At 41.9% G+C, this 41,825-nt stretch carries 31 protein-coding genes and 1 pseudogene (1 of these 32 cut by a window edge); 18 read left to right on the forward strand and 14 right to left on the reverse strand.

From position 1 onward, the window contains the following. From JWR61_RS01765 to JWR61_RS01785, 5 genes are all read right to left on the reverse strand, one after another. On the reverse strand, window positions 1-892 hold the 5' portion of the coding sequence (locus JWR61_RS01765; protein ID WP_301926143.1) for a sodium/sugar symporter. 794 nt of this gene lie to the left of the window's left edge; the window shows 892 of its 1,686 coding nt (coding positions 1-892); its start codon is at window positions 890-892; the stop codon falls past the left edge of the window. 58 nt (window positions 893-950) lie between these two features. Continuing rightward, the gene (gene araA / locus JWR61_RS01770) at window positions 951-2,450 is read right to left on the reverse strand and encodes an L-arabinose isomerase (RefSeq protein ID WP_301926144.1); all 1,500 of its coding nucleotides are present in this window, start codon (window positions 2,448-2,450) and stop codon (window positions 951-953) included. Between the two features lie 273 nt (window positions 2,451-2,723). Further along, window positions 2,724-4,727 (reverse strand): glycoside hydrolase family 127 protein, encoded by a 2,004-nt coding sequence (locus tag JWR61_RS01775; protein ID WP_301926145.1) that lies wholly within the window; start codon window positions 4,725-4,727, stop codon window positions 2,724-2,726. A gap of 60 nt (window positions 4,728-4,787) precedes the next feature. Beyond that, window positions 4,788-5,486: an L-ribulose-5-phosphate 4-epimerase gene (locus JWR61_RS01780; protein ID WP_301926146.1), complete on the reverse strand. Its 699-nt coding sequence runs from the start codon at window positions 5,484-5,486 to the stop codon at window positions 4,788-4,790. 291 nt (window positions 5,487-5,777) lie between these two features. Beyond that, window positions 5,778-7,445, reverse strand: coding sequence for a ribulokinase (locus tag JWR61_RS01785; RefSeq protein WP_301926147.1), 1,668 nt, complete (start codon window positions 7,443-7,445; stop codon window positions 5,778-5,780). A 312-nt stretch (window positions 7,446-7,757) separates the two neighbouring features. Between JWR61_RS01785 and JWR61_RS01790 the strand changes: the two genes are divergently transcribed. Both JWR61_RS01790 and JWR61_RS01795 read left to right on the forward strand, forming a co-directional pair. Further along, window positions 7,758-8,867: an acyltransferase family protein gene (locus JWR61_RS01790; protein WP_301926148.1), complete on the forward strand. Its 1,110-nt coding sequence runs from the start codon at window positions 7,758-7,760 to the stop codon at window positions 8,865-8,867. A 74-nt stretch (window positions 8,868-8,941) separates the two neighbouring features. Next, window positions 8,942-10,252, forward strand: coding sequence for a hypothetical protein (locus JWR61_RS01795; RefSeq protein ID WP_301926149.1), 1,311 nt, complete (start codon window positions 8,942-8,944; stop codon window positions 10,250-10,252). An 84-nt stretch (window positions 10,253-10,336) separates the two neighbouring features. On the opposite strand, the gene JWR61_RS01800 is transcribed toward JWR61_RS01795, so the two are convergent. From JWR61_RS01800 to JWR61_RS01820, 5 genes are all read right to left on the reverse strand, one after another. Further along, window positions 10,337-11,809, reverse strand: coding sequence for a S8 family serine peptidase (locus JWR61_RS01800; protein WP_301926150.1), 1,473 nt, complete (start codon window positions 11,807-11,809; stop codon window positions 10,337-10,339). A 123-nt stretch (window positions 11,810-11,932) separates the two neighbouring features. Continuing rightward, the gene (locus JWR61_RS01805; protein WP_301926151.1) at window positions 11,933-13,144 is read right to left on the reverse strand and encodes a glycoside hydrolase family 5 protein; all 1,212 of its coding nucleotides are present in this window, start codon (window positions 13,142-13,144) and stop codon (window positions 11,933-11,935) included. A gap of 65 nt (window positions 13,145-13,209) precedes the next feature. Continuing rightward, the gene (locus JWR61_RS01810; RefSeq protein WP_301926152.1) at window positions 13,210-14,022 is read right to left on the reverse strand and encodes a DUF1080 domain-containing protein; all 813 of its coding nucleotides are present in this window, start codon (window positions 14,020-14,022) and stop codon (window positions 13,210-13,212) included. Window positions 14,023-14,388: 366 nt separating this feature from the next. Further along, on the reverse strand, window positions 14,389-17,766 hold the full coding sequence (locus JWR61_RS01815; RefSeq protein WP_301926153.1) for a DUF1080 domain-containing protein: 3,378 nt from the start codon (window positions 17,764-17,766) through the stop codon (window positions 14,389-14,391). Between the two features lie 178 nt (window positions 17,767-17,944). Beyond that, entirely contained in the window at window positions 17,945-19,210 is a 1,266-nt protein-coding gene (locus JWR61_RS01820; RefSeq protein ID WP_301926154.1) for a Gfo/Idh/MocA family oxidoreductase, read from the reverse strand. Between the two features lie 1,159 nt (window positions 19,211-20,369). Between JWR61_RS01820 and JWR61_RS01825 the strand changes: the two genes are divergently transcribed. The 3 genes and pseudogenes from JWR61_RS01825 to msrA all read left to right on the forward strand — a co-directional run. Next, a complete protein-coding gene (locus JWR61_RS01825; RefSeq protein WP_301926155.1) occupies window positions 20,370-21,185 on the forward strand; it encodes a DUF1080 domain-containing protein in 816 nt (271 codons plus the stop codon). Window positions 21,186-21,552: 367 nt separating this feature from the next. Then, window positions 21,553-21,840 (forward strand): hypothetical protein, encoded by a 288-nt coding sequence (locus JWR61_RS01830; RefSeq protein ID WP_301926156.1) that lies wholly within the window; start codon window positions 21,553-21,555, stop codon window positions 21,838-21,840. Continuing rightward, window positions 21,824-22,158: pseudogene (gene msrA, locus JWR61_RS01835) on the forward strand (peptide-methionine (S)-S-oxide reductase MsrA); the annotation flags it as partial. The gene JWR61_RS01830 and the pseudogene msrA, both read left to right, overlap by 17 nt. A gap of 124 nt (window positions 22,159-22,282) precedes the next feature. Here msrA and JWR61_RS01840 read toward each other — a convergent pair. Then, window positions 22,283-25,708 carry a HEAT repeat domain-containing protein gene (locus tag JWR61_RS01840; protein ID WP_301926157.1) on the reverse strand — a complete coding sequence of 1,142 codons (3,426 nt, stop codon included), beginning with the start codon at window positions 25,706-25,708 and terminating at the stop codon, window positions 22,283-22,285. 264 nt (window positions 25,709-25,972) lie between these two features. Here JWR61_RS01840 and JWR61_RS01845 point away from each other — a divergent pair, with 264 nt between their 5' ends. Both JWR61_RS01845 and JWR61_RS01850 read left to right on the forward strand, forming a co-directional pair. Next, window positions 25,973-26,512: a hypothetical protein gene (locus JWR61_RS01845; protein WP_301926158.1), complete on the forward strand. Its 540-nt coding sequence runs from the start codon at window positions 25,973-25,975 to the stop codon at window positions 26,510-26,512. Window positions 26,513-26,578: 66 nt separating this feature from the next. Next, window positions 26,579-26,860 carry a putative quinol monooxygenase gene (locus tag JWR61_RS01850; protein WP_301926159.1) on the forward strand — a complete coding sequence of 94 codons (282 nt, stop codon included), beginning with the start codon at window positions 26,579-26,581 and terminating at the stop codon, window positions 26,858-26,860. A 481-nt stretch (window positions 26,861-27,341) separates the two neighbouring features. Here JWR61_RS01850 and JWR61_RS01855 read toward each other — a convergent pair whose 3' ends face one another. Next, complete coding sequence (locus JWR61_RS01855) at window positions 27,342-30,008, reverse strand: glycoside hydrolase family 3 protein (protein ID WP_301926160.1); 2,667 nt, start codon at window positions 30,006-30,008, stop codon at window positions 27,342-27,344. Window positions 30,009-30,236: 228 nt separating this feature from the next. After that, entirely contained in the window at window positions 30,237-32,219 is a 1,983-nt protein-coding gene (locus JWR61_RS01860; RefSeq protein ID WP_301926161.1) for a hypothetical protein, read from the reverse strand. 317 nt (window positions 32,220-32,536) lie between these two features. On the opposite strand from JWR61_RS01860, the gene JWR61_RS01865 reads away from it, so the two are divergent. From JWR61_RS01865 to JWR61_RS01900, 8 genes are all read left to right on the forward strand, one after another. Further along, entirely contained in the window at window positions 32,537-33,097 is a 561-nt protein-coding gene (locus tag JWR61_RS01865) for a DUF6320 domain-containing protein (RefSeq protein WP_301926162.1), read from the forward strand. A gap of 248 nt (window positions 33,098-33,345) precedes the next feature. After that, on the forward strand, window positions 33,346-33,795 hold the full coding sequence (locus JWR61_RS01870; protein WP_301926163.1) for a hypothetical protein: 450 nt from the start codon (window positions 33,346-33,348) through the stop codon (window positions 33,793-33,795). A gap of 115 nt (window positions 33,796-33,910) precedes the next feature. Next, the gene (locus JWR61_RS01875) at window positions 33,911-34,843 is read left to right on the forward strand and encodes a sugar phosphate isomerase/epimerase (protein ID WP_301926164.1); all 933 of its coding nucleotides are present in this window, start codon (window positions 33,911-33,913) and stop codon (window positions 34,841-34,843) included. Between the two features lie 194 nt (window positions 34,844-35,037). Beyond that, complete coding sequence (locus JWR61_RS01880) at window positions 35,038-35,685, forward strand: transposase (RefSeq protein ID WP_301926165.1); 648 nt, start codon at window positions 35,038-35,040, stop codon at window positions 35,683-35,685. Between the two features lie 473 nt (window positions 35,686-36,158). Further along, window positions 36,159-37,385: a site-specific integrase gene (locus tag JWR61_RS01885; RefSeq protein ID WP_301926166.1), complete on the forward strand. Its 1,227-nt coding sequence runs from the start codon at window positions 36,159-36,161 to the stop codon at window positions 37,383-37,385. A gap of 23 nt (window positions 37,386-37,408) precedes the next feature. Next, on the forward strand, window positions 37,409-37,786 hold the full coding sequence (locus JWR61_RS01890; protein WP_301926167.1) for a hypothetical protein: 378 nt from the start codon (window positions 37,409-37,411) through the stop codon (window positions 37,784-37,786). A gap of 63 nt (window positions 37,787-37,849) precedes the next feature. Next, the gene (locus JWR61_RS01895) at window positions 37,850-38,152 is read left to right on the forward strand and encodes a helix-turn-helix domain-containing protein (protein ID WP_301926168.1); all 303 of its coding nucleotides are present in this window, start codon (window positions 37,850-37,852) and stop codon (window positions 38,150-38,152) included. 127 nt (window positions 38,153-38,279) lie between these two features. Then, complete coding sequence (locus JWR61_RS01900; protein WP_301926169.1) at window positions 38,280-38,549, forward strand: hypothetical protein; 270 nt, start codon at window positions 38,280-38,282, stop codon at window positions 38,547-38,549. 724 nt (window positions 38,550-39,273) lie between these two features. On the opposite strand, the gene JWR61_RS01905 is transcribed toward JWR61_RS01900, so the two are convergent. Then, window positions 39,274-39,882, reverse strand: coding sequence for a hypothetical protein (locus JWR61_RS01905; protein WP_301926170.1), 609 nt, complete (start codon window positions 39,880-39,882; stop codon window positions 39,274-39,276). Window positions 39,883-39,976: 94 nt separating this feature from the next. Between JWR61_RS01905 and JWR61_RS01910 the strand changes: the two genes are divergently transcribed. The 3 genes from JWR61_RS01910 (at window position 39,977) to JWR61_RS01920 (ending at window position 41,448) form a co-directional block, all read left to right on the forward strand. Then, window positions 39,977-40,213 carry a helix-turn-helix domain-containing protein gene (locus tag JWR61_RS01910; protein WP_301926171.1) on the forward strand — a complete coding sequence of 79 codons (237 nt, stop codon included), beginning with the start codon at window positions 39,977-39,979 and terminating at the stop codon, window positions 40,211-40,213. A gap of 219 nt (window positions 40,214-40,432) precedes the next feature. Continuing rightward, on the forward strand, window positions 40,433-40,972 hold the full coding sequence (locus JWR61_RS01915) for an antitoxin Xre/MbcA/ParS toxin-binding domain-containing protein (protein ID WP_301926172.1): 540 nt from the start codon (window positions 40,433-40,435) through the stop codon (window positions 40,970-40,972). A 17-nt stretch (window positions 40,973-40,989) separates the two neighbouring features. Next, a complete protein-coding gene (locus tag JWR61_RS01920; RefSeq protein ID WP_301926173.1) occupies window positions 40,990-41,448 on the forward strand; it encodes an RES family NAD+ phosphorylase in 459 nt (152 codons plus the stop codon). The last annotated feature ends 377 nt before the right edge of the window (window positions 41,449-41,825 follow it).

Raw genomic sequence — 41,825 nt, forward strand, 5'->3', positions numbered from 1 at the left:
CGAATAAAATACCGGTACGTGCTGTCTGTAAATCCGCACCCAGTGCACGTTGTGTGATGTACTGGTTACAACCCCAGTAGTTTAAATTGATGATCCAGATACCTGCAGCGTAAGAAAGCAGGCCCGGGAAAGTAAGGTACTTATTGATATCATTTTGTGAAGAGGCAGCTGTTGGTTTTGGAATAATCATTTTAAAATGCTCCGGCGCTTCATGCAATAAAACTTTAAATCCGGCAATGGCATTCTGGCCCACTCCAAAATATTCTCCCACTGTTGTAAGGGCTATATACGTAGTAACCAAACCGCCAATAATTAATACAGCCACCTGTATTACATCGGTATAAGCTACTACCTTCATACCGCCCAACGATATCAGCAATGCAAAGATGGAAAGGCCGACCATAATGTAGTGCAGGTATCCGCCGCCGGCGATACCATTGATGGCTACTGCTCCTAAATATAAGATGGAAGTAAGGTTTACAAATACATATAAAAACAACCAAAACACTGCCATGATCAGCGCCACGGATTCGTTATACCGCGTCTTTAAAAACTGTGGCATGGTATAAATATGGTTCTTCAGGTAAACCGGGATAAACCACACCGCCACAATAATCAGTGCGATCGCTGCGAGCCACTCATACGCTGCAACAGCAATACCTAAAAAGAACCCTTCACCGCTCATACCGATAAACTGTTCTGCGGAGATATTGGATGCAATCAGGGAGGCGCCGATGGCCCACCAGGTAAGCGTTCCTTCTGCCAAAAAATAGGCTTTGGCATCGTGTTCATTTTTTTTACGTTTACGGTAAATAGTATAACCGTAGCCAGCCACAATTATAAAGTAAACAATGAATACAACGTAATCGGCAAAAGCAAGGTTCTTATTCATAAGCAAGCAAGTTTGATTGTTTTAAGGAGCATTAAATTTTAGAATTGTAATGATAAGATTATTTATTGATTTGGTAAAACACTTCGTTCCACCGCAGCTCATTTTTAAACTGGTAGAGACTAGTATCTTTTCCTATTAATGTAAATTCTATACCGGCCATATCCGCAAAGTCCTGTAAGTGCGTGGCTGTTAAATTCTGGCTGTATCCAGTATGGTGTGCACCGCCCGCCAGTATCCACGCCGCACAACCTGTTTTCATGTCGGGCAATGGTTTCCATAAAACCCTTGCTACCGGTAGTTTTGGCAAATCATGCAACGGCACTACCGCCTCTACTTCATTTACCAGCAAACGGAAGCGGTTGCCCATATCAATTAAAGAAGCATTCAATGCCGGACCGCCGCCTGCATTAAATACCAGTCTAACCGGGTCGGCTTTTCCACCAATCCCCAGCGGATGAATCTGGCAGCTTGGTTTGCCATGCGCAATCGACGGGCAAATTTCCAACATATGAGAACCCAGCACCATCGGATTTTCCGGATCAAAATGATAGGTATAATCTTCCATAAAAGAATTGCCACCGGGTAAGCCACTGCCCATTACTTTCATGGCTCTTACCAGTGCAGATGTTTTCCAGTCACCTTCGCCGGCGAAACCGTAACCATCGGCCATCAGCCTTTGTGCAGCAATACCGGGCAATTGTGTCATACCATGCAGGTCTTCAAATGTATCTGTAAACCCTTTGTAATTGCCTGCTTCCAAAAAGGTACGCAGGCCGATTTCTATCTTAGCGGCATCTCTTAACGAACTGTATTGTGCGCCACCTTTCAGCAGCGACGGTACCAGTGTATACGATGCTTCATATTCTTCAATCAGGCTGTCAATAGACGCATCTGTTGTTTCATTGATCACTTTAACCAGGTCACCGATACCATGTGTGTTTACCGCATATCCAAACTTGTATTCCGCTTCCACTTTATCACCATCTGTTACTGCCACAAAACGCATGTTGTCGCCAAAGCGGACAAATTTAGCACCCTGCCAGTCGTTCCATCCTGCTGCTGCACGGCTGAAGGTATTCAGTTCTTCCAGCACTTCCGGATCCTGCCAGTGACCAACTACTACCTTCCTGTTTTTGCGCATGCGACTTACCATAAAACCAAATTCACGGTCGCCGTGTGCACTCTGGTTCAGGTTCATAAAGTCCATGTCAATGTCGTTCCATGGAATGTCGCGGTTGAATTGCGTATGCAAATGGCACAATGGTTTTTGCAAAATTTTCAATCCGCCGATCCACATTTTAGCAGGCGAAAAAGTATGCATCCAGGCAATGATGCCGATGCAATTTTTTGTGGTGTTGGCCTGTTCGCAAATGCTGTAAATTTCTTCCGTGCTTTTAACCGTAGGTTTAAATACCACCCGTACCGGTATTTGTTTGGCATCGTTTAATGAGGCTGCAATGATGGTAGAATGTTCCGCCACTTTCTTCAAGGTTTCCTCTCCGTATAAATGCTGGCTGCCGGTTACAAACCAAACTTCAAATTCTTTTAAGTTTATCATGTCGTTATGTTTTTGCCATTAGGCGTTAGGACGTGTTATTATTTTTTGCCGTTGATGCGTTTTATTATTTTACCAGCTGAAGTACATAGCACAGCATCGTTGTGTCACTCACTTGTACTGTTTCAGCTTTTTTGAACTTTTATTATGTTTTGCAGTCGCGGTCGGCACCGAAGGTCAGACGGCATTTTATTCTCTTTCAATAAACAGTCTGACCCGCGGTGCCAGCCGTTGCAAAATAGACAAGCGGTCTGACCTTCGGTACCGACCGCTTGTCTATTTTGACAGCACCTCAATATCTGTTACCTGTGTTGGAAACCATACCGTCATTTCACCCTTGCCGCGGTTGGCCCAGCTGTAATAAGGTATTGCCATAAAAGGTTGTTTTACGGTAGCAATATTTTCACTGCTGTTGATGACAATTGCCGGTACATCTGATTTTAACACCATTACACCATTCAATAATTCAGGTTTAAATTCTGTTGTAAATGCGGCACTATTTGGCATGATGATATTGCCTGCTTTTCCATTGTTGTCTTTCCATTCTGCACAATACATCAGCGGACCACGTTGCAATGCTACCTTACCAATATCTTCTTTTAGTTTTTCATTGGCTACTACTCTTCTTACTTCCATCGGCAGGTTTACTTCTACCTTATCATTCTTTTTCCAGGTTCTTTTGATGGTGGCGTAACCGTTTGTGATTGTATAATCTACCACAGCGCCGTTTACTTTTATTACCGGCTTTTCGGCAGACTCGCCCTGAAACTGGTATAGTGTTGAAGGCACGGCTTTGTTTTGTGCCCATCCCGGAATACGTACCAGCAAATTGAATGCTGCTGCTGCTTTTGGGTTAATAGTAAAAGTCAAACCACCATCCCACGGGTAATTATTTGTTTGAACTACCTGCACCGGTTTGTTGCGAACAGACAAATCAGCACTGCTGTTAATGAATAAATTGATGTATAAATTATCTTCATTTACTGCATACATATAACCTGGTATAGAAGGTATTAAACGGGCCAGGTTAGTCGGGCAGCAGGAGCATTCGAACCAGCCGGAACGGGTGGCTTCCAGCTGCGGAAATGTGAAGCTGTTCCTGATCTGCATGGCATTGGTATAAAAGAAAGATTTTCCATCCAAACCAACGCCGGAAATCAAACCATTGTACAAAGATTTTTCCAGTATGTCCATGTATTTTGAATCACCGTGTAGTAAGAACATCCTGTAGTTCCAATACACCAAAGCGATGGCAGCGCAGGTTTCATTGTAGGCAGTAGCATTGGGCAATTCATAATTGCCCCCGTATCTTTCACCATCGCCAACAGCACCTACACTTCCCTGTACATACATTTTTTTGTCTACTACATTATTCCATATTTTATCAATGGCTCTAAGTAAACTATCATCACCGGTTAATGCGGCGATGTCTGCCACTGCACTATATAAATACCCTGCACGTACGGCATGTCCTTCTGCTTCTTCCTGGTCAACTACCGGAGTGTTGTCCTGCCAGTAAGAACCGTTTTTCCATTCATCTTTACTGGTAGAATCATAGCCTTTGTAATGGCCGCGTTCTTCAATAAAAAATTTAGCGGTGTTTAAATATTCTTTTTTGCCGGTAAGGCGATATAATTTCACCAAACCCATTTCAACAATTTCATGTCCTGGTGCAACATGTAATTTACCCGGACCAAAAACACTGCAAACGAGGTCTGCATTTTTGATGGCGATGTCGAACAGGTTTCTTTTTTTAGTAGCCATAAAATGAGCTGCAGCTGCTTCATACAAATGACCGGAGTTGTATAACTCATGACTCAGCTCTCTTTCTTTTTCCCATCTTTCTTTACCAGACCAGGCATGTGGATGCGAGGGATCGATGGTACGTGCAGTGTACAGGTAGCCATCGGGCTCCTGTGCTTTACCGATAATAACAATCAGCGAATCCAGGTATGCGGCGAGCTTTGGATCAGGATGCGTAGCCAGTGAAAAAGAGGCACCTTCCAGTGTTTTATAAATATCGGTATCATCAAAAGGAAAGGTAGTACAGAACTTGCCGCTTTTTTGGGCAGCCATTACAAAGTTCTTTACACGACCGGTGCTTTCGCAACGTGCAAAAGAAGCAGGAATGGTAACAGTTCTGTTGATTTCAATTCTTGGTAACCAAAAATTGTCAGACAGTCTTACCTGTGTAAAAGGCACGGCCTGTATGGGATAATCTTTCTGCTGGGCGAACAGGTAACCCGGAGAAATCATTAATAAAAGGAGGATCTTTTTCATATGCTTTTCGTTTATTAAATGTAGGAATCGTTTAAATTTTGAATGGCTGATATCTCCTTCCTATTGCCCGTAATAACTGTCCGGCCCGTGTTTGCGCTCGAAATGTTTTTTAATCAATGCGTCTTTTAGCTTCGGCGCTTTCGGATTGATCTGTTCTGTCAGCAAGGCCATTTGGGCAATGCATTCGAGTACGGCACTGTTGTACACAGCTTTCTCCGGCGTTTTACCCCAGGTGAATGGCGCATGATTTCCTACCAGTATCATTTCTATATCTTCATAACTCAGCCCCTTGTCTTTTAATTCGTTCATTATCTGGAAACCGGTTTCATACTCATAATTTCCCTTGATCATTTCATCATTCATCGGTGGTGCGCAAGGAATGTCAACCGTGTTATGATCGGCATGCGTGGTACCAAAAATAGGTATGCAGCGCTGGCTTTGCGCCCAGGCTGTTGCGTAGGTAGAATGGGTATGAACAATGCCACCGGTATTAGCCCAATGTTTATACAATACAGCATGCGTTTGTGTATCAGACGAAGGACGTAAATCGCCCTGTACCGTTTTACCTTCAAAATCAACAATCACCATTTTATCAGGTGATAAATCTTCATATGGTACACCGCTTGGTTTGATGGCAAAAACGCCGAGGCTTCTGTCTGCAGCACTTACGTTACCAAATGTAAATAAAACCAATCCCAGTTTCGGCAATTGCATGTTGGCATCGTAAGCCGATTGTTGTATTGCAAGATATTTGCTCATGTTGCTTTTTTATTATTCAGAATGCCCTGCCCGAAAAAGTGCCCAAAGTTATTTCAATCGCTTAAAGCAGTTAGCCGGTTCAAATCATTCGTTATTCATTTTTAATCATTCAACCTGCGGTCAATGCATTTTGATGAATGCTATTCGTGTTCGTTGTTGCTCAAAGTTTTTAATGTACAAGAGTGCGACGCCAATGAAGCATCATTGAAAAACAACTGCCCGGTACAAAAAATATTGCCAAAATTTGAAAACGACTTCGCACTCAGTAATTATCAATTATCCTTTAATAAATTATCCATTCGATTCAATAAACTTTCCCAACTGTTGATATTTTGCAAAACGCTTTTTATAAATTTCCACTTTTGTCTTATCAGGAAAATATTCTGTATCAAAGCCCTGGCCCATGGCAATCATTGCTTCTTCTACTTTACTATAAATGCCGGCAGCAGTGGCCGCAAACATAGCGGCACCCAATGCACAGGTTTGTTCTGATTTATGAATGCGGATGGGCATATCCATTACGTCGGCCATCATCTGCATAATGAAAGGTGACTTTTTTGCCACACCGCCAATGCCGATCAAACCCTTTACTGGTACGCCTTCATCATTAAAACGATCTACAATTGCTTTTGCTCCAAAGCAGGTAGCTTCTGCAATAGCCCTGAAAATTCTTGGTGCATCTGTTCCAAGATTCAAACCGGAAAGAGCTCCTTTCAGCAACTGGTTGGCATCCGGCGTACGGCGGCCGTTCAACCAGTCGATGGCCAGTTCATTGTTCTCTTCCAAAGGAATTAAACTGGCTTGCTTGCTTAATTCAGCAATGATATTATTGGTGGCTTCTTCAATTAATTTGGCGGATGTATCGGCATCGATGAGGGCAGATTGTGGCAACAACTTTTGTAGCGGCCATGCCAGGATATTTTTAAACCAGGCGTACGCATCGCCAAAGGCTGACTGGCCAGCTTCCATGCCCATCATGCCGGGAATAACCGAGCCGGGCACCTGTCCGCAAATTCCTTTAATCAGTTTTCCTTCCACTTCAATCATTGGTGCTACCAGCATATCGCAGGTAGAAGTGCCCATTACTTTGCTGAGGTGATAGGCTTCAATTTGTCCGCCTACCGCACCCATGTGCGCATCGAATGCACCCACACCAATTACCACGTCTGTTGACAGCCCTAGTTTATCTGCCCATGCTTTTGAAAGATGTCCAACTGATTCATCAGCTGTATGCGTATCTGTAAATAATTTCTGAGTGAATCCTTTTAACATCGGATCAAGTGAGGTAAAAAATTTATCGGGAGGCAACCCGTTGAAATCTGCACTCCACAGGGCTTTGTGGCCTGCACTGCATACGCCGCGTTTCATTTGTGTTGCGTCTGTTCCGCCCGATAATAAGAACGGCACCCAGTCGCAATGCTCTACCCATGAGTGTGTTGCTGCGGCAACTTCACTATCCACACGAAGTATGTGCAACAGCTTTGCCCAAAACCATTCAGACGAATATATACCACCAACAAATTGCAGGTAATTGATAGCAAATTTTTTGGCGTGTTCATTTATTTCCGCTGCTTCACCGGTGCCGGTATGGTCTTTCCACAATACAAACATGGCATTGGGATTTTCCTGGAATTCCGGGAGCATGGCCAGTGGCGTTCCGGTACTGTCAACCGCTACCGGTGTTGAGCCGGTGGTATCAACCGAGATGGCCTTTACCTTGGCTGCAATTTCAGGTCCGGCCTGTTGCAGGCAACTTTTGATGGTATACTCCAGTCCTTCTACATAATCGAGCGGATGCTGACGAAACTGGTTGAGGGAAGCGTTGCAATACATACCATTTTTCCAGCGGGGATAATAAAAAACGGCGGCGGCAATTTCGGTTCCGTTAGCAGCGTTAACGAGGATAGATCGAACGGAATCTGTTCCATAATCTACTCCTATTACATATTGATCGTTCATAAGTGGCAGCAATATTAGATCACAAATATATTATTATTTGTTAGGTTGACAATTATTTTTTTGCAACTTTTATTGCATGTTTTATTTTTTGTTGCAAAGCGAATTTTGTTGTCTTCAAATTAAAACAGCAGTGGCGTTATTTAAACGCCCGGGCAGCCAACAATTTAATGCAATCATTTTTACAAATTACTCTTTAAAAATACAACGGTGGTATTGTTTGATTATAATTGTCTTTTTTATCGTTTTGTGTTTAATTCCGCTAACTTTATTGCTACCTTTTTATTAACCTTAATACCACCTTACACAATACTTATGGCACAAGCAGTTCCTTCCCAACGTTTGTATTCTTTAGATGCCCTCCGTGGCTTCGATATGTTCTGGATCATGGGCGCAGAAGAAATTTTTCACGCCCTTGCAAAGGCTACCGGGTCTCCTTTCTGGGGTGGCATTGCAGAGGAATTAACACACCCGGCATGGGATGGCTTTCATTTTTACGACCTGATATTTCCATTGTTTTTATTTATGGCCGGTGTAGCTACTCCTTTTTCCGTTGGCCGCGAACTGGAAAAAGGCAAGAGCAGAAATGCGTTGCTGCTGCGGGTAATTAAAAGAGGTTTGGTACTGGTATTGCTGGGTATCATCTACAACAACGGGCTGCATTTAAGACCATTTGCAGATATCCGTTTCGGCAGTGTGTTGGGCCGCATCGGCATTGCTTACATGTTCGCTAATATTATTTATTTATTTACCAAACAAAGAGCCCAGATTGTATGGTTCATTTCCATATTGATCGGTTACTGGCTTTTACTAAAGTTTAATTCGGCGCCGGGCCACCCGAGAGGTGATTTGAGTATGGAAGGTAATTTTGCGTCCTACATCGACCGGCATTTAATACCAGGCAGGTTATATCTTGGCATTCATGATCCTGAAGGATTGGTTTCTGCTATACCAGCCATCAGCACGGGTTTACTGGGTATTATGGCGGGTAACTTTTTAAAAGGCAGTAGTTTTAGCGGTCAGAAAAAATCCTTGTACCTGTTTGCAGCCGGCGTAATCTCTATTATCCTGGCACATGTCTGGAACCTGGATTTTCCCATCAATAAAAATTTATGGTCAAGTTCGTTTGTACTGAATGTAGGCGGTTACAGCCTTTGTTTATTGGGCATCTTTTACTACGTCATTGATGTGCTGGGGTATAAAAAATGGGCCTTCTTTTTTAAAGTGATTGGCATGAATTCCATCCTTATCTATTTGTCAGGTGAATTCATTAACTGGACTTACACCACCAACGGATTTTTTCAGTGGCTCGGGCAATTGGTTGGGAACCCCTATAATGCAGTAGTAATGGCCATTTGCTATGTGCTGGTGAAATGGGCGTTCTTATATTTTATGTATAAAAAGAATGTTTTTTTACGGGTATAATGCAGGTGATTGAATGAAATATTGATTGCTGTAATAAAGTCTTTTACAAAAAACAGATTGCTAAATATTGTTGTATGAAAACAATACAATTTGCCAGGGCCGTCAGTATTGCCCTGGTGATACTTGCTCTTGCTTCATTTCAAGAAGTCATCACTGTTAAATCGTATGGTCCAAAAGCGCTGTTAGTTGAAGCTCCTACAATTTATTTTAATTCCTTTGTTGACTGCAATATGGCAGAGGCCTGGATTGGAGATACCTTTCGCATTTTTCCCGGTAAGTATGGAGAAGACCCTTTGTGGGGAAATGCACGTGAACTAAAATTTGCAGATGGCAAAAATTCGTCGGAAGCTTTCAATAGTAAGGCAGGTGATTTTACAGAGCCGGTGATGCCGGTAAATGTATTGCCAACTGAAAATGGCTTGCACGGAGCGGTTTGGTTTGAAACAGTATATCAAAGCAAAACAGACCCCAGTGGCAAAACATTGTATGCCGTTTATCACAATGAAAATTATCCTGAAACAAATCCATATAATGCAGCCACCGGGCAGGGTTATAAAAAAGAGCACTGGCCGGAAGGAATTAAGGAGCCTGGTTCATCCGCAGCCGTTTGCAGAATTGGCATCATGAAATCGGTGGATGGCGGCAGAAGCTGGGCCAACAAGGGCATATTCATAGAAGATCTGCAGCCAAGAATGATCCTGCAAAAGAATAACACCTCCAATACATTTGCCGGCGGCACTGGTGATCCGTCAGCGGTAGCCAGCGGCAATTATCTCTATCTTTTTTACGGGGAATATGGTTATCCCGGAACATACACAGAAGGTGGTTACAGTGCAGAAAAAGAACGAAGCGGTCAGTGCATCAGCATGGCCCGGATCGCTTTGGCTGATTTGGATAATCCCGTTGGCAAGGCGAGACGTTGGGATGGCAAAGGCTTTACTGCGCCACATGACGGAACCGGTAAACCTGTTGCTGCTTTACAAATACCAGCAAACCAAGGAGGCGGCCCTACTTCTGCACCTGCTTCAAAATATTACTGGGGACCATCCGTAAGCTGGAACAGCTATCTCAATTGTTGGGTGATGTTAATGGCAAAAGCAGAAGGCCCTTCCTGGAAAGGTAGCAGTATCTACATTTCCTACAACAAAAATACAGACCTGGGCAAAGATGCCAATGCCCAGCAATGGTCTAAACCGGTTTTGCTGGTTGATAAACCTGGCCATACACTATGGTATCCATCGCTGCAACCAACCGATTCGCCGGAAGACATTGCCAATAAAAATACATGTTTAAAACTGGGACAAAAGGCGAGGCTATTTTTTAAAGATTCATACGGAGATAAAAGTGATTATGCATCTGAATTCATGGTGGCGTTTGAACGGTAAAAATCTAAAAATGGCCGGTATTATAACCGGCCATTGCCATTAACAATTCTCGAAAAATCTATAATTTTTCACTTCAAAATAGGTCTATGGCGTTGCTGCCACCGCCGCATCAGCAGTAATAAATCCGCTGCCAGCTGCATCTGCTCCCCATGTTGTGGTAACAAAACTACCGTCTGGCTGGCGCACATTTCTACTGCCCGGCGGCATTGGTATTGCTGCGTTTTGTAAAATCGTTTCGGCTTCTGCTGCAGCTAAGGACGACTTTTTCTGCGCCATCAAAGCTACAATGCCAGCCACATGCGGAGTAGCCATGGATGTACCGGAAAGATAATAATACGATATCTGCCCGCTGTTCACCTGGAAGGGACCTACTTCCCAAACACCGGGTGCGGTTACGTCCAGGTCCTGCCCTGCTTTTTGCCTGCTTGAAAAATCCGCGATATAAAAATCATTGATGTTTGTTGGATCGGCTACATTACCGGAATACCACCAGGCAGGTGCAGACCACTGCCCAAGCCAGCCCGCTGCCGCAACACTTATTACCGGCTGATAAGCACCGGGGTATCCCATTCCGGCAGTTCCTTCATTACCTGCGGCAGCTACAACTATCACGCCCTTACTGATGGCATAATCGATAGCCGCTTTTTCCAACGCATCCAGATCAGGACCACCCAAACTCATATTGAGTACAACAGGTGCGTTCTGAAGGGCACCCACTTTTAAATCAGCCATATACAAAATGCCTTCAGCAATTACGGATGACCAGCCACTGCCATTTTGGTTTAACACTTTTACCGGGATAATGGTGGACTTTGGAGCAACGCCATTAAAATAAACAGAGCCCAGTTGAAAACCAATAATGGTGCTGGTTACATGTCCGCCATGTGTACTTTGATCATGTTCCCATTTGTTTGGTTGTTCAGATACATTGCCATTTTCACCACCGCCGCCGCCAAAAGACTTTGCATATTGTACGGCAATCCTTTCCTGCGGAAAATATTGCCGCCACGAATCAGGTAAGCCCGTATCCAAAACGCCTACATATACGCCGGTACCATCCTGCGCAATGGTGCGACCTATGCCTGGTTCCGTAACATTTACCGCATCTAGGTTCCAGGTGCTGCCCCCACCTGTAAAATCTGTCACAGCGACTGCATCAACCGGCGATCCTTTGCGTTCTGCATCGGGATTCGCCGCAGTTACATAAGGCAATTTTCTTATGATGGCGAGGTTGTCCGATGTGGTGTTCATCGTTAGTGCATTGATGTCAGTGAACTGCTTCAGTACATTTCCATACAAATTTAATTCTGTAACAATTTTCTTTGTAATGGGTGTACTTAGTAATATATTAATGCCTTTGTTACCGTTAAAAAAAGTTTGCTGCAATGTACTGGCATCTGCACTTGCTGCGGTCTGTAAATCCTGCGCAGATTTGTTACAACCCGTAAAAACAAATGCAAAAAAAGAAAGTAAAAAAGATGTGATAACAGCGCGGGTATTCTTATACCGATGGCCATTCAACAATATTCCTGTTGGCTTACTTAAAAGTGATTTCATCCTGCTTGATTTTAAATGTGTGAACAATAACTGATCCCTCTATCAAATTACACATAAGAATAATGGAATCAAATTAAAGCCCTTATAATTTTTCAACATTTAAAATTATCCTGGCAGAATTTGTTAACGAAGGCCCAATGCCTCAATATAACTTTTGTTTATAATGGTGTGCTGAAATTTGCAATTGTTTAAAAATCCTTCCAGCGCCATTTTTATTTCGGCGGCATTGGTAGGTCTGTTCTTTCTTACGTCGCCAAAATCGCTCCTGGTAGTGTCGGCAAATTGTATTACCTGCTCATAATGTGGTGGCATGTTGAAGGTAACAAATCCACGTGCATTGTCTAATTTTTTATAAGGCCAGTAATGCCAGCCGATATTGTTTTTTTCCAGTGTGTTCTTAAAACCCCTTACCCAGCCATCCGTATTTTCACCGGTTTCGCCGCAATAAATGGGCACATTGTATTTATTTCGAAAGTCAATATAGTCTTGTATTACAGCCGTGGTACTATCTGTCCAGTATTTATGAAAAGTGTACACCAGTTTACTGTCAAAGGGCTGCCCGAATATTTTAAAATTTGAATCCCACTGCGATCCACCCAGGAACAGGATATGATTTTTATCCACTTCGCGGATGGCTTTGGTGATTTCTTTGTACAGGGGTTCCAGCATTGGATTGAAACGAGCTGTGTCTGCAAAATGAGGGATTGGCTCGTTCAGCAGATCATAGCCCATTACCGTCGTTTCATTTTTGTAACGGGCTGCAATTTTTTTCCAGATCGATATCGTTAATGCCCGGCTGGCTTTGCTTTCAAACAAAAAAGGATAGGCATAACTGTCGTCGATATTATCTCCGGTTTGCCCGCCCGGTGCACAGTGCATATCCAGCAATACATACAGCCCCTCTTTTTTACACCAGCCAATTACTTTATCCAGCAACGCAAAGCCACGGGCTTCGCCTTCGCCACCCATATAATCTTCTGTAGTAAACAAGCGGTAATTAAAAGGCACCCGGATAGAATTGATACCCGTGCTTTTTAACCAGTGTATATCGGCTGCGGTGATGTAATTATCAAGGTATTTTTTCCAGAAAATATTGGTTTCCTCCGGACCAATCAGTTCCAGCAACATTTCGTTAATGAGTCTTGCCGAACTGGTCTTGGTAAACTTAAACATGTAGCCCTCCGGTACCAGCCAGTTACCTAGATTGGTGCCACGAATCAGGAAAGGTTTGCCATCCACACCAATGATTTCTTTGCCTCTGGTGTTGATGAATTTTTGTTGTGCAGCAAGGTTGGTAACGATTAACAGGCAGAGTAAAAGGAAGATGTTTTTCATACTTTTTTATTACACTAATTATAACTGATTACACGAATTGAATACAGGATCAGAGTTACTTTTCACTACTTACACGACTCATCACTTTTTAAATAATAAGATTTGTAATTTTTTGATTTGGGATCCAAGCAACCTTTGAGGTTTAGAATTTTAATATTCCTGAAATCAACCGGCTGACCTTCACTTTGTAGGGCTATAAAACCTTCAGTGAGCAATGTACCATCCTTTTTAATACGCGGATCATAGTTGTGTACCACCCCGCCGCCAATTTGTGGTTTGGAATATTGCAATACGGTATCGCCGTTGATGATATGGGTGATCAGCGAATCACCTAGCACAATGATTTCTCCTTTTACCCATTGGTCACCTTCGTAGGTTTTGGAAGTGGAATTGATACAATGGCGGTCATCTATTTTACCATTAAAGATTACATCCGTGCCGGGTGAACACATATTTCCTGTTGGTCGTGGTTTACCATCCCCTAACCCGCCGAGTATCTGGAACTCAATAGAGATGGGCCAGTCCTGCTCCTTGGGCATCGTTTTGGGATCCTGTGAATGAAACATTACACCACTATTCCTGATGGTGTAATCCGGTGCGTCTTTTCTCCATTCGCCTACTAATCGGTATTCAAATACCAGGTGATAATAAGAGAAAGGTGTTTTGTAATAAAGGTGCCCAAACTGTTCGTTGAATTGATCATATTTGTCATATCGCACTTTCACCATGCCATCTTCTACCCTAAAAGTATTGCCATAATTATCGCCGGTTTCGTGGTGGTTTATTTTAGGCACCCAGTCTTTAATGTCTTTTCCGTTGAAGAGGGTTTGCCATTCTTCTTTGCCAGCTTTACGCTGGGCGAAGGCTGGTATTGTCAATAACGATATTAAAATTATTGAAAGGCACTTTGAGATGTGGTTGCTGACTTGCATCGTTGGTTTGTTTTAAGTGAATTTTTTGTTTCGGTTTTTCAACTGTATTTACCGAAGTGTTGCTCAAGATAAATCAAATTGTAATCTTAAAATACACTCTTTTTACGTATTCATTTTTACTTTTTGTTCCATCGTATCCGTCGTCAGTGTTGTTTTAAAAATTTTGTTTCATACAAAGAAAGCTAACAATACAAAGGTCACTACGCTGTAAAATTTTGTTTACGCCGTATCCGTTGTCCCGTTGTGTGGAACAAAAAAATAAGAGGTTTCAAACTGAAACCTCTTACATCAAAAAATATATGTTTTAAAATTCTACAATTCCTTCACCCGGATATTCCTGAACCGTACTACCGAGCCATGACCCAGGAAACCAATATGGCCGGTTATTCTTTTTAAACCCGGATGCTGGTTATGATCCGCAGTGCCGTTTTTGCTGGCTTCGGCAATGTCGCCATCCAGGATCACTTCACCGTTCAGCGTTACTTTAATGTGATTGCCTTGCGCAACAATCTCTTCATAGTTCCACTCTCCCACCGGTTTTAAGAAACCCCGTTTGGCGGGGATTACACCATATACCGACCCATGATATTGATAAGCATGCAGATCTTTGTACATCGGTGCCTCATTGTCCAGCACCTGTATTTCCATACCCACATAGGCCGCATCCCCTTCCAGCGGCGCACGAATACCAACGCCATTGTTGGCACCCGGTGTTAACTGAAATTCGAAACGATAGATAAAATTGCTGTACTCATTTTTAGTGTACAAATTACCATGATTGCCGTCTTTTGGTTCAATCAGTAAATCGTAATTGTCAACTTTATAATCCACTTTATTACCCGTCCACTCATCCATGTTGGTACCATCAAACAACACTTTAAATCCGTCTTTCTTTTCTTCCGCACTCAGTTCAAATTTTTCGGAGCCGGTCAACTCACGAATGTAAATATTGCGGTAAGCAACATATGTGCCATGCGCCTGCAATTCTATTTGCTCTTTGCTGAAAATCGGCAAGGCATGATCCCAGTAATTTTCCAGTACGGTATGGTCTGTTACCAGCACCCCATTTAAATAAACGGTTACTTTATCACCCCGCATAATAATGTGAAAAGTATTCCATTCACCAATGGCGTTATCGGCCAGCACCAATGGTTTGCTTTGATTCTTTTGGTTATTGTACAAACCGCCTGATCCAACCTGTGCGCCTACATCCACCCGGCTTGTATCCCATACCTGCACCTGTGGCGTACCCCGCAGGTAAATACCGGCATCACCGTCTTTGGTGATCTTCCAATCCACCAGCATTTCAAAATCACCATACAATTTTTGCGTGCAAAGGTTTTCTCCATGGCCGGTAAATACCAGCAGACCGTCTTTTACTACCCAGCCCTCCTGCATAATTTTATCTGCCTTTATTTGCGCAGCCTTTAAAGTATCAGGGTTCATTTTGGCCCGGGCAATCGGGTTGGCCACCAGGCCTTTCCAGCCGGTTAAATCTTTACCGTTGAACATAGCAACATATTCCTGGCTTTTCGGCATTTCATCCAGGTATTTCTGTATGGCTTTTTTCTGGTAGTCTGCATCCCGGCCATTTAATACGGCCATGGTTTTGGTCAGCAGGCTTCTGGCGATATCGCCGCTAAAATCTTTGTTGGCAGATGCGATGTCCAGTACAGCCAACGCTGCCTGTTGCTGAACAGCCGGATCGTCCAGGTATTTTCCTGCAAACGTAAGTGCAGTAAATGATTTACAATTTCCGGCTTCGTCTAAAATAGCCTGCTTTTGTTTGGTGGTGGTTGCCAGCTCCATCGCATCCTGCAACATCAATAATTTTTGATCGCCGGGAAATTTTGATTTGACAATGATATCAATGTAGCCATTCAATGCAGTTTCTTTATATGCTGCATTAGTAGAAGCGATTTTATACAAAGCTCTTGCTGTAGTAGCGCCCGACGCTTTTGATAAAGCGTTAACCGCTGCTGCTTTGGTGGCATCATCACCGCTGGCAAACGCGGATTGCAATTCGTTTAAGGCTTTGCTGCCGCCTATGGCAGACAAAACATTAAAGTAGCGGGGCTTTTTATCATTGGCTGCTTTAGCCATTTGCTGTAGCAATAACTGTGTACGGGCAACCGTATCTTTTATACCGGCTGTTGCATTGATGATGGCTTGCTGATAAAATGGCTGATCATCTGTACCAGATGCTTCCAGCAAAGCGACCACCTGTGGTAAATCTTTTTGCATTACAACCGCCGGCAATGCTTTTACTGCCGCTTCGTGTACCGAAGCATCGTTACTGTTGATTTCTGCAAACACATTGACAGCGGCATTATCGGCTGACCTTGCCTGCAGCACACTTAGCAATGCTACTTTTGCAGCCGGTGTTGCACCCTGCAATGCAGCGGCAACAGCCCTGCTTACGCCATCGCCTTTTATTTGTTGCAACGCATTTTTAGCTGCTTCAATGGTGGCGGAATTGCCTTTGGTTAAGGCGCTCAAAATGGCTGGCAGACTTTCCTGCTGGCCAACTTTTGCAACGGCTGCTATTGCCGCACCCTGCACGGCTTCGTTGTTGCTCTGCATTAGTTTCTTTAATGCGGGCAACGAAGTTTTATCGGCTGTTTTACTTAAAAACGAAAGCAACTGTACCTGTGCTTCCGGCGAAACGGCGGGGAGCAGTTTTACCCATTGTGCATTGGTGGCAGCTGTTTGATAAGGCGCCGCAAATTGTAAAGCGGCGCCGCGGTATTTGATGTCTTTATCCTGCATAGCAGCCTGCAACAGTGCCAATCCCTTAGCGCCGTTAATGTCAGTCAATATTTTCAGGCCGGCAATGCGTGTTTGCAATTGTTTGGCTCCTGCTGCATCCGTCATTAGTTTAGTGGCATATTGAACAGCTAATGGTTTACTGGTTTTAGCCAGTTGTTGCAGGTATAAAATATAGTCGGATGTTGCGTTGGTATTGTCGTATGTAAAGCCTGCTTTTTGTGCGGCACTTTGCAACAACTTTGCGCTGGAGGCGTCATCTATTTTTGCCAGGGCTGCCAGGCTAACTTTGCGTTGTTGTTCATCTGTTGTGTTAGCCAGTTTGGTGATGGCGGCCACGGCGGCTTTGCTTTGCGTATAGCCCAGCGCTTCCACCAGCGAGTTTTGCGTATCGCCTGATGAACCGGGCAATGCTTTCAGTAATGCTTTTTGAGCCAGCGGTGTTTTTATTTGTGCCAGCGCTCTTGCTGCTACCCCACCCAGGTCGGCGTTGCTGAGGTATTTTTCAATGCAGGGCACTGCATCGTCCTTACCAAAACGTTGTAACTGGTAAATAATAAATTGTTTGTTTTTGCTGTCGGCCACTTTATCCAGCCCGGTGCAATAGGCAACTACCGCGGCTTGCCGTTCTGCATCCTTACCGGTTTGAATGACGTACGATGCGTAGGCGCTCAGGGCATACTCCAGCGAAGTATTGTCGCCTGTACCCTGTGCGGCAAACTGGCTGATCATTGTTACCAATCCGTCCTGTTTTAAGTCAGTAATGGATTGCATGCTTTTATCCAGCTGCGCTTTGTTTTGTGCAGGCATGCTGGCCAGCACGTCGGCTATTTTGGTTGATAACAGTCTTATGTCGGGCGTTTGTGCTGTTGCTGAAAATGCAGCGAACAAAAGCAATAAGAAACTGAGTTTAAAAATTTGCATATTGAATACAATATTGAAAAAATAAAAAATAAAGTCGTTTATATGTGTTGATCTCCGTTTTGATGTGTTGCCCGAACCAATACTTTTTGACACTGCAGGCGTACCATTTAATTACCGCTGTACAAGCGTGCGACGCCAATGAAGCTCATAAAAGCTTTGCAGCCCGGACAACCATTTGTTACAGATTAAATGGAGAGCGCATCGGCGGATCACTTAACCTGTTGGCTTCTTCATCGTTGATGAATTGCTGTGTTACCGGATCAAACTTCAACGAGCGGCCGAGCTCCAACGCAATTTTACTCATGTTGATAATGGTACAACTGCGGTGCCCGTTGCTTTCATTGAGCGCAAACTTTTTACGGTTGGTTACGGCATCAATAAAGTTGGTTACCTGTGGTTCAGGATCAGGAAATGCATCCAGCTTCTTTTGCAGATCGGGAATATCTGATTTAAAACCGGGGTACAATTTGCCGAGCGGACCTTCAATATACGGAGCGCCCGCATCCTTGCCTTCGCCGTCTAAAATGATCTTACAACCATCGGCGTAGGTGTACTCAATCCTGCGCCAGGTGCCGACTGCGTCAGGATGCTGTTGTGGTGCATCAATTTCTACTGAAACAGGACTGGTATCATCCTTGCCCAAAAAATATTGAATGGGATCAATGTAATGCTGCCCCATATCGCCGAGCCCGCCGCCATCATAATCCCAGTAGCCACGAAATGTTTGATGCACGCGGTGCGGATTATACGGCTTGTATTGCGCCGGCCCGAGCCACATATTGTAATCCAGTTCAGGCGGCGGTGTCATGGCTTCCAGGTTGGTTTTGCCTACCCAGTAAAATTTCCAGTCGAACCCTGTGTGACGGCTTACCGTAACTTTTAATGGCCAGCCAAGCAAGCCACTGTTCACTAATTTTTTAATTGGCTTCACCGTGGTTTGCATGCCATAGAAATTATCTTCAAACCGGAACCAGGTATTGAGGCGAAAGATGCGGCCATGTTGCTGCACGGCTTCTACCAGGCGCTTGCCTTCGCCGATGGTACGGGTCATGGGTTTTTCGCACCAGATATCTTTGCCGGCCCGTGCCGCATCGGCGGCGATGATGCCGTGCCAGTGCGGCGGTGTAGCGATGTGTACAATGTCCACCTCCGGTAGCGTGATCACTTCGCGGTAATCCGTAAAGGTTTTAACGCCGTGGGGTAACATGGCGGCGGCTTCTTTTAAATGTGTTTTATCTACATCGCAAATGGCGCCTACCCTGGTGGCGGCATAGCCAAAATGCCCGCGGCCCATGCCTCCTACGCCAATAACGGCCTTGGTTAGCTGATCGCTGGGCGCCAGGAAACCGCGGCCCAGTACATGTCGCGGTACAATGGTAAATGCAATGGCTGCGCCGACAGTATTTTTTATAAACGACCGGCGGGTGTTGTTTTTTTGTGGCATACAATAATTGAATAACGTTAAAAATGTGGGGCGGACAAGCGTATTATAATTTGGTTTGTGAATCTATACATTTTTTGGATAGGTAGTTTAGCGGTGGTAATAAAAAGGTAAATATTTTACCGGCATTGGGTTATATAATGGACATCGTTGTGTCACTCCCTTGTACTGTATACCATTGTGGAACTTTTACCGAAGCGTAGAATGCATCTAACGTATAGGTGACAAGCTTCGAAGATATTTTCAAAGCAATAATGTTTTCAAAAAAGATGTCACCTCTTTGGAAGAATCAATCTTTCGGAGATGCATAAATGATATTTTTACACGCAATAAAACAAAAGTTATTTAAGTAACCAGAATATATCAGGGGGCAATTAACATCTGATTAAAATCAGCATCTGTAATTTATAACATGAAATTTATTCACTTTAACTATTTCTGCCTCTATAACTTTTTTTATAAAGACGGATATAACTTTATTGAGAAAGACTCATTTGGGCTTCACGAAAAAGTCTATTATCGGGCATTAAACACTGAGCAACGACCAATCTTCCTTTTTTCACTTTCATTGTGGTTTTGGTCTGCTGCAATCAGGCTTTTACTTGCACTTTTTTTTAACTTATCCGCAGGCCAATTTTTCTTGTCGGACGAGGGCTTTATCATAGTACCTATCATCTGGGCAATTGGCCATTTTTATTTTGTTGACAATTTACGCTATCTCAGGATTTACGCAGAATACAGAGATACTGACAAAGAAATTCAACGTCTGCAGTTAAAAAGAATAGTCATCTTTTCGGTAATACCTGTTGTGGTAATATTATTTATATTTTTATCTAACCCATCTGCGTATGGATGGGGCTCCGCCATCCGGGGTAACAAATCATAGTTGTCGTCCCGACTGACTCAGGGCTCTGTCTCGTTTCTGATTCATTGTAAACTATTGGGAAAGTCTTATTTCGCAAGACCGGCAATAGCAAGTGGTAATATGCGCATCACTTCACCATTTAAAGAAGTGCCTGCACCAATAATGGAAGCAAAAAATCAAACTATTTAGCTACTTTTAAACTCACGATTTTTAGTTACGGTTTGCTGCGTAACAGATGAAAATGCCAACTTTTTAAACCATCTTACCAACCGTAAAATTTTAAACTTCATTGATTGTATGAAAGCAACTAAAATAATTTTTGCCAGCATACTTTGTGCCACATCATTGCTGTATGCCATCGGTACAAAACAAGTTATTATAATTGCTCCCTCAGATGAAACCACCCTTGCAGTGAAAACTCAATTAAGTCCAGCAGATTCATTGTTGGATGCAGGTATAACTTCAAGTAATGAAAAAAAATCAGGACGATGGGAAATATTGTTTGATGGCAAAAACACCGATCAATGGAAGAGTATAAACGCTGACAGTTTTCCCTCTCATGCGTGGAAAATAGAAGACGGCACTTTGTCTGTAGATAACCACGCCAAAGACGGCGACATCATTACCCGGGAAGTATACGCTGACTTCGATTTGCTGTTTGATTTTAAATTAACTGATGGCGCTAACAGCGGTATCAAATATTTTGTAGACTACATTAAAGACAATACTTCCGGCAAAATGTTGTACAACGGGCCCGAGTACCAGGTGATTGACGATTACAATCACCCGTATCTAAAAGACAAGCAACATCCGGATGCCACTACTGCCGCGTTGTACCTTATTTATGCGCCGAAAAATAAAAAACTGTTTCCTGCAGGTGAGTGGAACAGCGGCAGGATAGTGGCCAAAGGCAACCATTTGGAGCATTGGCTAAATGGTATAAAAGTGGTGAGTTGCGAAAGAGGAAGTAAAGATTTTCGGGATAGAATGGCAATTACCAAATTCAATAGTTATGATCATTATGGGGAGCTGCCGGCCGGCCATATTATGCTAACGGATCATGATGGCGACAAAGTGTACTTCAGGAATATCAAAATTAAAAGGCTAAAATAAAATATCGGTTGAGATTGCTTTTTTACCAGCAGAATGTTCTGTTTTTTGGTTTGAAGAACAAGTGCCGTGTTTACGAATATAATCAAAAAAATCGGCGTCTCAACAGGCCCGGGGAATACAGATTTTGTTGAACTTCCATTCTGGCTGCGTCTCACCTTGTGCTTGCGGCAAATAGGAACGTTGCGTATTATGTGGCGGTAAGCTGTCCAACATCCCGCCATACTCATTTTGCACGCACATGCAAGGATACGATGGCATACAGGAAACGCAAATTGCTATCATTGCGTCTGCATTATTACTGAAGCATTGAATGAATGGATGAGTATGACTACTTTCGTGAACTGATTGTACACTTTTATTAGCCTTTATGAGCAATATATTTCCTAACGAAAATCAAATTCACTGTGTCACGTGTTTTCAGGATCTTGTTTCTACGCCTTTTCATGGCGTAACGAATGCAATTTGCTGGAACCGTTCTTTAACGGGTGATTTTACGGAGATTGTCAGCAAGGTTGCACTAACCGAAAATATAACGATATTGGAAGAAGAGGACCTGTGTGCACTTGAGTTGAGTGAACAGGGGCAACTTGCCCGTGTCATTCTTTTACAGGATTTTAATTTGTTGCAGGCGCATGGCGATCGAAATACAATTTGATCCTTCCATCTTTTCATACCGCAGTTTACTGGAATTTTTTTTCCAGATACACGATCCTACAACACTTAACCGGCAGGGTAACGATCGCGGTATGTCGTACCGCTCCGCCATTTTTTATTTAAGTGATGAGCAGAAAGCAACGGCTGAAACATTGATCAGTGAAATGAATGCTTCCGGTAAATGGCCCGGACCAGTAGTTACTGCCGTGGTACCGGCAGCGATTTTTGGAATGCGGAAGAGGAACACCAGGATTACCTGCAGAAAAATCCTTACGGCTATACCTGCCATTACATCCGGCCTGAGTGGACGTTGGGGTAGCGAGTTGTGAGTGGTGAATAGTTTAAAGGGGCACTTCACTAAACAAAAGAGCGGGTGAAACTTAATTTTATAAAGAAGGCGCTGGTCCGTTGACCAGCGCCTTCTTTAATTTATATGCAAACTACTACTTCAACGTTGATAAAAACGCCACTACATCCCTGATCTCTTTTTTGGTAAGAATATTTTTCATCTCCGGCATGCTGGACATTGCATTTGTTCTTTTTGCCACATCGGTTTTGTTGATTACGGCATTGGGCTCACCGTTGATTTTTACAGTTAATGTTTTATCCGTTTCCTGTTCCAGTATACCTGAAATGGTTTTGCCATCTTTCAGTTGCAGGGTTACACTACCATAGCCCGGGGATAGTCTTGCACTCGGATTGATCAGCGCTTCCAGCAGTTTTTCTCTTGGTAACCGGCTGGCGATACCATTCAGCTTTGGCCCCGCATTACCCCCCAAATCATCATACGAGTGACAGCGGATACATTGTGAAGCCTGCCCTTCAAAAAAGATATTTCTTCCGTGGTTTGCATCACCGCCATACAAACTACCGGCAAAAGATGCGGTCAGTTCATCGGGAGCAGTACCTGCCATCGCTGCTTTGTATTTTGCAATCAGTGGCTGGCTTTTGGTGCTGTCAATGGCTTCGCCCAATTCAAAATAAATATCGGGTGATAATTTTTTGTTTGCCAATTGCGCCAACAGGCCGCTAAATACTTCGTTGGTATTGCTTACCGGCAGGTTGCCCAGCGTGAGCAACGCCGCCTGTTTTTCTTCCGTAGTTTTTGTGTTGATGACATCCGCCAGCAATTTTACCATCAATGGCTTAGGGATGTTTAGTTTGCTGATCATGTCGATGCCGGCCACCCTTACTGGTTTATCGGCGCTTGTTAACGCAACTTGTATGGCTTCTGCAACAGACGGTTGCTGCATGGCTGCCAGGGCTTTCAGCGCTTCTACTTTTACCGGTGCATCTTTATCCTGCTTTAACAGTGCCAGTAATTTTGTTGTGCCCTGCACCAGGTGTAATTTATTCACTGCCTTTACAGCACTAAGCCTAACAGCAGCGTCGTTGTTGCTGAGCAGTGTTACCAATGCATTACCTGCTTTGTTTATTACCAGCATACTGTCTCTTTGTACCACACCACGGTAGCGTCCATCTACCCTGTCCACAACGGAGGGCCTTGCCCAATTGCTTAGTGCAGCAACTGCTTCTGCCTGTAACGCAGGCGGACTGCCGGGAGCGGTAGCATAATTCACCAGGTTTTGTATGGAGGCTTCGGTGCCCATTCTGGAGTTGGCACTGATGGCTCTTCTTATCAATGCTTCGTTTTTAAAATGCGTGGTGTTAAGCAAAGCGGCCAACGCGGGAATAGCACCTTCAATAGAAAGATCATCATTGATGCCACGGGCTGCTTCCGTAACAATAAACTCATCAGCATCTTTTAAAAAGTTGGCGATGCCAGCATTGCCCATTCTTCTCAATGCTACTACCGCAGCGATTCTTACGCCACGGGAGGGATGATTGGCCAACGCAATTACGGGATCTGCCTTACCAATTCTTGCCAATGCAAGACTACCCGCATGACGCAGGTAAGCGTCTTTATCATTGTTGTCTGCAAGCATTTCTATGATCGGGTTGATGGCTGGCTCATATTCGATTCTGCCCAATGCTTCGGCCGCAAAAAAACGGGCACGGCTGGCGGTATCTTTTAACAACGGCACCAGGTATTTTCCTGCATCGGCATATTTAATATCGCCGAGCCATTTGGCGGCCTGTGCTCGTATTTCCGCATCTTTATCCTGCAAAAAAGGAATCAATACAGCAGCATATTTTTTATCCTGCCTGCCGAGCTGGCTGATACCCCAAATGGAATTTACCCTTGCCAGCTGGTTGGCGGTTTGGGTAAGGTATTGCTGAAAGATGGCTGCCCCTTTGTCTTTGCGTTTTACCAATTCAAATTGTGCTTTCATCCTAACCCGCATGTCGGCGTTCTTCAACAATTCGCCCAGCGCTGCTTCTGTATTGGTTGTAAAATCTTCGGCCAGCAATTTCTTTGTCAATATGCGACCCGGTAATGAAGCTGCGTTTTTATCATCCATCTTCCAGATGCGGCCATAATTGTGCGTGCCCCATCCGTCTATCCAATCTGCAATGTACATGGCACCATCCGGACCAAAATCAAGCCCTGTAGCCAATACGCCACCCAATACTTTTTTATTTTCACCCAACGAAAATCCGGCACCGGCAGGGTTGAGTTTAAAACTGTAAATGCCCGACTGCGCAGGATTGCCCACAAACTCTGCTACAAAAAAAGTGCTGTTGTATTTGGGGCTCAATGCCGTTCCGGGATTGTACACAAACCCCGCCGGGCCACTTACAAAATTTTCTATACAGGGTGTAATGTAAGCTGCCTGCCCCTCGAACCTTGGCTTCCAAAGGTTTTCTGCCATCCACACTTTGTAAGTGTTATTGTTGGGATCATTGTATTTACCATATTGCCAGTTGCTGCGCCAGCCAATGTCGGCACCGTTTACAACATACACCAGCCGCTCTTTTTCTCCGGCGTGATCACCATCGTTGTCTTCACTGATGAGGTTGCCATATTCGTCAAACGCAAACTCGTGCGTATTGCGGTTGCCGTAAGCAAATATTTCAAAGTCACTGCCATCGGGATTGCTCCTTGCTATCACGCCGCTGTTGGGATGCTTCCACTCTTTGCCACTTTTATCTTTACCGCTAAAACCAATATCACCAATCTGCCAGTATATCCTGCCATCAGGACCCATTTCAACACCACTCATACCATGACCACTAAACCCGATGTGAATACCATAGCCGTGAGACATGGATGTTTTTTCATCAGCTATGCCGTCGCCATTTTTATCCTGCAACCGCCACATATCCGGTCCTACTGCAACATACAGGTCTTTTCCATCTACCAGCACACCGCCGGCAACATCCGTTACTTCATCATGAAAATCGTTTACCGCCAGCTGTGTTTTATCGGCCACACCATCGCCATTTATATCTTCAACTTTATACACGTTTTCGGTTTCCACGGTCATGTCTTTCCAATCGTGAGAGCCATCTTTATTCACATCTTTCAGCCATTCATTTTTCTTACTGTTTTCAGGCGATAAGGTCTTATGTAAAAAGGCACGCTTTTCTTCAACGGTTTGTAGTTGTATAGAACCCAACTCCCAATCCTGGTGGCCGCGAATATCAAATTCAGAATTCTTTTGCCGGTTGGTAGTAGTGTAATAAAGTTTACCCGAATCATCAATATCGATGGCAATGGGAGAAATCACCAGCGAATCGATACCCCATAAAGACAAGGTTAAACTATCTGCCAGTGCTGGTTTGATGAGCGACCCGATAGAATCGGCCAGGGACTTGGTTTTCGCCGGGTTCATCTGGTGAATGCCCAAATCAACGGTGCCAGCAATATCTTTTTTTTGATTGCATGCGGCCAGGGTACTGATAACGGCTACGCCATAAAAAACGCGGTTTGAACAAAACCGGGGAAGAGTAAAATTGAATTTCATATTGACAATTATAAAAGTGGAGATACAATATTATGGCAAAAGAATGTTTGTTGAAAATGTTTATGCAGGTTAGGCCAAATAATTTGGTTGAGCATTCCTTTTTACACAACCTGGTGACGAATGATGCTCCATAAGATCCGGCACTTTTGCAGTTAAAGATTGCTCCGGGCGCCCTGGTAAGTCATGTTATATAAATATTGTCCAAATACAATCACTACTATAATGCCATACCTTTATTTATATTCGTAATACTAATCATCCACTATGCAAAAAATGATCGTAACCATCCTGCTCAGTTTTATTTTAGTACAAACCATTGCGCAGCCGAAGCAAAAAGCAACTACATTTTTACTGGGGCAAGTGAACTTAACTACTCACGGCCGCACAACCGGAAACAACCCCTGGGGAGCCGGACTTGGTATTCAAACTTTTTTTGGCAGCAAAACAAAATTTAAAGCAGTAGTTGAACTTACCGGCGATGTATACCTGGCAAATGACAAGGTGTTAAGACTGAATACCGATGGGACTTCCTTTACGCCTGTAGATGATGTGCCGGGAATGGTCAATCTTTTTGTAGGTGCTTCCTATCATCCCGATCAACATATTTACCTGTCGCTGATGACTGGCCCCAGTTTTATAAATGGCAGCATGTTATTAGGCGTTAAACCTTCCGTGGGTTTTTATTTTTCCAAAACGCAACGCTGTCTGGGCAAGTTGTCTTACATCAATATTTTTAACCGGGATAAAACCACGAAGGAAGATTTTGGATCACTCAGCCTGGCAATTGGAATCAGACTATTCTGATTGTTCAGCAGTTAATGCAAAAAGTAAAAGTCAGCAACAGGAGGAAACCAGCATAAAACACAGCGAATGTCATACGTCTTAATTATTCATGAAGTAAGCAATTACATTGCCTGGAAAAAAATATTCGATGCTGCAGCAGGGATGAGAAAAGAAGCAGGAGAAATTGCTTACCAGGTATTGAGATATGAAAATGAGCCAAACAAAATTGTCCACTTTTCTGCCTGGTCATCTATCGAAAATGCCAAAGCTTTTTTTGAGTCTCCGCGGCTGGTGGAGATTAGAAAAGAAGCAGGTGTAAAATCCCCTGAATTTATTTATTTGGAACAACTGGACGCCGGTACATTATAATACCAGTAATTGTATTGAAGACCACTTTTGAAATGAAAAAATATTATTTTGCGGGCCTTATTCTGTTAATAATAAATATAGCAATCTTTATCTTTTTTACCAAAACTGGTATCAGCAAGGATGAGGGTTGGCATGTAACGATTTATCCGCTTAACTTCCTGCTGGTTCGTGCGTTCGCACTTTCAACACTGCTTGCATTTTTGTGTTTCATCGTTTGCCAGCGGTTAAAAGTAACAAAGCCATTTGCAGTTTCAGCATTGTATTTTATCTGTGTTTCAATAGCATTGCTGTTATTGACAATTCCATTTTTGCCTTACAAAATTATTTCGGTAAATGAAATAATGCCGACCATGGCAGATACAATAAAACTAATTGCCTCAGCAGCATTCTATCCGGTATTTCTTATCCACCTGCTGTTGATTTTATACTTTATCTTCTCCATTCGAAAAAGTGCTCAGTAAGTGATTAAGAATAATTCATTTTACTCCAACACTTTCACCAGCTCCCTTAACCGGATATCTTTTGATGAGGCACCAATCATAATCCTGAACTCGCCCGGCTCTACAATCCATTGCATATGGGCATCAAGCATCTTCAACAGTTCGGGTGTAATAGTAAAAGAAATTTCTTTTGCTTCTCCCGCTTTTAATGACAGGCGCTGAAACCCTTTTAATTGTTTTACGGGTTGTGCAAGTGAAGACAATACATCGCGGATGTACAATTGCACTACTTCATCACCATCAACACTGCCTGTATTTTTTATAGTGCAGTACACCTTCGCAGAATCATTTTTCGTCCACTGCTTTTTATCAAAGCGGAGGTTGCTGTATTCAAAAGAGGTATAGCTTAAACCAAACCCAAAAGGAAACAAAGGCTGACCGTTGAGGTTGGCATAATCGTCCGTTCGGCCGGTAGGTTTGTGGTTGTACACGAGCGGCATTTGTCCTTCAAATACAGGAAAGGTAATGGGCAGGCGGCCAGCAGGATTGTAATCACCGAACAACACATCTGCGATGGCATTGCCACCGTCTTCACCAGGATACCAGGCATCCAAAATGGCTGGCACCCTGTTGATCCATTTGCTCATGGTGATAGCGCTGCCGCCAATTAACACTACTACAAGCGGCTTGCCCGTGGCAGCAACCTGTTCAATCAGTTCTTCCTGGTGGCCGGGCAAACCAAGGTAGGCCCGGTCCTGCGACTCCCCTTCTTCAATACCCGCTACAATTACTGCAACCTCTGATTTTTTTGCCGCGGCAACCGCCTCCGTTATTTTTTGCTGCCAGTCATTGGCCATCCCCACATTCCAGATCAATTTAAAGCGGGCATATCCCTGTGATTCAAAAAATTCAATGCGGATGTTGTAGTCTTTGTCTTTTTCAAAATATACATTCGCAAGTTGGGTTGTATAAGTCTGGCTCTTCCAGTTATCAACAATCAATTTATCATTGAGGTATAAGCGATAGCCATCATTGCCTTCAATACCCAGCTGGTATTTTCCAGTGGCCGGAGATTTTATTTTACCCGCCCATTTTACGGAGTAAAAATCATAGTTTACTTCAGGAGCCGGCGAGTACAATGTCCAGCCAAAATTAATTTCTTTATCTATTCTTGTAAGTACAGGAGCACCTGATAATTGCACGTTATTAAAATACTGACCCAACAGACCCGCTTCCGTTTTGCCGTTGCTGGTGAAAGACAAATTTGTAGCTGCTACCGGCACCCACTGTGGTGAGTTACGCCCGCAACCAGCGGTATACTGAATGGCGACTGACGTACCCAGTTTATTTTTAAGTCCCTGCAGTATGCTCACCTTATTGTTGCCGGGTCCACTATACCCGCCCAGTCTGGCTTCCGCTGCATCAGTACCAATGAGTGCCATTGTTTTAATTGATTTTTTTAAGGGCAATGCATGGCCCTCATTTTTCAACAGCACCATTGATTTTAAGGATGCTTCTTTAGCCAGTTGTTTATGTACCGGGTTGCCGTTCCATCTATTTACTTCTTCTTCATTGGTGTATGGGTTCTCAAATAACCCGAGTTCAAATTTTACCCGCAGCACCCTTTCTACGGCGGCATCAATTGTTTTGCTGCTGATTCTTCCATCCAAAAATGCGGGCATAAATAATACGTGGTGTTCCCATGCAGTTTGAAAAATAACATCCAGTCCATTGTTCATTGCTTTGGCACCTGCATCAGCATAATCGCTGGCGGTATAGTGCAATACATTGGCGCCGCCGGTGGCAGAAGCATCTGTAATAACAAAGCCTTTAAAATTCAGTTGTTTTTTCAACACTTCATTGAGCAGCCAATTATTGGCTGTGCTCGGGCTGCCGTTGATGGAATTGTAGGCCGTCATTACACTTCGGCTGCCACCTCTTTCAAAGCAGGCTGTAAATGGTGGCAGGTAAATTTCCCGCAGTAATCTTTCATCAATATCAATCGGGTAACTATCCCTTCCACCATCGCCGCTGTTGGCCAAAAAATGTTTAGGTGTTGTTACTACACCCATCTGTTCAAAAGGCGATACAAAAGCTACCCCCATTGCTGAAGACAAGAATGGATCTTCTCCATACGTCTCTTCTACCCGTCCCCATCTTACATCGCTGGCAATGTTTACAACGGGCGATAATATCTGCCGGATGCCACGGCTTTTGGTCTCACGGGCAATGGCCGTTGCCACTGTTTTCATAAAAGTGGTATCCCAGCCGGCAGCGAGGCCGATGGCTGCCGGAAAAGCAGTTGCACCGTCCCTTACCAAACCATGCAGGGCTTCATCAAACGCAATGATGGGAATACCAAGCCTGGTTTCATCCACAAAATAATGCTGCATTTTATTAATGAGTTTAGCTGTTTCAACTGCGTTGGAAGCAGCACTGTAATTTAACAGCTGCCCCGCCGCATCCGTACTCCCTTTTGCACTTACCTGGAAACCGAATATGCCATTTTTATATTTTTCCTTGCCATCACTTAAATCGCCGGGTATCATAAACAACTGCCAGAATTTTTCTTCGGGCGTCATCCTTGCAAGCAAATCTTTTACCCTTTGGTCAACAGGTAGTTTCGGATTTTTATATGGCAATAGCGACTGGCCAGTTGTTTGCAAAAACGAAAGCAGCACGCCAATAAAAACAATATACTTTTTCATGTAACAAATGTATTTAAACAGGTGGTGATGCATTTCTTCTTTATTAACTTATGCTAAACCTATATTGTCCATCAAAAACAGCCAGGTATTTTTGGACCTGCTGTTAATCGCAATGGCGACATCGTTGTGTCACTCCCTTGAGCCGTATGTTCTTTTTGCAACAACAAAAACGGAGAGCATTCAATCAATCAACGTGTCTTTATTGTAAAAAAATCCAAAGCTGTTATTTTAAAACCTGATCGTTTGTGTGCTTCCATTTAATACCAATTTATTAAAAACTATACCCGTTGCAGCAGATACTTTCAGGCGTAGTTGACTACCTTCTCTTTTTACTTCTATATCAAAGGTATTTTGATATCCATGCACATGCTTCAACTGCATAAAATCCCATTCAGCAGGTAATTGGGTTGTGATAGTAAAGGCCTTAAAATCAATTGGCCGTATACCAAACAAACCTTCTGTATATATCCGGCAATACAAACCACTTTCTGCAGAAAGATGCCGCTGATTGCCTTCAGGATAAGCTTCAACGGGATAGGGAACATGTTCACCCAGCAACCTGCGGTTGGAATAATATTGCAGATACTGTAAGCCCCGTTTGGTATCGCCGGCAGCGAACAATCCACGCAATGCATATAGCGTAGAACGATCCCAAAATGTTTTATCACCGGCCTGCGAGGCAAGCCCATCATCCGTCCATAATTGTGGTGAAAACAAGGCGTCAATCGTACCTTGCTTGCGGTCGAAAATACCAACGGTTAAAGGCGTACAAATCCATGAACGTAGTTTATCGTTGCCATCATAATAGCGGTAAGTATCATACCCCATTACAGTAGCGCCAAAGTAGGCATTGATGTTCTTTTTAAGGCTGATTGCTGCCGACTTATATGATGCTATTTGGTTTTTATCTTTCTGCAGTGCTTCACCCAAATAAGCCGCTGAAATCAGTGCATCATAATACAATGAAGATGTATTTAAATTGGCTTTCCCGGAAGGAAAACGACCTTCCAGTTCATCCGATTCTGAAGCCACCACACCAGCGTCATTCAGTTTGCGTTTATTGTATTCCAGGCACCATTCAATCAAAGGCCATAGTTCCGTCGCCATTTTTTTATCGCCCTGCGACAATGCAAATCTGGATGCGCCGTATGCTATCATAGCCGCATCCCCCCGGTCGCCTGCGCCGTTCCAGATATCGGTTCCTTCTGCTACAATCGAGCTGGGTATTGGCTTGTAGTCTGCATTCATAAACCGGGCAAAATGCCGGTAAGCGTTGAGCGCTGACTCAATGCCGTAATTATATCCCAGGTAAGGAAAAAATGGGTTGATGTATTCGGCCTGGTCGTTGGCCCAGATGGCCGCGTAATAACTCAGTCCGCCGGGACCGTGCATTGGTCCCCCTTTGGTTTGATAGATACTTTCCGCAGCACGGATTTTTGCGAAAGCGAAGGCCCTGTTCAAAACGCTGTCCGGCGTTTCCAGTACCAGGTTATCATTTAAAAGCGACAGCAATTCATTTCTTTTTACAAGTTCATCGGCTACCTCTGTATTGCTGTAATCCTGTCCCTTTTTTATAGCCGAAAAGTACAGGTAAAAAGTATACGATTGGCTGGGTTGTAGCTGAATAGTGGCTGCATTTTTTGTTTGCACCATAACATCATAGCTCCCTTCAACACCATCAGCAGCATTGGTAGCAGTTTTGATATTGAGTAACGGAATTTCAACCGTTGCTGGCTTTTCATCTTTGTTTAATAGTTGGTATTGTTCGCAAAATACAGGAAGGCCGGTAGAGGGAAAAATTGTCCTGGTTAATTCAAGATGTTCATTGAGCATGCTCTTTACCACCAGCGTTCCGTTCAGTGAGACAGTGATTACCTTTTCTCCCTGAATTTGTTTTTTATTTACCACGATCATTTTTACGGGGTCGATACTAAAAGACCGGATTAAACTGGCGTGTGTATTATTGGGTATCGTGCGCAGCATCGGCCACACGATGTCGCGGTTGATAAAAAAAGATTGATCCGCATTCACTCCGTAGTGTATAACAGCAGAAATGAATTTTCCACTCATTTCAATGTGATCCTGGTGTGGCAGCCGGTCGCTTACTGTCCATTGAATGGTGTTACCGCCGGCCAGTTCCCAGCGATTTTGCTGGGCCATCGTCTTTTGCAGTGAAGTAAATAACATCGTAATTAAAAGGATTCTTTTCATCAATACTTTTCTTTGATTATTAAATGGAGCGGTAATATAATTATTAATTGCAGCTTGCAGCAGCTTACTGAAAACAATTTGTAAGTAAGTCAGGATTGAATGAACCGGAACATAGTGACCTTTCTTAACGACGCAAGCAGGAATTGAATTTTTGAGTATAACTGCCGGAACGTGTCAGGAGCGGCCTCAATTGCCAGTCAGGATGTTTCACTAACCTGGCTACCATTCATGTAAAAAAAATATTGAAGGCAGTATCTTTCGTAACTTCAAACTCATATCAGAGGGCAGTTAAACTGCCTCATAAAAAAGCCACAAACATGATCATTCAACAACCCAACCGCACCGCTTACCGGGTCGAAATGATTTTATCAGGCGTGTTTTTGTTTGCCTGCCTGGTATGCTTCATTGTTAATTATTCTATTGATCGTTTCTTTAGCTGGTCATTGTACCCGGCCGGCGCTTTGTTTATGATATGGGCCACCATTACTCCATTTTTGCTGCTGCAAAAAAATAGAGCAGAAGGTTCATTCATAGCGTTGAGCGTTACCCTGATTCCCTTTTTATTATTGGTGCAATGGCTGGTGCCGGCAAAGGGCTGGTTTTTACCATTGGCACTGCCGCTCGCTCTCCTGGTGTTGGCGGGCCTCGGTATATGCCTCTTTGCTTTTCGCTTTATAAAAAACAAATTATACACGGTTGCTGTGGCCATTTTTGTGTTTGGCGTAGTGGTAAATTATGGTGTCGGTATGGTTGTAAAAAATTATTTGCCCTATTCAGGCATTGATGAAGTTTCCAGGATTTCTACCATGGCCGCAGCTGGTATTTTATCATTGCTGCTGGCCGTAGTTGGTTCTCTTAAAACTACTGTACGGCCTTAAGCACCCGGCATTTTAAAATGCTGCTAAAAATCACTATCATATTTCTGCTCAACACATTGCCTGCCGAAACACTACCAATAATATTGCTGCATTTCGGTATCGTAACCCTAAGCTTCATTTTGTTTCAGTGTTTGGCCGCGGCTGGTGGCAAGGGATGTACCCATAAACTATTTGCGCATCCGTGCACCAAGTGCTACCTTAGTAAAGGCGCGTTTACTACTGCGCCAATATGAATTAAAAAGATGAACATGAAAAATAGTTGCTTTCTCTTTCTGTTTCTAATGAGTGGCTTTTTTGTTTATGCACAAGCTCGTAAGTTATCCGAACAGCAGCGACAAGCCATTGCCGGGCTGATCAATCAATACTCGCAGGCCCGCGAACTAAGGGACACCCTGTTGCTAAAAAAGATACTGACTGCAGATATAGATCAGCTGGTATCTACCGGTGAATGGAGGGCAGGTATTGGTGAGGCCGTGCAAGGAATGATGAGGAGCTCTGCCAATAACCCGGAGCATAGAACACTTACCGTGGATAAGATACGGCTGGTAACAGCTAACAGTGCTATAGTAGATTGCCGCTATGAAATCGCCAATTCCAATGGTGATCCCAAAAAAATGTGGAGTTCGTTTATCGTGGTGGAAAACAAGCATGTTTGGAAAATAGCCGCCATAAGAAATATGTTGCCTGCAGTCCGTTAATTGAGATGAATTTAATTTGGCTGTACCGTTTTAATTTAGTGCCGGTGTTGCTTCTTTTTTAAGCCCTGCGGATACCTGTTAAAATAGTTGTATTTTAATTTTTCAATTAACAAATATGTTGAATAGACGAGACTCTCTTAAATTATCCGCTGCGTTAGTTGCAGGTATATTTATTCCCGCATCAGTCAGAGCCACCGTTACTGCGCCGCAAGGCCCTTTCCGGTTTTGCCTCAATACAAGCACCATCAGTGGCCAAAACCCGGGACTGCTGCGTGCTATAGACATTGCTTCCACAGCGGGTTACGATGGTATGGAGCTTTGGATAAGTGATATCAGGGCCTGGCTTAAACAGGGAAACACGCTACAGTCATTGGCAGCTTATCTTTCATCAAAAAATATAGTGGTAGAAAATGCGATCAGCTTTACCGCATGGATGGTGGATGACGAGGCGCAACGAAAAGCGGCATTGACAGAGCTGGAAGAGGAGATGAAAATAATGGCTGCTATCGGTTGCCATCGCATTGCTGCACCCCCGGTCGGTCTTAATAAAAATCAACCGCTCGATTTTCAAAAAGCTGGGGCCCGCTACCGGCACATACTGGCATTGGGGCGACAATACAATGTAATGCCGCTACTGGAATTCTGGGGAGCGTCTGGTACATTGTATAACCTAAGCCAGGCGATGGCCATCGCCGCTGCGGCCAACGATAAAGATGCCCGTATACTACCAGATGTGTATCATCTATTTCGTGGCGGCTCCGGCTTTGAAGGATTAAGTCTTTTAAACGGCAAGGTGATTGACATAATTCACATGAATGATTACCCTGCTGCCAAACCTGTGGCTGAACAAACGGACAGTGACAGGGTATACCCCGGCGATGGTGCTGCGCCACTTAAACAAATACTGCGTGACCTGAAAAACATCGGTGGTACCAAAGTCCTTTCGCTTGAATTGTTTAATAAAACCTATTGGGGCCAGGACCCGCTGGTTGTCGCCACCACCGGGTTACAAAAAATGCAATCTCTGGTGAAGGAGGTGATGGGTTAATGAATATTTTCCCGCAAAGCTATTCAGGTAAAAGGTTATTGCCCCATGCTAAAAAAGAGATTGAGCCTTCATGATTGAGATGCTAATGCGGTTATACATTGAACCGGTATCCAATTAGCTTGTCAATTTGGGTAGAAATTGTTTTATCCTGCATTTGAAAAAAGATAAAAGACCAAATAGTTTACACGGTTAAAATGCCATACGATCCAAACAAACATCACCGCAAAAGCATCCGCCTGAAAGGATATGATTATTCGAAAGCAGGGTTGTATTTTATAACCATTTGTGTGCAAAACAGAAAATGTTTGTTTGGGGAAATTATTGAAGGCGAAATGATATTGAATGATCCAGGAAAAATGGTATATAACGAATGGATAAACATAGCGGAACGGTTTACCAATATTCATTTGCATGAATTTATTGTGATGCCCAATCATTTTCATGCCATTATGGAAATCGTAGGGGCAACCCTCGTGGTTGCCCAAAATACGGTTGATCAAAATGGGATTGATGATTTGGAAATGGGGCAACCACAAGGGATTGCCCAAAATACGGTTGATCAAAATGGGATTGATGATTTGGAAACGGGGCAACCACAAGGAATTGCCCCTACCACCAAACCAAAAACCGTTGGTGATATTGCGGGTGGATTTCAATCCATTGTAACGGTGGAATATATCCGTGGCGTAAAACAATTGGGTTGGCAACAATTTAATGGAAAATTGTGGCAACGTAATTATTATGAACATATCATTCGGGATGAATTATCCTATCACCGCATTTCGAATTACATAATCAACAATCCCAAAAACTGGAAAGATGATAAATTCCATAGTCAATAATTCGTATTGCATAACAGAATGGGTAGCTAATTATTTATTTGCAAAAAAGATGTGCCAGATTGTAAAAAGGAATGAAGTCAGGCTACCTAGTAGCTAAAATAGTACAAGTGATAAAATTGAAGTAATTATTCAATGTTTTAATGGATAGCAAACACCAGGTTTTTAATGGCCATGCGGTGAAATAAAAGATTCCTCTTCATATTACTGAAAGCAATCGACAGTAAAATCGGACAAACAAAAAAGCCTTGAAAGTGAACACTATCAAGGCTTTTATAATTTACAAGTACTCGGGATGGGAGTACTTTATGGTTGGTTTAGTTTTGTTTAGATTTCTTTACATTTTCGCAAAAGCCCAGTATAATCAATACTTTCAGAGGATATCAAAAAGATTGTAAAACAAACAAAAAAAGAGAAAAACGTCCCCCCAAACGTCCCCTGAGAATTTAACTGCTATATTTGAAAAAAAATTCTCCATGCCTTCTACCACATTTGTATTAAAAGAACCTACCAGCAAAGAGGAAACTCTGGTTTATTTAATTTTCCGTTTCAATAACTCAAAATTGAAATACTCGACCGGCCAAAAAATACTTTCCAAATTTTGGAATACCGAAAATCATCGGGCAAGAGAAACAAAACTTTTTAAAGATCATCTTGAATTCAACACATCCCTGAATGACTTAGAAGCCTTTATAAACAGCCGCTATAGAACCCTTGTAAATGATGGCGAGAAAATAAACGTTGAAATTCTGCGAAGCCTTATTGATCAAAAGTTAGAGAAAAAGAATACTGTGTACACCAAACTTTTAATCCCATTTATTGAACAGCTTATTTCACAAACTACCAAAGGAAAAAACACGGTAAAAAATTATGAACAGACAAAAAAGAAACTGTCTGAATATGAAATTGCCTATAAATTAAAATTGAAGTTTACTGATATTGACCTCGACTTTTACAACACCTTTTACAACTTCTGTACTGGCCGTGGTTTCAGTACAAACACTATCGGAAATTTAATAAAGAACATCAAGGTTTTTATGAATGAAGCCTTAGACAGAAAACTTCACAATAACGTTGAGTATAAAAACAAACGTTTTAAAACAGTAGAGGAAGATTCAGAAAATATCTATCTGGCAAACAAAGAAATTGATATTTTATACAATCTAAACTTAGAGGCAAACAGTAAACTTGATAAAGTAAGAGATGTATTTATCATTAGTTGCTTCACTGGGCTGAGGTATTCGGATTTAATCAAACTGACTGATGATAATATCATCGACCACCATACAAAACTAAAAATTCAAACAGAAAAAACCGGCGAGGTTGTTATAATTCCATTACATCCCTATATCCGGCAAATTATAATTAAACATAAAGGTGTTCCAAAATATGAAATCAGCAATCAAAAAATGAATGACTATTTAAAAGATTTGGGAGAGCTGGCTGGACTCAATGAGCAGGTTCTGATATCAGGCACCAAGGGAGGAATAAAAATATCAGAAAGCCAGGAAAAGTATAAACTCATTACGATGCATACAGCCAGACGGTCTTTTGCAACCAATGGCTACTTAATGCAAATACCGGCAATTTCACTAATGAAATTAACTGGACACAAAACTGAGAAAGCATTTTTAAAATACATAAAAATTAGCCAAGAAGAAAACGCTAATAAATTAATTAACCACCCATTTTTTAATTTATAAATTGCCAATTAAACTATTCTCTTATGAACTTAAATATTACTGACGTCGAAATATTCCAGTTATCTGAAAGGATAAAAAATTTGGAAGATTTAGTAGTTAAAAAAAATAAAAAAGCTGAGGCAACCAGAGCTCAAAAAATGTTACTATTGAAACATACAGGTATTTTAGAAATAATCATAGGCTTTAAAATACAAAAACAATACAAGGCAAAATTTTTATCTGTTCTACTTAATTGTGACGAAACTAATCTTGAAAATGATTTGAGTTTTATAATGAATGATAACCCTAAACTCAGAAATAAAAAAGACTATGAATTCCTGATTAAAACTTTCGACGAATTAGGCATGGCAGACAAAAAGAAAGAAGTAGAAGAATTTTCAAAAAAAATTCCAACAAAGTAGTTACTTCTCTGCATTACAGCTTTGAATTTTGAATTCAATTTGCCGTTATAAAACAAAGGCAAAATGAGTAAAATTATTTTAGATGGAATTGATCTGGATGAACTGTTAGAGAAGATTAGTGAGATAATTGAGGCTAAACTAAATAAAGCAAAAAGTAATCGTAAAAAAGCTGATGATACTGGCTTACTATCTCGCAAAGAAGTTTGTAGACTTTTAAAAATTTCGCTACCCACCCTCTCTGAATACACAAAATTAAATTGGTTACAATCTTACAAGATTGGAAACCGTGTACTTTATAAATCCGATGAAGTCGAAGCTGCAATTGATAATGTATGCAGCAACAAAACAAAAAAATATACTAACTAAAATCCCTCGATTTCGGAAGTACCACACTCCGCAAAAAATCAAATCCCATCATCTTAAAAAAATAAACAGTTACACCTCACATTAAAAATGCTAAGAATGCTGTTACTTTACTAATTATTTTAGCATTATGCAGTGGGTTATAGATGTTTCATATAATAGTAAGCAATACTTACTAAAAGCAGATTTAGAATATAAAGATGACCAAATAGTTAAAATCCGGGTGCATGGCATGACGGGCAGTGTGCTACTTGAAACTGAATATAACAGATTTTATGAAGGCAAACTGAGTTGGAAGTTTCTGGAAGGTGGCATGAAAAATTACGGACATGATACTGTGCGTTTGCAATTTGATATTATAGCTTGCCTGGAATACTATGTCATAAATGATTTGAAATGACTAGCGTTTAATTAAATCTTGACTTAAAATGTGGCTATAAATTTTAGGGTGTTTAAAAGCCCTTTTCTTAAATTGCAAGAGCAATATTTTTGCTAAGCATATCTCTAAAAAAAACCTCAAAATTCGAAACACAAAATTTCAAAATTTTTGAAGGGTGCCCTGATCATTTTGTCGGCAAAAAATCAGAGGTCAAAAACTCTTTTTTTAAACATACATGAAAAACCGTTCCCTGTCTCTCTCTTAAAATACAATCAGACGAACAGAAACGACCCTTCCTTTAATTATCACCTCTGCACCTTGGTGATTCCCTTACTATGATAAAAATAACCTCCTGACGATTACCGGACGACGTAAGCCCGTTTTCGCAGAAAACTGTATTTGGGCTTTGGTCGGAAGTGTAATAACATCGACCAAGTCGTCCGGTAATAGGATACACACAACAAGCGATTTTTCGCTTGTAACCCTCTCCCACAAATCGTTTCAGATTTGGTATTATTCAAAACACGTATTTGTATTTTGAGCCCCCTACTTTTTTTTTCACGTTTCACCCAAAAATGGCAGGTTTGACCCCGAAAAAATTCGCTTTTTTTTGCTCTAAAAAGCGCAAAATCTGGAAGCAGTTGAAAGGCTTTTTTTCTATTTTTTGAGGGGTCAAAATGTAATGTCAAACCGCTGATTTTTTTAGTACATCCGAAAGGGAATGCAGACAAATGATTGTTCAAAATCACTTCCATAGAACTCTCTTCAAAGGTGTTTCGTTTAATTTTTTCCCAAGCCTGTCTTTAAGGTTATGCATGTCTTCTTCGTTTGTCGATATAAAGGAGAAACAAGATTCCTGGGCACATAACTTTTGATACTCCCTTTCCTTAATTTCCTGCTTGATTTTATAACTACTATCATTTAAACCAAAGTGCTCGAGAATTATATAGTTTCCCTTGTGATCATCTATGACGAAATCTGGACGAATGTCATTATCTCCTAGACGCATGGCCGGCTCATACTGGAAATTAATATTGTTGGCGGTAAAGAAATAACAAATAAGCAATTCGCTTTTAGATTTCACCCTCTGTGAATTGAAATAATATTTCCCTTCAAATTTTTCTTTAAACTCAACCTCCTTTTTATTCTTTACATATTCTATACTCTGCAGTTGCTTTTTCCCTTCAAATTTTTCTTTCCAGTGAGGTCTGCATAATGTATGACCTTCGGGAACTTCTGTTCCGCAAACTTCGCATTTCGGCTTTTGTTTTTCCTTTTCTGTACATTCCCAGCATAACGCAAACCAAGGCTTTTTAGGTTTTCCGCAGATTGGGCAAATGGCTTTATCAATCATAGTTTAAAATTTGGTTTCAAATATAACGACAAAAACAAAATTTGCGTACTATAGTCTACAGTTAAAATCGGCTTTAATATTCATTTTCGATCAAATGAATAATTCACTAGCTAAAGCCTTTGGTAGTGTTCTTAAGGAATTAAGAAACGAAGCTGGTATATCCCAAGAAAATTTGGCCTATGAATGCGAATTAGATCGTTCTTTTATCTCAATGTTAGAAAGAGGACTAAGAATTCCAACTTTAGAAACATTGTTCAAAATATCAACTCCTCTCAATAAAGCCCCTTTTGAAATAATCAAGATGATGGAACAGAAGGTTCAAAATAAATAATAAAGTGACTAGTCTCTGTAAGTCAAAAGAATTCGTATTTAAAGATTATGTACCAACCTTACATAATCATTGATGGGCCAGTATTGTAACAGTTAACCTTGTTTTATTTGTTTGTAAAAGAGAAAAGTTATCGGTATTGATTGTTAACATATGCCTAATTACTTTGTTTTTTTAAAATAAAAGTATAATTTTATACTCAACAACAACAAATTTGATACTATGTCAAAAAATAAACAATCAAATACTACTGAAGATCCACTTAGTTTCAAACGAGATACACGTTCTATTCGTGAAGGTCGTATTGAAGCTTATGGGTTAGTACAGGTCAGTAAAGCTAATGCCAATCCATTAATTTTAATCGGCATGATGCCAAAACCAGAAAGTCACATGACCCCATTAGAAAAAATGGAAAGATTAACAACAGGGGTCAGTAAGGAAGATTTAGAAGAATTAAAATTGAGAACTGAATTAGACTATGATAAGCTCGCAAAGCTACTATCAGTAACTAGAGCTACACTTATAAATAAAAAAGGCGCAGAGAAATTTAATGTCACTTTAAGTGAAAGAATAATTGGACTGGCAGATATATATTCATACGGCTATGAAGTATTTGAAGATGAAGAAAAGTTTAATAAATGGATGTTTAGCCCCAATAAAGCTCTTGGTGGAAATACCCCCTACGAAGTAAGTAACAATCAATTTGGCAGAGAAGAAGTTAAAAATATCATTGGTAGAATTGAATATGGAGTTTACTCTTAAACATAACTGTAGAAAGGATGATTTTATTTAGAGTGGGAAAAACAAAATATAGTAAAGACCTTACTGGCGAAGGAGCTCGCTTACATGGTGGCAGATGGAATCACATCGGAACTTCATGTATTTATACTTCTGAAAATCGGGCATTAGCAGTTTTGGAATATACAGTCAATGTGAATATAGACGATGTACCTAGGTCATTAAGTATAACCACTTTTGAAGTGCCGGATGTTTCAATACATGAATTAACCATTGCTGAATTGCCCGGTAACTGGATAGAGTCACCCTCTCCAACATCTACCAAAGATTTCGGAACTATACTTCTCAATTCTGTTAAAACTCCAATTATTAAAATCCCATCTGCAATAATTCAACAAGAGTATAATTTTTTGTTGAATCCAATTCATCTAGAAAGCAAAAATTTTAAGATACTTGACGTTAAAGATTTTATCTATGATGTTAGAATAAAATTAGTATAAAGGAAATACTTTCTACCGTCGCCAACTCTCTGTAACTACTATGTTCTTTTAAAACGAAAACAATTGAGGATACTTTGATTGATTCTAAAATTCTAGACAGGGTTAACGATTCTATTGACAAAGCACTTTATGCTTTTGTAACCAATAACGAAATAATATTTAAAGACGAGTTAGATAGAAGAGCAATTAAATACTCAATTATAAATGAGATAAAAGAATGGGGATGTAGGCTCCCCTTATTTTAGTGCCACCGGTAGTTAGAGTTTTCTAAGTTAATCATCTTTTGTTTTTTCAACTATTTTATCCACTAAACGGCTCTCTTCAATTTTTGGATGATTTTCGTTCGCCGTTTGTGGATAAAGCGATGGTACATTCAA

Origin of the sequence: Ferruginibacter sp. (assembly GCF_028288465.1) — a bacterium.
Lineage (GTDB): Bacteria > Bacteroidota > Bacteroidia > Chitinophagales > Chitinophagaceae > Ferruginibacter.

What these genes read in the sequence shown, in the direction of transcription:
- araA (WP_301926144.1), bottom strand. Translation starts at nt 2,450, where the DNA reads ATGATAAACTTAAAAGAATTTGAAGTTTGGTTTGTAACCGGCAGCCAG.
- JWR61_RS01775 (WP_301926145.1), bottom strand. Translation starts at nt 4,727, where the DNA reads ATGAAAAAGATCCTCCTTTTATTAATGATTTCTCCGGGTTACCTGTTC.
- JWR61_RS01780 (WP_301926146.1), bottom strand. Translation starts at nt 5,486, where the DNA reads ATGAGCAAATATCTTGCAATACAACAATCGGCTTACGATGCCAACATG.
- JWR61_RS01785 (WP_301926147.1), bottom strand. Translation starts at nt 7,445, where the DNA reads ATGAACGATCAATATGTAATAGGAGTAGATTATGGAACAGATTCCGTT.
- JWR61_RS01790 (WP_301926148.1), top strand. Translation starts at nt 7,758, where the DNA reads ATGGCACAAGCAGTTCCTTCCCAACGTTTGTATTCTTTAGATGCCCTC.
- JWR61_RS01795 (WP_301926149.1), top strand. Translation starts at nt 8,942, where the DNA reads ATGAAAACAATACAATTTGCCAGGGCCGTCAGTATTGCCCTGGTGATA.
- JWR61_RS01800 (WP_301926150.1), bottom strand. Translation starts at nt 11,809, where the DNA reads ATGAAATCACTTTTAAGTAAGCCAACAGGAATATTGTTGAATGGCCAT.
- JWR61_RS01805 (WP_301926151.1), bottom strand. Translation starts at nt 13,144, where the DNA reads ATGAAAAACATCTTCCTTTTACTCTGCCTGTTAATCGTTACCAACCTT.
- JWR61_RS01815 (WP_301926153.1), bottom strand. Translation starts at nt 17,766, where the DNA reads ATGCAAATTTTTAAACTCAGTTTCTTATTGCTTTTGTTCGCTGCATTT.
- JWR61_RS01820 (WP_301926154.1), bottom strand. Translation starts at nt 19,210, where the DNA reads ATGCCACAAAAAAACAACACCCGCCGGTCGTTTATAAAAAATACTGTC.
- JWR61_RS01825 (WP_301926155.1), top strand. Translation starts at nt 20,370, where the DNA reads ATGAAAGCAACTAAAATAATTTTTGCCAGCATACTTTGTGCCACATCA.
- JWR61_RS01830 (WP_301926156.1), top strand. Translation starts at nt 21,553, where the DNA reads ATGAGCAATATATTTCCTAACGAAAATCAAATTCACTGTGTCACGTGT.
- JWR61_RS01840 (WP_301926157.1), bottom strand. Translation starts at nt 25,708, where the DNA reads ATGAAATTCAATTTTACTCTTCCCCGGTTTTGTTCAAACCGCGTTTTT.
- JWR61_RS01845 (WP_301926158.1), top strand. Translation starts at nt 25,973, where the DNA reads ATGCAAAAAATGATCGTAACCATCCTGCTCAGTTTTATTTTAGTACAA.
- JWR61_RS01850 (WP_301926159.1), top strand. Translation starts at nt 26,579, where the DNA reads ATGTCATACGTCTTAATTATTCATGAAGTAAGCAATTACATTGCCTGG.
- JWR61_RS01855 (WP_301926160.1), bottom strand. Translation starts at nt 30,008, where the DNA reads ATGAAAAAGTATATTGTTTTTATTGGCGTGCTGCTTTCGTTTTTGCAA.
- JWR61_RS01860 (WP_301926161.1), bottom strand. Translation starts at nt 32,219, where the DNA reads ATGAAAAGAATCCTTTTAATTACGATGTTATTTACTTCACTGCAAAAG.
- JWR61_RS01865 (WP_301926162.1), top strand. Translation starts at nt 32,537, where the DNA reads ATGATCATTCAACAACCCAACCGCACCGCTTACCGGGTCGAAATGATT.
- JWR61_RS01870 (WP_301926163.1), top strand. Translation starts at nt 33,346, where the DNA reads ATGAAAAATAGTTGCTTTCTCTTTCTGTTTCTAATGAGTGGCTTTTTT.
- JWR61_RS01875 (WP_301926164.1), top strand. Translation starts at nt 33,911, where the DNA reads ATGTTGAATAGACGAGACTCTCTTAAATTATCCGCTGCGTTAGTTGCA.
- JWR61_RS01880 (WP_301926165.1), top strand. Translation starts at nt 35,038, where the DNA reads ATGCCATACGATCCAAACAAACATCACCGCAAAAGCATCCGCCTGAAA.
- JWR61_RS01885 (WP_301926166.1), top strand. Translation starts at nt 36,159, where the DNA reads ATGCCTTCTACCACATTTGTATTAAAAGAACCTACCAGCAAAGAGGAA.
- JWR61_RS01890 (WP_301926167.1), top strand. Translation starts at nt 37,409, where the DNA reads ATGAACTTAAATATTACTGACGTCGAAATATTCCAGTTATCTGAAAGG.
- JWR61_RS01895 (WP_301926168.1), top strand. Translation starts at nt 37,850, where the DNA reads ATGAGTAAAATTATTTTAGATGGAATTGATCTGGATGAACTGTTAGAG.
- JWR61_RS01900 (WP_301926169.1), top strand. Translation starts at nt 38,280, where the DNA reads ATGCAGTGGGTTATAGATGTTTCATATAATAGTAAGCAATACTTACTA.
- JWR61_RS01905 (WP_301926170.1), bottom strand. Translation starts at nt 39,882, where the DNA reads ATGATTGATAAAGCCATTTGCCCAATCTGCGGAAAACCTAAAAAGCCT.
- JWR61_RS01910 (WP_301926171.1), top strand. Translation starts at nt 39,977, where the DNA reads ATGAATAATTCACTAGCTAAAGCCTTTGGTAGTGTTCTTAAGGAATTA.
- JWR61_RS01915 (WP_301926172.1), top strand. Translation starts at nt 40,433, where the DNA reads ATGTCAAAAAATAAACAATCAAATACTACTGAAGATCCACTTAGTTTC.
- JWR61_RS01920 (WP_301926173.1), top strand. Translation starts at nt 40,990, where the DNA reads ATGATTTTATTTAGAGTGGGAAAAACAAAATATAGTAAAGACCTTACT.